The sequence below is a fragment of the Acinetobacter gyllenbergii genome (assembly GCF_001682515.1).
Taxonomy (GTDB): Bacteria; Pseudomonadota; Gammaproteobacteria; order Pseudomonadales; family Moraxellaceae; genus Acinetobacter; species Acinetobacter gyllenbergii.
The window spans coordinates 57,672-115,342 of sequence record NZ_KV575269.1; the positions used below are offsets into that span (position 1 = coordinate 57,672).

A 57,671-nucleotide genomic window follows, 5' to 3' on the forward strand; every position below is an offset into this window, starting at 1 on the left:
ACAGGAAGTCATTCGCAGTTATCCAATGCGTCTAGGCTTTGCTCCGATCGGACACAAACAGTTTGAAGGCGATGGCAAAACACCTGAAGGGACTTATTCTATCGATTGGCGAAATCCTCAAAGCGCTTATTATAAATCTTTGCACATTTCCTATCCGAATAAACAAGATAGCGCTTATGCCCAACAGCAAGGCCAATCTGCTGGCGGTAATGTAATGATTCACGGTACTGTGCCAACACGAGCCACATCAGTTCCTACAAGTGCAACTTATCTGCCTCGTAAAGACTGGACATTGGGTTGTATCGCGGTAACCAATTCTGATATGGATGAAATATGGCAATTGGTCAAGGATCACACCCCTATTATCATTCATCCATAAAGGGACTCGTATTCAGGACAACTTTTGCGGATAAAGGCGATGATCAAACTGCACAAGGCTTATGCAGGGGATAAGTTTATCATCTGGAATCGCTTACAATTTACCGTCACAACTCCTCACAAGCAATTGTAAAGTAATGTAAAAATATTTTGCTTATAAAAAGCGGATACCTAAGTAATCACCAGATAAAGAAGATAATTTCAACAAAAGCTTTGCGAAACTATCCACATTTTCTGTGGATAACGCTGTGGTTATCCACAGGATAAAACTTTTTCCAATACTTCATCCCTTACCATCATCAAAACTCACCTCATGTCAGCCTCTCTATACGAAGGAAAAGAGATGTAGAAACTTTCCTACATTTTCTTGGATATGAACTGCAACTATAGCAGTGCAAGGCGTTGTAGCGGCGCAAGGGTTATCCACAGGATAAAACTTTTTACCTACTTTATCCTGATTATCTTCAAGACTCATCTTATTTTCAGGCTTTCTACACGAAGAACAAATCATGAGTTAATTCGTGAAAACTGTTCCACATTTTCTTGGAGATGAGCCGCGTTGTAGCGGCGCAAGGGCTATTCACAGGATAAAACTTTTTGCAGTGCTTCGCTCATTGTCCTCACTAAGTTCCATCTTATTTCAGTTTCTCTATCCGCAGAAAAACGATGCGCTCTTTAAGTAAAACTCATTCCATATAGAGATCAGTTAAAGCTAAAGCAGCGCAAGACCGAATAAGATAACGCAGTTATTCATCTGGATATTCAAAACGATACCCGACGCCATACACTGCCTGAATCCATTCATGGCGATTACCTGTATCTGCTGCCTCTGAAATCTTACGGCGTAGGTTTTTAATATGGCTGTCGATTACACGATCCGCCACATCAAAACTGTCTGGATTAATATGGTCAAGTAGCTGCGCACGAGAGTAAACCTGACCTAAGTGCTCCAAGAATAACTCTAATAAACGAAACTCGGTTGGAGTTAAGGTCAATGCCTTTTGTTGATACCAAATTCGTTGCTGCGCTTTATCAATACGGAATAAATCATTTTGTTCAGGCTCTGCTTTACGCTCTAAACGACGTAATACCGCCTGTACACGTGCAACCAGTTCTTTGGGACTGAATGGTTTACAAATATAGTCATCTGCACCCATATTCAAGCCCAAGACACGGTCGATTTCTTCAGTACGTGCGGTGACCATAATAATCGGTAAATCAGACTGTTCACGGACTTTTCGGCAAATGGTCAAACCATCCATGCGTGGCACCATCAAGTCCAAAATCATCAAACTTGGTTTACGTTGCTGAAACTGGGTATACGCATCCTGACCATCATGAAACATACTGACTTCAAAACCAGCAGCTTCTAAATAGTCACGAACCAACTGCGCGAGTTCAACCTCATCTTCAACCAACATAATATGTTTCATGGTTTTCATCCTATCCATCATCCTCAACACAAGAGGATCTAAAAGTTATTGAATTGATTTTGGGAAAGTTAGGACACAACGTAATCCGCCTAATGGTGAGTGCTCAAAAGTCAGTGAACCACCTAAAGCTTGTGCCAACTTACATGACAAGGCCAAACCTAGACCTGTGCCCCCTGTGCTACGGGTACGCGAATCATCGACACGATAGAAGCGCTCGCCTAAACGTGCCAATTGCTCATCATTTACGCCCAATGGACTATCATCTACATACATTATCCATTGTTGCTCATCTTGTTGAGTGTGAATCTGTATTTTTCCACCTTGTTCGGTGTAACGAACACAGTTACCTAATAGATTGACGATAATCTGTTTAAAGCGATCCCGATCTAAAGATAGGATTTCCCCTTCTCCGGACAAGGTCACTTCAAGCTGGTTTTGTTCAAATGTCGATTTGAAATTTTCAACTTCTTGTAGCACCACATCCCACGGATTAACTTCAGCAAAATAGCATTTCAACTGTTGGGCATCGGCTTGTGCGAGGTCAGCGAGATCTTGGGTTAACTTCTTCAAAGTACTGACCTGACGCATCATGGCATTGAGATGCTCTGGTGTGGCTTTACGAATCCCATCCTGCATCGCTTCGATCTGTGCCTGCAACACAGCCAATGGGGTCTTCAATTCATGTGAGGTATCGGATACCCATTGACGGCGAGATTCTTCATGTTGATGTAAAATATCAGCCAAATGGTTCAATTGATTAGACAAATCACCCAGCTCATCATTGCGCTTAATCATCACTTGATGTTGATAATTGCCACGAGTTAATTCCAAGGTGGCTTTTAATAAACGTTGAATCGGCTTCTTAAAATAGGTCGCCATCAGTAATGCCGCAACCAAACTGGAAAGTACCGTTAAGGCATAGACTAATAGCAAATAACGCTTTTGATTACTAAAAAAATTGATACTGGAGGCATCATCTTGATCCAGTACTGGCTTTAATCCGAGATAACCGACCACCTTCTCGTCAACGACAATTGGTCGGAACGAAATTTGGTCAGTCGCAGGTTCCCCCACAATAAACTGCTGATTTTCATCGTATAAAGACAGCCGTGAGCTTAAACCTAAACGATCAGGAATCGAGACAAAGCGCTTTTTGCCCTGTTCAACAGGTGCAGTATTGAGTTTGCTGTCTTGTTTATCTTCTTTGCTATCTGTCTTTAAACGAAACTGACGTGGACTCAAAGGAAAACGTAAGCCTTCAAAGGGTTGATATTCCGATGGTAAATTTTGTTTGAGGATTTTTAATTCTTCATCATTAAAAATCTGCCGATTTTTGATCTCGACATTATTTTGTGCCAGCGTTGGAGACAGACTGAGTAAGGTATGGTCATTAAAATAACGTTGTTGTAAGGCAATATCATACTGACGGCGCAACCACCACTGAGATAAACGGTCATAGTCATCTGGTGCTGCGGTCCCTTCAATTTGCAGAATCTGCGCCTGAATGGCATTGCCCCAGTCATGATAAACCGTATAGACGTTGCCTAAATTGGCAATCAAACGGTCTAGCTTCTGCATTTCTACATCGGCAACATAACGTGCAAAGTTCTTTTGCATAGTCCAATGCAAAATCCCCAAGCTAATCGTTGCGATCAACAAGGTGGTCAGTAATACCGTTAAAAACAGGCGTAAGGCTAAGGGCACGCGGCGAACATTCAAAAGCAGACTCTCAATAGTGTTCTATTTGTGGATTGTAACCAACATGGTCGAAAAAAACTCTCCATTGTTTCTTCATCTTTATTATCTAATCTTTAACCATCAAATCACAACTGATCACGCTGGATAAAACAATGAACAAGACAAAAATCGTATTGATGACCACCCTACTCGGTTCTGTTTTAGGTTTGGCTGCCTGCCAGTCAACCACACCAGCGGAACAGTCAATGGATCGTGACCATCACCGCCATAATATGCAACGTGCGCCACTTACACCAGAACAACGTGCTGAATGGCAAGCCAAACGTGAACAGCGTTTAGAGCAACGCGAACAAATGCGCCAAGAACATCAAGCACAACGTGCCCAGATTGAGCAAGCCTGTCAAGGAAAGCGGATTGGAGAACGCGTGAATGTTCAATGGAATAAGCGTGTAATTGAAGGCACCTGTGAAGTTCGTTTTACCCCAGACAAATCACAGTTCAAACGCCAAGCTAACGCAAGCACTTAATTTCCCTGTTCCTCATCGGCGCTTTTAAAGCGCCTTTTTTTATGACCAAAGCATATTCATTTTTAAGTACACAGCTGCTTACGATTTTGCCTCGGCAGTTTCACTCAAAAGCCTAAAAAGCACCTACAATCTAAACGCTTAAACAGGTTGAACCATAAACTTTGACTTCACAGTCACTAAGAAATGACCTGCAAAAGCTTGTACCGAACTATAACTTGTTGCACGATTAGCAGTACAAAATGGTGCTGTTGGGCACATTTATCATTGACTAAGATTATAACTCTGGTTTAACCAGTATTGAGGAACCCGCTATGCCACAATACAAAGCACCCTTACGTGATATGCAGTTCGTATTGCACGAATTATTAAATGCTGAAGCACATTACGCGAAACTTCCTGCATTTCAAGACACTGTAAGCCGTGAATTGGTTGATCAATATTTAGAAGCAGCGGCTGATTTCTGCGAAAATGAACTTTCTCCTTTAAACCAAGTCGGCGACCGTGAAGGTTGTACTTGGAATGACGGTGTTGTAACAACACCTACAGGCTTTAAAGAAGCGTATCAAAAATATATCGAACTTGGCTTCCCATCTCTTTCTGCTGATGAAGAATTTGGCGGTCAAGCATTACCAAACTCTTTAGGGATCTCTATCTCTGAAATGGTGGGTACTGCAAACTGGTCATGGGGTATGTACCCTGGTCTTTCTCACGGTGCTGTTCGTACTTTAGAACATCACGGTTCTGATGAGCAAAAGAACACTTACTTGCCAAACCTTGTTTCAGGTGTTTGGACAGGGACCATGTGCTTAACTGAATCTCATGCTGGTTCTGACCTTGGTATTATCCGTTCTAAAGCTGAACCAAATGCTGATGGCAGCTATGCAATCTCTGGCGAGAAAATCTTTATCTCTGCTGGTGAACACGACATGGCTGACAATATCATCCATATCGTACTTGCACGTTTACCAGGTGCGCCAAAAGGTACGAAAGGGATCTCTTTATTCATCGTGCCTAAGTTCCATGTGAATGCTGACGGTTCTATCGGCGAGCGTAATGCGGTTCGTTGTGGTTCAATCGAACACAAAATGGGGATCCATGGTAACGCAACGTGTGTCATTAACTTTGACCAAGCAAAAGGTTATTTGATCGGACCTGAAAACCGTGGTTTAAACTGTATGTTCACCTTCATGAACACAGCACGTATCGGTACAGCGGTTCAAGGTTTATCTGCATCTGAATCTTCTTTCCAAGGCGCTCTAGCGTATGCGAAAGATCGTTTGGCAATGCGTTCTCTTTCTGGTCCTAAAGCACCTGAAAAAGAAGCTGATCCAATCATCGTTCACCCAGCTGTCCGTAACATGCTTTTAACGCAAAAATCATTTGCTGAAGGCGGTCGTGCGTTGGTTTACTTATTGGCTCAATATGCAGATATCGTTGAAAAAGGCGAAACTGAAGAAGAGCGTAAGTTTGCTGACAACATTTTGTCTTTGTTAACCCCAATCGCAAAAGCATTCTTAACTGAAACAGGTTCTGAATCTGCGAAACACGGTGTACAGGTATTTGGTGGTCACGGTTTCATTTCTGAACACGGTATGGAGCAAATCGTACGTGATACACGTATTGCTTGCTTATACGAAGGTACTACTGAGATTCAAGCACTTGACTTGTTAGGTCGTAAAGTCTTGCAAACTCAAGGTGCAATGTTGAAAGACTTCACCAAGATCATCCATAAATTTGTTGAAGCAAACAAAGACAATGCTGCAATGCAAGAGTTCATTGCGCCATTGGCTGCTGCCAACAAAGAATGGGGCGACATCACCATGCAAATCGGTATGCGTGCAATGCAAAACCCGGATGAAGTGGGCGCAGCTGCGGTTGACTACCTATACTTCTCTGGTTATGTAACGCTTGCTTACTTATGGGCTCGTATGGCACTTGTTGCGCAAGAGAAATTAGCTGAAGGTTCAACTGAAGTTGACTTCTACAATGCAAAAGTGACCACTGCTCGCTTCTACTTCAAGAAAATCTTGCCACGTGTTCGCTCACATGTAGACGTACTTTCAACTGGCGTTGCGCCATTGTTTGAACTTGATGCGGAACACTTCGCTTTCTAAACATAGTTTAGAATGAGATGCAACGTTCATCACAGAAAAAGGACTGGTCAGTTTTGACCGTCCTTTTTTTGTTTAATCAATGCTAAATTTATACGATTCAATTTATTTGTTCGTTTTATTTGATCACTTTGCACATCAAGCTGTGCGTAGAAGGGAACGATTATGCCAATTTACAATGCGCCTTTAGCAGACATGAAATTCATCTTAAATGATGTATTTAAAGCAGAACAATTTTGGCAGTCTAATGAGAAACTTGCTCATGTAGATGCCGCAACAGCTGAAGCAATTTTAGAAGAAATGGCGAAGTTTGCCCAAAACGTGACACATCCGTTAAACCGTACGGGTGATGAAGAAGGCGCACGTTGGGAAAATGGTGAAGTTTTCACCCCAGCAGGTTTTAAAGAAGCATTCCGTCAATACGCTGATGGTGGTTGGATCGGCTTAGGTGCTGATGAAGAATGGGGCGGTCAGGCAATGCCAAAAATGCTGACTGTATTGTCTGATGAAATGTTATTCGCGACCAATCCATCATTCATGCTCTACCCACTGCTTTCTGTGGGTGCTGGTATGGCCTTAAACAGCTATGCATCACAAGAGCAAAAAGAAACTTATTTACCTAAAATCTACTCTGGCGAATGGTCAGGTACCATGTGCTTAACTGAACCCCATGCAGGTACAGATTTAGGCATTATCAAAACTAAAGCTGAACCTAATGAAGATGGTACGTATAACATTACGGGTACTAAAATCTTCATCACGGGTGGTGATAATGATCTTGCTGAAAACATCATTCATCTTGTGCTTGCCAAGACACCTGATGCGCCTGCGGGTTCACGTGGTATTTCGTTATTCATCGTTCCAAAGTTCCTGTTAAATGAAGACGGTTCTTTAGGTGAGCGCAATCCAGTTGGCCCAGGTTCTATCGAACACAAGATGGGGATTAAAGCTTCTGCAACTTGCGTGATGAACTTTGATGGTGCCAAAGGTTACCTCGTGGGTAAAGAAAACGAAGGCCTTGCTGCAATGTTCGTAATGATGAACTACGAACGTTTATCAATGGGTATCCAAGGTCTCGGTGCTTCTGAATTTGCGTACCAAAATGCAGCACAATACGCGACTGACCGTTTACAAGGCCGTAGCGCAGCAGGTGTTCAATCACCAAACAAACCAGCAGACAGTATTTTAGTGCATGGTGATGTACGTCGTATGTTGCTCAATGTACGTGCCAATAACGAAGCTTCTCGTGCATTTGCAGTTTACGTAGGTCAACAGCTGGATATCACCAAGTTCTCGACTGATGCAGAAGCAGTGAAGAAAGCCAATGACCGTGTTGCGCTGTTAACGCCTATCGCAAAAGCTTATCTCACTGATACGGCTTTCCAAGCAACCTTAGATGCACAAATGGTGTTTGGCGGTCACGGTTATATCCGTGAATGGGGTATGGAACAATGTATCCGTGACCTTCGTATTGCTCAAATTTACGAAGGAACCAATGGCGTTCAGTCTCAAGATTTAATTGGTCGTAAAACCATTAAATGTGGTGGCGCATTCATTGCTGAGTACATCACTGAAATCCGTGACTTTGCCAATGATCTAGATACAGACTTAAACTTCATTAAAGATGCAACGTTAGACGCTGCAACTGAAATCGAAGCCATCACGCAGTTCATTATTGAGCAAGCGGCTGAAAACGTAGATTTCCCAAATGCTGCTGCGGTTGATTACTTGCATGCAGTCGGCTTACTCAGCTTCGCCTATATGTTTGCAAAAATCGCGGCTGCTGCAAAAGACAAGTCTGGTGATTTCTACCAAAACAAAGTTGCATTAGCACAATACTTTGTAGACCGTATTTTGCCTGAATTAGATGCGCGTTTAGCGAAAATCAAAGCAGGTTCTGACTTGATCATGAACTTCAGCGAAGATTACTTCACAAACCAAGCTTAATTTTGGCGTGATGTTAAAAACTGCCTCAATCATTTGGTTGAGGCAGTTTTTTTATCGCTATAATAAAGTCAGCATAAAACTTGCATAACATTCTAATGATCATGTTGAGAATATAAATCTCTATGTCGAACTCTAAAGAGAAACTTGAAGGCTTACCCCGCCTATTTGACCGTTTCGGGCACTACGCGGTTGAAGCCTTTCATTATTTAGCCCTATTTATTATCGGCTGTATGATTGCATGGTCAGCCGTGCATACCGTGATTGAAATTCTAACGGTAAAACAGTACGCCACCATTGATGACATCTTGCTGTTATTTATCTATTTAGAATTAGGTGCCATGGTCGGGATTTATTTCAAGACCAATCACATGCCCGTACGCTTTTTAATTTATGTCGCGATTACCGCACTCACCCGTCTATTGATTGCTGATATTCAGCATAATCATAAAGCCTCTATGGATTTGGTGATTACCACAGGTTCGATCCTAATTTTAGCGGTGGCAATTTTGGTTGTGCGTTTTGCTTCATGGAACTACCCGTCTGTGATTCGGGGTAAGGATCAAGAACAACAATTGCCTTCCAATAAAACCCCTCGTCCACAAGATGACGAACTGGCATAAATAAAAAAGCAGGCGGATCGCCTGCTGTGTTCATGCATCTGTTATGCAACTCGGAAGACACGATATTTCGAGTCCACCAACACATATTTGCCTTGTACCTGCATCCAGTTATAACCGCGAGGTGGTTCATATAAACGATGGGTACGATAGTTCGAAACTACATAACGGTTACTACGAAATTCTGAAGGTAAGCGCTCGCCACGTTTAAAATTAATGCGCTGACCATAATGATTACCACGATCACCATTTGACCAACGCGGCTGCTCACGATGATCGTAACGGTGGTCATAACGATCATAGCGGTTGTCGTAGCGATCTTTATGATCATGATTCCAACGGTTTGAATCCGCCATAGCTGAAGCAGAAACACCCAACATAAGCGTTGATACCAATAATACTACGGTCTTTTTCATTGTTTGATCCTCTGTTTTTCGATCTGAAATCAGATTAAGAAAAACTCAAGGAGAAAGCATGAATAAAACCCACGACATTGCAAAGCTTTGTAATGAATAGCGAGAAATTATGAAGAATCCTCGAGAGATTAAATTTTAAAAAACCATCAAAAATCAGCGAATAATCTCAATGGTAAAATTATCATCGGTCACCAAAAGATAACGTCCATCCACGACCACCCAGTGCCGACCCTGCGGTGGTTCACGTAAGGAATAATAGTCCCAGTCTCGAATCACATAGCGCTCGCTCCGAAACTCACCTGGTAATTCATTGCCAACCACAAAAGACTCACGGCGATAGCTACTGTCATATTGTGTGTCTGGATAATATTCGACACGAACACCCGGTCGATGATTCGGATGAGGATAGTAATTATTTTGATTGGGTTGATAGTAGTAACCTTTCGGTGGCGCTGTCGGTGTATAACGCTGATTCGAAAAAGCGAATGGATCTTGTGTAGGTTGCTGGTAGGAAGGTGAAGTCTGATGATAAGAACGACGTTCTACCCCACTATAGCCGCTCCAAGCATTGTCCGCATAGCTCATCACTGGGAGATAGCTCAATACAGCCGCCAAGCCATAAATATAAGGTTGAAATTGCTTCATCGTGATCTCCCTAAAAGCAGCGTATCTGCCTATTTTAGAATAAAAAATAAGCACAACTGTTGTAATAATATTTTTTCAGATCAACTGCTGAATTACACAGATAAACAGCAGCGAACTCCAGCTCTGCCGAGATATGCTAAAATCAATTTTTTGGTTTTAAGGCAACATCTGTGGCTGAAATGAATTTTGATCGTCTCTATCAATTCTTCTGTAAAGTGCCAAGTGTACAAGAAGCGCGTATTGTTGCGCATGGTGCAGATGGTCAGCATGCATGGTGGTTTAAATTTAATATTGATGTTGAACATCCGTTGGCATGGCAAACCGTTCAAGAACTTGGGCATGTACTCAATTATTTATCCACCAATGAACGTTTACCGACCCAGTTCTTCCCTGTGTCTCCACCGCCCTATATGAACGGTGAAGCCAAAGATTTCTTGGCTTGGGTGATCCAGTGTAACCATCCAGAATTCACGCCTGATGTGGTCTGTGACTGGCTGGAAGCACGACTGCCAAGCCCAGTCGATGATGAAACTCAGTGGAAAATCAAAACAGATTTAACTGAACTCGATCAGATGGCCGATAAAGATTTAGATCAATTAATCCCGCCAAGCCCTTAATTTTTTTATTGATGACATTGTTCAACAAGCGGCTTGCACCATTATGGCAATTCAGCTTGTTGAGCTCACCTTCTAAATCAGGATAAGTCATAACCCAAATATTCTTGTGGCGATTCCGAATAAGGTAAAAGCAGATGATTATTTTTTAAAATCAGGTCTTTCATTGCCTTTTGATGAGCGGAATCTAAAGGATAAATCAAAGCAATATCCTGCATTAAATCTTCAATCTTTTCGGCATTAAAATCTGCTGTTTTAATCCATCCTAATAACGCGGCTCCGAGTCCGATAAACTCAAAACCATAGTGCTGGATTTTTTGAATCAGTGCATAGTTCTCAAAGGGATCAAAATCACAGGAAAAATAACCATTCGGCAACATCGCTAGTTTCAATGCTTCGGTTTCAATATCCGCGACTTTAACTTCAATGACACTGTCCAGAGAAATCAATAAATGTTGATTGAAATAAAGCAATGCTTCTAAATCATTTTCATCATAATGCTGCATTTTTTCAGCTAGGCTTTCAAAGCGCTGCTGCTGTGCAGGATCATTCAACTGTTGAAGATAATGCTGCAATTGCTTTGGAACACAGACATTTTGATAGCTTTGCTCCCAGCTTGGATCACCAACCTCAATCCCGTTCAGATCATCACTAAAGTCTACATACAAACGGTCATCCTCGACCGCATGCATCGAGGTATATTTTGCCTGTGCAGCATCATCCAAAACCAAAAACACTTTTTTAGGATAAACATCCTGTTTTAGAGCAAGATAGCATTCCAAGAGTTCTGCCCAACTCTGAATTTCAACAATATCGGCATAATGATTGAGTTGATGTACATCTAAATCAATCTGCTCATCCTGTCTGATCGTTAGTTTAATTTTCGCCACTGTGTAAAACCCTCGTTATGCTCAATTAAAACGTCGATAAACCCGACCCTTCCCAAAAATATAAACACTCTATTTAACCTTATTAAAAGCTAAAAAGCAGCCGACTCATTTAAACCAGCTTTTTATCCGTGAGACCAGCCTGTGACTTAAACCAGACGGTTCAGCGTTTTCATCAAAAAGAGTCTCAATTTTCGGCTGTACCTGCTCCTCATAGCGTTGTGTTGCAGCAGATAAAGCCAGCGAAAAAATTTGATCCCAATGGCTGGTCGTCTCAAGGTCGAATTTCAGTTGGTCTGCTAGTTGATGGTTTTCTTGAATCCCCAAACCACCTCTTAAAGCCACAACTAAAACCGCTTTTACTTTGTTATCAATGCTGCCATATTTAAGTGCCAGTTCAGCCCATTGCGCTTGTTCCTGTTGTTCCGTTAACGTTACCATCCATTCAATCGCATCTAGACAACCTAACTCGCCGGCTTGCTGAAAATATTGCTTGGCACGCTCAGAATCATCCTGAGTGTAATAACGCCCTTTTTCATACAAGGCTTGCGCATGTTGCTGTTCTGCCGCAAGGGTAAAATAGTGTTCAATTTCATCACATTCATCATCACTGAGATCCGCTTTTCGATCTAATTCATAAGCGTAAGCATATTGTGCGACTGGCTGCTTCAGCTCTGCCGCCATTTTTAAATGGCTGAGTGAGGTCTCTGCCAATCTTGGTAGTTGAAGCCACGCCTCAGCTGCACCTAAATCGGCCTGTTGTTGATAAAATTTTTGCCGCCACTGCCACAATTGCTCTCGGTTTTGTTCTGAAATATAGCTGGACTCATCACTGCGAAGGAATTCAATGATTTTCTGGATCTGTCCTTGTTGAAAAGCATGCTCCAAATCATGCATGAGCTCTTGCTGTGCATGTTCAAAATGGGTCGTCCATGTCTCGGTATCACATAAGCCAAGTTGCTTCAACTCTTCATCATCACAGTGTGACAGATACAAACTGGCACTCAGTTTTTCACCCTGATTCCAAGCTTGATAGAGATAGGGAATTGTCTCAATGTCCGTATAAGAAACACCATGTCGACCTTTAATGAGGAGCGCTTGGGTATTGCCCTGTGTGCTTAATTGATCTGTAATCTGATGTAATTCTTCATAAAGTTGCTCGCTAAGGTGGTTGTCATAGCCAACTGTATCGAAAATCGTATTTTTTCTTTTGAATAAATCAAACAGCATAGTGATGGCTTGGGTATGACCCAAACGTGCTGCTCGAAGCCAATATTGATCACGATAATACATATTCGGAGGCAACATACAGTCCCCTCTCTCATGATCATAAAACAAAGCCAGTTCAAATAATGCTTGTGGATCTTCTTGCTCTACCAGTATTTTGAAAAGTTCAACCGCCTTGACGGAATCAATTAAAGTATCGTTGTTGCCATAACTGAATGCCAAAGCTTGTTGTAATGTCTCAACCATTTATTATTGTCCATTTTTATATTGTCTAGCTTCTAAATACATTAATATTCAATATATTAATGTATTTAGAATGCCTTCTATCCGCTTATGTCCGAGAGCCAACTAGAAGGTCGATAAACCCGACCATTCCATAAAACGATACAGCCAGTATTTCGCTTTTGACTCGTCGGCATATTTTGCATAATCCACGGTGATTTGACGGCCATTGGCATTTGTCCATGCTGCATCAAAATACTGCCCTGCATCCTTAAACACTGGCGCTTGTGCTGCACCAATCACGCGCATATCGGTTTCAAGATTATAATTTTTTAAATTGCGTGCGGTTAAGTTGGCAGAGCCGAGGATAATCTCCGCTTGCTGAGCATTATATTTGAGTAGCATTTTGCTATGACATTGTTCGCCACGGGTATCACACCAGCGAACTGGTATACCGACTGCATTCAGCTCCGAAGCCACTTGACGATTGGGAATGCCATTCTTTTGACGACCAAACGCATCTTTATTGGGGTCAAGCATAATACGAATGTTGACACCACGTTGCTGCGCCTGCTTGAGTGCATCAATGATATTGCGTTCCGATAAATAGAACATCGCCATATCTAGATGCTCTTTGCTCTTGGCGGTTTCAATCATTTTCACAACGGCATCATAAATGGCTTTTTCGGTCAGGACTTGCACTTGCGGTAATGTTTTATCTTCGGCAAGTCCGCCCATAATCACAAATGGACTAGAACCATCAGACATATTGGCCACTGCTTGTTCGGTTTGCAACACATCAATCGCTGTTGGACCATCCACCACCAAGGCCACATTGCTATGATGCGAACTACCATCATGTGGATTGGCAGAAGTCACCAAGCTTTTCCAGCCTTCCACAGTATCAACCACCAAGGTTTTACGGTGATTGGCTTTGAAATTAAAAAGCTCTAAATAACTCCGTAAGGTAATTTTATCATTGCCAAACGGACTGCTTAACCAACCGCCCTCAGGATTATTACCTAAGTTTTGACAGCAGATATACCAAAAACCAGACCAAAGCGGATTTGAAGCACGTAAAGGCTTTAAATTTGTCTCAATCACATCTACGCCCGCTTGACGCAACTGCAGATAATGCTTTGGTGTTAGCCCACCATAGACCGAATTAATCGGATCGGTAATCACCACAACTTCGACATTTGGATGCAAACGACGCTTTACGATTAAGGCATCAGTGAGCTCCTGCATCAAAGGAAATTGTTTGACCTTGGATTTCCCTACTTCCTGATTAAACAAGAACATATCCAGCACAATGGTACTCTGTGCCTGATCAATCAACTGAAACACTTCTTTGAAGATATGCTGGTCAACGTGTTGTTGGCCCTGTGCATCGATATAGGTCTGATCGGCCAAGAATTTCACATTGGCATGACGCAACTGACCGGTAAAATCCAATCCTTTTGGGAGTGGTTTTACGCTGTGATAAATTGCCGAAGCAATGTATCCAATCGCAAAAATACACAATATGACTGCCATGTAACGTCGACCTGACCAGTTTAATTTCCGATGAATTCGTTGGAAGATGCGCATATAAACAAAAAAAGCCCTAGCCTAATGTATTAAGGCTAGAGCTTATGCTTTGATTTTTCAATGCTAATTTAGTGATTGTTTACAGAATTAAAATTCAATTAAGTGTATCCAGATAGGCTCTAACAAAGCTATTACTCCAACTAATCGTGCAACATCACTCCAGCGTGACATATTAAAAACAGCTAAACTTTCTCCCCCAAGGCGATTCTTAATCGATTTAAGCCACCCATCAAGGCAATACTACTGGTCAACTCAACAATTTCCCTGTCATTAAAATGCATAGGCAACTGGCTTTTAATCGACTCAAGCTGATCAGATAAATGGGTCATTGCTTCTGCCCACGCCAAGACCAAACGTTGTTTCTCTGAAAAGGCATTTGAATGTTTATAACCTGGAATTTTATCAATTAGCGCGGGTGCAACGCCCATGTCTCTCAACTCTTGTGCATGATAGGCACAGCAATAGGCACAGCCATTGATTTGGGAAACATATAACTCAGCTAAAGCAATCAAACTGGGATCTATCCCTGAGGATCTGATCGAAGCATGTGCGGCGTACAAATGCTGAATGGTTTTTTTTGCAATGTCTTTATAGTCCATCATCACATCACTCATATCGAAGGAAAAATCATTATTCAGGATGTGGTATAAATTGTAAATTAGGCATTATTTTGTTATATAGGTAACTTTTATATACTTAGATGTATCATGAAAGATAATATTTCAGGATGTTCAGTTGAAGAAGCAATGACGGTATTAGGTGGTCGTTGGCGCATGCTTATTATTTCCTTTCTGTTAGAGAAACCAATGCGTTTCAATGAACTACGCCGAGTAATTCCGAATATATCGCAAAGGATGCTGACCTTAGAGCTACGATTTTTAGAAGAAGAAGGTTTTGTTTTAAGAGAAGTGTATGCACAGGTTCCTGTCAAAGTTGAATATTCCATCACGGCTGAAGGTCAACACCTAAAGAAACTGGTCGATGTATTACAAGAAGTGGGGATATGGTTAAAATCGCGAACATCCTAAAAAATGCTTGCGATCGAGTTAGCTTCATTCATAAAGTGCTGCTATACAATTCACCTCCTCAATAAAAAAGCCATTCGCCGAAGCAACATCTCATGCTGCTGGCGAATGGCTTTTTTACAATTCGATTTTAACTTCGCTTAGAAGTTAAAATTCACCCCAACTGTGAAATTACGCCCGACTTGTGGAATGGTCGATAAGAATGACGCATGTTGATAAACCTGATCATCCAGCAAGTTATTGGCATTCAGGAATACACGATAATCTGTAGCCTTACTATATTTACCTGTATATGCCACACCTAAATTCAACATGTTATAGCTTTGAGTATCGGTCTCATAAGCCGCAATCTTGTCTTGCTGGAACACATGATAGTATTCTGCTGAACCACTAAAGCCATCGCCAAAATCAGCATTCACTTTAGTCCCTAGACGGCCTGCTGGTACTCGCGGTGCATTTTCATTGTCGATTTTTCCACGCACATAGTCACCAAATACACCGACTTTATACATGTCTGTGATCTGATAACCTGCCTCAGCTTCAGCACCGTAGAAACGAGCCTGATCTTGAGTGTACTGCACCAAACGGAAATCTTTATAACGATCTAAGGTTTGGGCATAGATATAGTCATCAAACCAGTTGTGATAGACATGTACATGGTAATCAAACTTGTTATTGTCATAATGGAAACCGAGTTCCACATTATTGGATTTTTCTTTCTTCAATTGATCATTACCTAGTTCATAGGTATTGGTCGCAAAATGTCCACCATTGGCATATAGCTCTTGCGCTAAAGGTAAACGTTCTTGATGTGAAGCCACTAAAGAGAGTTTGTAATTGGGCGCAAACTCCCAATTTGCAGCGCCTGAAACAGAAAAGGCTGAACCGTCGAAATCTTTTTTGCTCGAATCTTCAATATCAATTTTTTGTTGGTCTGCACGTGCTGCCACTTCAACATGGACATCATTGAACTGTGCATGCTCTAAAGCAAAAATGCTCCACTTCTTGGTGGTGTTTGGTGCCAAGAACGCTTCTTCACCAGTGAGTTCTAATTTTTGTTGACCATACTGGGTTCCAATCACCCCTTCCCATGGACCAATTGGATTATGTACCAATTCTAAACGACCATCATAACCTTTGTTTTTAAAGCGAGTCGCAATGGTGTCTTCTTCAATTTCATCATGTTTATAATCAGTATAGCTGGCCTGAGCGCGTAACTTTTTAAAGCCCGTAAATGGATCATTCAGTTCAGTACGTACATCATAACGCTCAGATTTCAGATCAATCCAAGGCCCTGCCTCATGTGCATGATCATGGTCGTGATCGTCATGCCCATGATCGTGATCATCTCCGTCTTCGTGATCATGGTCACCACAGTGTAAATGAGGACGCCCAGAGAGATGGGCACTACAGCTCTCATATTCATGGCTATGTCCAGGCAGACCATATTTATCTTGACGATTGCTATATGAAATTCCGGTAAAGCCACGGTCATAAATCCAAGATAGGCCAACATTCACTGTTTCGCCTTTGGCAAAAGTATTGCCGACACGGCGTTCACGTTCACCTTCATGCACATAGTTCGGCGCGATATAGTCATTGGCTTCACGATTTAAACCTTCCACACGTAAAGCCACTTGATCACCCAGAGCAACGGTGACCCCAGCAGTTGCCAGCTTTTCATCACTACCCGTGTTGTAACGTAGCCCCACATTACCTTCATAACCATTTTCAGGCATTTTGGTTGGAATCTTACTATCGGTCACATTCACCAAACCACCCACGGTTCCAGCGCCAAATAACAAAGTCGATGGCCCGCGAATCACTTCAACCTGCTGCGCAAGTGCAGGATCAACAGTCACGGCATGATCCGGAGATAGCGTCGATACATCAATGTTTTCAGAAGAGTTTTGCAAGACCTTTACGCGTGGCCCATCTTGCCCACGAATCACAGGCCGACTTGAACCCGCACCAAATTGATTGGAATAAATCCCTGGTTCACTACTCAATGCCTCACCAATGGTGACAGCCCCCTGTTGTAAGCGTTTTTGATCCACTACGGTATCGGCAACAGCAAAATCTTTCGATGTTTGCTCTAGTGGATGCGCTTTAATTCGTATTGTCTCTAAGCTTGTCACTTGCTCATTTTCTGCTGCAAACGTAGGTACAGATACAACAGCTAAAATAGATAAGGTCAAAATATTCTGTGGAAATGACATATCGTGTCTCGAATCAGTCGATCGTTGTTTTTGTTATATTATAACATTTCATTTATTTTGCAATAAAAAACAGTGCAACAAAGAACATTTGCTACACTGCTTCTCCATGATTCAATGAATGGTCGTTTTTCAACGATATGCCTTTTACACTTTCACATGCGGTCCTTGCCCCACCCTTATCTAAATTAAGTCAGGGTCATTTGCCTGTCGCAGCCTTAGCGATTGGCTGTATGACACCCGATCTTTATCGATTATTTACCCAAGAAAATATCACTTTGACCCACCAATGGTCAGGTATCTTATTTCCGAATCTACCGATTGGTTTATTCTTTTGCTTATTGTGGTATTTCATCTATCGCCCTGTGACCTATCGCTGTCTTGAAATCAAAGATCCTTTAAATATTCACTCACTGGATGATTTTATTTCTTTCAGCTTTCTCAGCTGCCTTGCGCTGATACTGGGGATCAGCACGCATTTGATCTGGGATGGACTCACCCATCTCGATTTTCGAAGCTTTGCTTTCAAAGAACTGCTGGCTCAGAACATCTCACTGCTGGGTTTTCGTTATCCATTACATTTTATCTTACAGATCGGGTCATCCATTATTGCTTTGCCGTTCCTAGTGAAAATGTGCTGGCATTATTATAAGCGTCATAAACATCAGCATCCTGTCCCAGCTAAACTCAAAGGATTTGCTCTACTCAGCGTCATCCTGTCCATCTTATATGGACTGTTTTCAGTTTTAGACTATAGCCGTCATATCAGTGCTGAACTTTGGAACAGTGAGCGCTATTTTTTTGTTGGTAAATCGATCAATGAGTTTACACAAGCGGGATTAACTGTCTTTACCATGGCTTGTCTAGTGTTCTTGTTTTTAGATCGGACCAACCGTCTAAAATCATTTTAACAAAAAGCGTCTGTTTAAAATTCGCTTGAAAAGATTAAGACTTGAGACTATACGTTCAACAAGGCATAATCTCCCCTTCATTGGTGCTGCGCTGTTTACGCATTCACCTTCTACAGCCAATATAGTTTGGATATATAATTCAATATGATGCGCACTCATTACTGTGGCTCTTTAACAGAAGCCCAAATCGATCAAACTGTGACTTTATGCGGATGGGTTCACCGTCGCCGTGACCATGGCGGTGTGATTTTCCTCGATATGCGTGACCGTGATGGTCTCGTACAAGTCGTGATCGATCCAGATACTCCTGAAGCATTCGCAACAGCAGATAAAGCACGTTCAGAATTTGTATTAAAAATTACAGGTCGTGTTCGTCGTCGCTATGAAGGTACTGAAAATGCCAACATGGTGAGTGGTCAAATTGAAGTTTTAGGTAAAGAGATTGAAGTTCTTGCAGCTTCTGATACTCCGCCATTCCCATTGAATGACGAAAACACCAATATTTCAGAAGAAATTCGTTTGAAATACCGTTTCTTGGACATCCGTCGTCCTGAAATGTTAGAGCGCTTACGTTTCCGCTCTAAAGTGACCAACTTGATCCGTAACTATTTCGAAGATCATGGTTTCTTAGACGTTGAAACACCAATTTTGACACGTGCTACACCAGAAGGCGCACGCGACTATTTAGTGCCAAGCCGTGTTTCAAATGGTAGCTTCTACGCACTTCCACAATCACCACAATTGTTTAAACAGTTGCTGATGGTAGGTGGTATTGACCGTTATTACCAAATTGCGAAATGTTTCCGTGACGAAGATTTACGTGCGGATCGTCAGCCTGAATTTACCCAAATCGACGTTGAAACATCGTTCATGAGTGACGATGACATCATGGATCTAATGGAAGGCTTAACGGTTAAAATGTTCAATGAATTATTGAATGTAAAATTCGATAAATTTGAACGTATGACGTATGCCGACGCGATGCGTGACTATGCATCTGACAAACCAGATATGCGTATTCCATTGAAACTGGTTGACGTTGCAGACTTGATGCAAGACGTTGAGTTCAAAGTCTTCGCAGGCCCTGCAAAAGACCCTAAAGGCCGTATTGTCGCTTTACGTGTGCCTGGTGCAGGTTCATTGCCACGTAGTGCGATTGACGAATACACTAAATTCGTAGGCATCTACGGTGCAAAAGGTTTGGCTTACATCAAAGTCAACGAACTTGAAAAAGGCATCGAAGGTCTTCAATCTCCAATCGTTAAATTCATCGAGCCAATCGTACTTGATCTATTAAAACGTGTTGGCGCTGAAAATGGCGACATCGTGTTCTTTGGTGCAGATAAAGCTAAAGTTGTAAATGATGCGATGGGCGCACTTCGTGTGAAAATCGGTCATGACTTGAAGCTAACAACTTGTGAGTGGGCACCACTTTGGGTGGTTGACTTCCCAATGTTTGAAGAAACTGATGATGGCAAATGGACTTCTGTTCACCACCCATTCACGTTGCCAAAATCAAGTGTTGAAGAAGTGAAGAGCAATCCAGGCGAAGCACTTTCTGTTGCCTACGATATGGTACTGAACGGTACTGAAATCGGTGGTGGTTCACTTCGTATCTATACTTTAGAAATGCAAAAAGCAATTTTTGAAGCTTTAGGGATTGGTGAAGAAGAAGCCGAAGAGAAATTCAGCTTCTTATTGAATGCACTACGTTACGGCGCGCCTCCACACGGTGGTTTGGCATTTGGTCTTGACCGTTTAATCATGCTCATGACGGGTGCATCTTCAATTCGTGATGTAATTGCATTCCCGAAAACCAAGACTGCTGAATGTCCTTTGACGCAAGCGCCAGCGCCAGTTGAAGCAAATCAATTGCGTGACTTAGGTATTCGTTTACGCGAAAAAGTAAAAACTGAAGAAAAATAAACCTTGAGTTTATGATTCAACAAAAACCCTGCTCTATGCAGGGTTTTTTATATCTATACCATCCCTTTACTTTTAAGAGATGAGGAACAATTATAGCGCCGCAAGGAAAAGGTAAAATAAGGATTTATACTTTGCGAACATGTCCACTAGTGGCATAATAGATTGCTTTTTTATTGAGAGATCCATCTTATGGCAATGCGTCCTGATGTACGTCGACATGCAATTGTAATTATTGTATTTTCACTTGCTCAATGGTTTTTCATGCGTTACATCTTGGCCAATGAACTCTTCAATATGGATACCAACCAGCGCATTTTATACTTCTGTGTAAGTAGCTTGGCGGGTGCTTTACTGATTTTTGTCGCATTAATCTATATGGTGCTTAAGGGCAACGTCGATAAGCAAGACTAAGATCATGTCGTTTTACACTACCCTACTCCGTATTCTCCCTTTAGCATTTTTGCGTAGTATCGCAAAAGTGGCGGCCTACTTTATCAATCAAAACCCCAATAAAAGTATGCTGTGGAAAACCAGAGTCAATTTAGGGCTAGCTTACCCACAACTGAGTCTAGAACAAAAAGAGCAGCTTGCGAGAGAAAGCGTCACCAAGCAATGTCTCAGTTATATTGAATCTGGAAAATGCTGGGCAATGCCACCTGAATGGAGCATTCAACAGATTCATACGGTGCATCATTTGGATGTATTAACCGATGCGCTCAGTGACCCAAGAGGTGCACTGATTATTACACCGCATCTGGGTACATGGGAAATGATGAATGCATGGGTACACCAATACGGTATTCCAACCATCATGTATAAACCCATGAAAGATTCAGGATTTAATGCTTTTGCCTTGCATGCCCGCCAACGCCTCAATGCAACTTTGGTTCCTACCGACGCATCTGGTGTAAAGGCCCTGTTTAAGAATCTAAAACAAGGCGGTTTCAGCGTGATTCTACCCGATCATGTTCCCGATCCCTCTGGCGGTGTCGTGGTTCCTTTTTTCGGAATTCCCTGCCTCACCAGCACACTCGCCAGTAAAATGGCACAGAAAACCCAATGTCGTCTAGTCGGATTAAGTTGCTTCCGTCGTGAAGATGGAGAAGGCTTTGATGTGTACTGTGATGATTTGAATGATCCGCAGTTATATGATCGAGATATTGAGGTTGCTACAACTGCACTCAACCAAGCGGTTGAACAGATGATTAACCGTTTTCCTGCTGAGTATATGTGGGGCTATAAACGGTTTAGAGGTAGCAAAACCAACCACTACGCCTAAACCACGCCCAGACGCGCTCTAATCACTTGTTTAAGGTGCGTAGCACTGTGGTCCGCATATTTTCCTGAAAGTCTTCAACACTATGTCTATCTTTAATATATTGAATCGCTTGTTGGCCTAATTTCTGACACTTTTCATCATCAAGCATTAGGCTTCTAATTGCATTGACAAAAAGGTCAACTTTATCAAAACCATCTCCAAGAACATCCCCAACATGAATACCAAACTTCTCAGTCAACGCTTCTGGATTACGATTACTTACAAGCAATGTACCGAAAGACAAGGCCTCTAGAAATGAGATCGGAAGTGCCTCATGAATGGAAGTATTCACCAATATTTTAGCATCTTTCAAATATTGCTCTTTTTCGGCCCCATCAACATGACCAGCAAAATGCAAATTCTCAATTGCATAATAATCCTTCATAATTTCAGAGTTTTTTTCATCTTCTCTAAAAGTTTGACCTAATACAAAGAACTCATACTCGGGCATTTTTTTAGCAATTTCACAAAATAACCAACCTCGTTTTACCGACTCAATTCGACCTAAAAAAATAATCATATTTTTTTTCTGGTGCGTATCAAAATGAAAACTTTCATCGATATCAATTGGATTTGGTAGATACTGGATATCAACATCATCATTCAATTGATATAAATCTTTCGCTTTTTGATTTAAAAAATATCCTTGAGATATAAACTTAACTCGGTCTTGTTTATACCATTCATGAACCAAGTCATATATTTTTTGATTATAATATGAGGTTTCTGGGAATAGCTTTACGGTATTAATTTCATCCCACTCATAGTGAGGTCTTGGGTCTTGAACCCATAGAATTAACTTTTTGTTCGGATTTGGTTCATGTTTTAAAACATAACCATATGTGAGTTCAATGCTTAAATAGAGATCGTAATCTTGTTTTTTTAACCATTGTTTTGCAAACCACTTGCTGCGAGGTAAACGGTAAACATTCACATCATCCACTGGATACGACTCAGCAAAAAACCTGCGCTTTCCTCGTCCAAGCAAAACATCTACCTGAAAATCCTCATTCGGAAGATATTTTGCAATATGCCGTCTAGCTAAAAAACCATATCCGCCATAAGCAGTACCAACTGCACCAAAAAACTCATCAATAATTAGGCCAATTTTGATTTTTTTCTTTTCGACACTCATCTTAAATTTTTACTCTGCATTTAAATTTCATTTCTAAACATTTTGGCCAAAATACTGTTTGGAGCAATTTTATCCAAATCTAAATTTCGCAGCATCTCATTATACAAATGTATACCAAGCGTTCTCGTACTCGTAATATCTTCAATACTTAAGCCTGAATCAGTCAATTGACCAATACATTGATAATGTACGGGATAGAACACATCTATAGGCTGGATAAATTCAACTAAGTTTTGTGTCTTTACAAAATGAGTAATCGCATCAGGGCCTATAACGCCCCATGGCATATCTGCGATATGCTGACCTATACCTAACATTTTTTTGAGTTTTAAGCGTTTTTGACGAGATTTTTTATACCATGGAGGTACAAAAAATGGGTTATAAGCAGCATCCAATAAAGCGGCTAACAAGTTACTATCCTGAGGCATTGCTAATACTGCACCATTGATCTTATGATCACTTTCAAAGCCCAATAAATATTGAGACTCAGGAATCTCAATAGGCTTTAAACAATAAACATCACAATCAACATATATTCCAGAAACTTTTTTTAATAACTCATATCTAAACACATCAGAAAAAAGTGCATAACTTCCTGTTTGATTATGTTTAAAAATTTTGTCTGCTGGAATAATTAGATTTGCATCAACACACTCTACACCTTCTGGTACATCAGTAATTGTGTCATAAGCATGTAACAAAACCTTATGCCCACGCATCACAAATGATCTCAGGCAACAACTAGAAATTTGGCCTAAGGTTTTGCCAATCCACAGCGCATGAATCGTTGGAAGTTCCATTGGTACCTCATCAGTCAAATGCATAAAACATTTAAGACTATTTAAATTTTATTTTAACTTTGAATGGAAGTCGATAAAGTTGCAAGAATGCCCGTATAAGCTCTCTCTTCACCTTCTGCAGCAGATTTTTTTCTTTGACTTTCTCTGTATTTCGCCACGATAAACTCGATTTGAACTTTTTAGTTTCTGGATATAACAAGTATTCCTGAATACAGAGAGCGGGGTTCATTTGATAAACAGAATATTCTCCATCCTGTAAATATTTTTTAAACATTATTTGGTCAATATGATCAACTGACGCTAATGCTTTTACATAGTTAAATAAACTTTTAGCTGCTTTATTGGAAAGAATATATCCGGCCGTACCAAAATTAGCATTTAATAATTTTGAGATTACCCGACCATGCTCTACTGTCACTTTATTATTAATTGATAGATAATTAAATTTAGAATTTTTTTCGAGTTTTAAAATTTCCCATCTACCCTTAATCCATTGACTATTCACTAGAAAGTCATTGGCACGCTCACCCAAATAGATATCATCTTCAAACACTGCAATATAGTCCATCTGTTCATCAATTGCTTTCTTCCAAAGCAATACATGACTAAATAGACATCCTAACTCGCCTTTACTTAGACCACTGTCAAGAATAGAAATTGAATACTTTTGAGCAAGCTCATCAATCTCTTGCGGTTCAATCGCATCAAAAAATTGAAAAGGGATATCCTTACAAGCAAATTGTTCCTGTATATGTAATCTACGATCAACTGCAGATTTTAGACTAATAACAAAACTTCTCACTTATAAGTTACTCGACACGCAAAAAAGATAATTTTTAACTGTGCTGCAATTCGAGCTATTTCAACCAATGCTTTTTGTAAACCACCAACTTTATTGGCTCTCATTCTTTTCTTTCGTTCAGACGTTAACTGACTTCTAAGCTGTACGCTACTTGAACGGTAATGAAGAATCGTATCTTGAATACACAATGCAGGCTGCATTTGATACATTTCAAACCCATGATTTTTAACAATATATTCAAACATGAAATTATCTAAGGGAATAATGTAATCAATTTTTTTAATTTCATTTAGTAAAAATTTTGCCCCTTGTAAAGACAAAATATAACCCGCTGTACCCAAGTTTTTGCCAGGTAATTTATAAATTGCTCTGCCAACATCGGGAAAGTCTTTACATTTAGAGCCTAAGATCACTTTGGGTGTAAAAGCCTCTAATTTGACCAAATGCCAATCGTTTTCAATCCAATCAGAATGATTCAAAAAAAGATCTGCTTTTTCCCCTAGATGAATGTCATCTTCAAAAATTGCCATATGAGGAATATTTTCATCTACGATTTTTTGCCATAGATGAACATGACTCATAAAACATGCGAGCTCGCCTTTTGCAATATAACTCTCATGTATACTTAATTTCATCGCCTGAGCATCACGAGCTGCAATATCAGGGGTCACTGCATCAAAAAAATTAAACGCTATTCCCTGCCCCTCAAATTGAGATGAAATATGACTACGGCGCTCTGTAGCGCTTGAAAGGCTTATAACAAACTTTTTCATACTGATGGAAAATTCATAAAAATTAGGCGACATGCCTACAGGCCATAAGGATACTGTTTTTTCATAATGATGTACATTATTTCGATTACCTAAGCTTACGATCTTTATAAGCCAATGAAATGAGTGATCTACGCTTCAAATAGGACATTAATTAAGGACATATTCATTCAATATGACTTGCAACAAGCGCGCCTTTGCATCAGTTTGTTATGGTAAGTTAGATGTGTTTTTCTAAAGACCAATATTAATTTAAATCAAATACTTCTGCTTTTACAGCAATTGATTAATTTGCATTTTTTAAATATATCCCTTTTACAATTCATACACAGCAAAACATAATCTTGCAACTAAAAACACAGGCTCAAACTTTTATCAAAACCCCATCAAGTTAGATTAAAAACCATTGATAAACATCGCCTTTATTCAAATAAAGCATCTATCCAGCTCAAATCATTAATTATTTTTAATATTTTAAAGTTTTTCCTCTTTAAAAATAGAATGACAACAAAATGGCCGTTATAAATCAAAATCTATAAACTATAGTGACAACATCTAAATAGCACTTTAACTCCCATATAAAATATATTTATTATCATTACATTAGCTCACACAAAAACTTTATAACACAATCAAAAATTAGAGAAATATTTCAAAAATAACTGCGCTTTTTAGTTATAATCGAAGGCAAAGCCTTAAAAAATGGAAGCTAGGAATGTCTAACTCCACAATTAAAATTTTTGTTGGTTGCGATCCGAACAACTGTGACTTAGAACAAATGATGGTTCTGGACTATAGTGTCCGCAAGCATACCAATCATCCAGTTGAAATTATATGGATGCAGCTTAGTCACGATCCGAATAGTCCATGGTATACCAATCAGCAAACTGGTGAAGGTTGGCATACAGCACATTGGGCAACCCCTTTTTCAGGTTTTAGATGGGCAATTCCAGAATCATGTAATTTTGAAGGTCGTGCCATTTATATGGATGCTGATGTCGTCGTACTCTGCGATATTGCAGAATTGTGGGCGCACCCTAAAAAAGATGATGCAATGGTGATTGCCAAAGGCGGAAAGAACTCAGCCAGACTCTGTACTTGTGTTTGGGATTGTGAGAAAGCCAAAGCATATCTTCCCCCATTAAAAGAGATTCAAGCTGATCCTGAAAGCCATAAAAAGCTGATGCGGCTTTTAAAAGACAAACCCAAATTAGTTCAATCTTATCAAGACTCCTACAATAATATTGATGGTGAAGATTTAGCTGTTGATCAAATCAAAATCCTGCATTATTCAGATATGGGTACCCAGTTTAGCCACAAGTATTCATTACCACGCCTAGAGGCTGCAGGTCAGAAACATTGGTTTGATGGTAAAATTATGCCGCATCCACGTGAGGATTTGACGGAACTATTTGATCAATATTATCAAGAGGCGATTGCCGCCGGTTATCATCCAGAGAACTATCGTATTGAGCCATTTGGTGATTTCTCTAAAGCATCCCAAATACATTATCGTGGCAATAAAGTGACACGCCCAGAAGATAAAAATTGGTTTGCACGCTCCCTTCACAACCTAAAAACCAAGTTGAAAAAGAAAAGCTTTTCTTTAGATGACTAAAATATAATTGAAACTAGATCAGCTCTAATCCGCTATCTAGTTTCATTACTCTTGATGATTTTATAAATGAGTTTTTAAATGGTTCACTTCTTTTCAGGTCGTATTTCTAGAAGTATTTATAAATTGATTTATAAACTTTTCTTCCCTAAAGTAGCAAAACACAACCGTCGCTATTGGCCACTTTATAGTGTTGAACGCGACTCACAGAATCGTCTTGAGAAAATTTATTTTAAGAAAAAACTGGTTTCTAATAATCTCATTCCCCCACAAGTTTCGCATAAAAAATGCACGCTGGTCGCAACAGGCCCTTCGATTCAACAACTAAATCCTGAAATTTTGCATCAAAGCGATCAAGATTATATCGGTGTAAATGGCGCTATCGCATTTGATTCAATTCCATTTTCCAGTTATGTCATTATTGACCATAACTTTGTGAATGATCGTTTCGACCTAGTTCAAAAAGTCTTGAATAGCGATTGCACGTTTTACACCACACCTCGTTGCCTAGACCTGATTTTAAGACATGTTCGGATTGAAGACCTTCATTGCCAAATCAAAACCATTGAAACGATTACTGACGGTCAAGTCGAAACCTTTTTGGACCATGCTAGACACTTTGATCAAAATGAAACTGACTTCTTTATTCACAAAAGCATGGGTTTTTCACTTGATATCTATAAAGGGACTTTTGACTACTTTACCGTGGCTTATGTAGCCCTTCAGATTCTCTATACACTGGGGTATAAAGAAATTTATATCGCGGGTTTAGACATGAATAATTTTTCTCAACCACGTTTTTATGAAAGTATTGGCGGACAGCAACCGACCACCTTAAATCATCATGTCGATGACGTATTTCAAGCCTTTGATGTCGCGGCAACGCTATTTAAAGAAAAAGAGGTTAAAGTTTTTAACCTGTCTCAAAACAGTGCTGTACAAGCATTTGAGAAGATTGACCCGAGCACCTTGCTTTAAACCCTGAAAGCTCTTGTTTTAGATATCGAGTAATGAACCTTCTAGATACATGCCTTTTTCATAATAATGACTCAGGGTTTTCCTTTCCTTTCCTGCAAGCTTAATTAGCTTTGGCATTTGCTGAGGCGGGTAATTGATTGCCATATCAATTAGCACTTTTTCTTTCACCCATTGATGTTTCACTTGGAAAAACAGGGCATTTTTGTCACAGTTAATTAAGCTCATACTTGGCAAATGACGACGCATCACCTTCTGACAAGCCACGTAAGCGACTAAATATTCTAATCGACCAATCTGTTGAAACAAATCTTGATAGTCTGGCTCGGTTTCCTTAAGCTGCTGTAAATACGCTTTAGGCGTCATTTCAATGGCTTGAGCCAATTCATCAAACCAATATTTAAAGAAGATATTTTTCTCTACACTGGCCAGTAACCAATTCTCTAAGACGGGAAATTTTTTGAGTGTTGTATTCTTGGCACGGTAATAGGCAAAGCTGTTGGTATGATTCTTCGCAATCAGTTCCTGAATCCAGTCTAAGCTTTCATAAACAAGGATGCTTGCATCCAACCAAATTCCTCCATGCTGATAAATCAACTCAAAACGGAGCAAATCGGCCTTTTGTTGTGGTGTTGCTTTTGGGAAACGATCAAAATCAATATCACTAAAGTTTTTCACTGTATCTGGCGTGAGAAAATAAACCTCATAATCCGGATTGGTCTTTTTTACTTGCTCAACACATTTTTCGACAAAGCCTGAAAGTGAACCTTCCCAATACATCCAGATTTTTTTAGGAATTACGGCATCCTGCACAATCGGATTGAGCACAATCAAATCCGCCTCGTTATCCATCGCGTCGTTTAACCCTCTCTGTTTATTCGAATACATCGTATAAAACTTTAAGAGATAGAATATTTTTTTAAATATCTTCATAAGGAAACTCAGCTAAAAACCAAAACACGTGTGCATTTCATTTCACGACAGGCATTTGCATAAACTATTCGTATTAGAAGAAAAGATGCTTAAAAGCATAATAGCGATCACGCCACATCCTTTTCTGCTTCTTTAATCCATGAGAGGAATCGCGTTTTTCTAAATCTTTACGCTGAATGCCCTGTGTCGCAACCGTACCTAAAATATCACTATCCAAGCCTGCAGGTTTCACAAAAGGCTGCCAAACGCCTAAGCCTTTCCCATTCTTGCTGAGCCAACCTTGGAAAAAGAGATCAACAGGTACATGTATTTGTTTGCCAAGTTTTACAAATTCTTCAGCCCCTTTACGAGACCACAGCAACCCCACCCCACGAATCGGAAAATAGTAGGCATGCCACAGGTTAAAACCATCCATCTGCACAATATCTTTAGCGAGCTTTTTCTTTTTAGCCGCCATATTCACCACGTACCAATCTAGCTCTTTACGCTGATCTAGATACTTGAGAAGTGAATCAAGATTTTGCTTAAAATTGGGTAGAACCTGAATATCATCTTCTAAAACCACCAAATAATCGGCATCGGTTTGCAGAAATTTTTCAGCACAACCATAATGACTCAAATAGCATCCCAGCTCTGAATTAATCAGGCTACGCCCTAAAATTCGCTGTGCCTCAGCATCATCGTACTGTTTAAACTCAGATAGCGCTTTACCACGACCATCGTAGGCTGAAAAACGGGTAAATGGCCAACCTTCTTGCTGTAATTGCGCTGTTGCACTGGCTAAGCGTTGATCACTCCCATCAAGGTTGATCAGATACGTTTCAACTTTCATCATTTATCCTTTGGCTGTTTCAGCCAATAAAACTTTGGGTATATAACCTGCCAACTTATGATTTAAAGCTGCATAAATTTGCTTTGCTGCAGTGTCACTCAATTGATCCAGACTTTGCATACACCCATATTTAATCTGTTCATTACCCAAGCTTTGCAAGAAGCTGCTTAAACTGCTTTCATTTTTCAAATAGGCAATCTCAAGATCAGGCTTTAGCAAGGCCTCACCCTTTTGAATCTTCAAATGATTCATCAATGAAATCGGATTGATTTGTTCTACACTGCGGAACTTATGCTGAATCTGTTTTTCTAAAAACTTAGGATGAGCAAGTAAATAGTCTTGTAATATTTTACGGTCAACCGCATGTGGATAATGATGAATCTCAAAAAACTTTTTAAATCCAAGCATATCTGCACCTAACATTTGCGCAATCATATGTTTAGGTTGTATCGGCTTATTAAAATATTGATTTAAAAGCTGACGGTACCAAAGCTTGGCCTTGAGCACAAAACTGCTTTGCCAATGCCCGTAAATCACCATTTTCTGATCAATAAGAATATCTTCTAATTGCGCTGGCGCGTTAAAAAAGAAATCATCATTCAAATAGAAAAAGTAGTCAGATACGCCCTGAATATTCCATAACATTGTTTCAATCGAACGGGTATTGAAAGTTGGAAGATATTGCTCATAACCCGCAAAGATTTCACGATGATCAACAATGCGAATCTTGCCTGCTTCACAAATCCCATCCTGAACAAAGTCATCAATCCATTGCGGTTGCTGACCATCTGTCACAATATAGATATGTCGACAAAATGGCACATATTTTAAAATAGATGCAACGTTATAGTAAATTTCATGGTTGCTAGCAAAACGGGTATCACTGATGGCATCAGAAGCTTGTGTTTTGCCCTGATACTGCATGCGCTTCTGTTTTAACTTCGGGTCATTGCCATCCACCCAAGCAATCACCACATCAACCGGTTGCATCATTTCACTCATCAATTCACTCTTAAACGATCCGAAAGCCCGAAAATACGGCCAAACATGTTTAATCTAGATGCATATGATAACACCACTGATCTGTTCACAGGCAGTCTCTTTTCGTAATGACTGGCATCTTGATGATCTAATCATTCCATATAAATCAATCTATTATAATTGCTTAAATTTTCATATCTATAAGGGGCTTCTACAACATTCAATTCAGCCAATTTAGCAACTTTATTAATTCTTACTTAAACCTTGCAATCCCTAACAAAATCAAACCTTTTGGAATCATTTTCCATCAATATTTACGACATTTTTATTAGACGAATTTAGGTATTTTTATTATAATTACAGGTTACTTTGATGGGATTTAATCTTTTGACTGATGATTTATAATTACTTTGAGTATCAAGCAAAAATAATTAGAACTAAATTTGTTTCAGATAAAGCGTATCTGACTAAACGGTTTATCTGCAAATTAGGTTATACCCCTAATTTTTGCTCACCAAAAAGCTTCAATGAAAAAGTCACTGCCCGCATGATTTTCGAGCGAAGTCCCCTATTCACAAAATTAGCGGATAAATGCGCTGTTAGACAGCTGGTTTCAGCCAAAGTGGGTGATGCCTATTTTGTCCCATTGATTGGCATTTATAAATGTATTGATGAGATTGATTTTAACCAGTTACCCAATCAATTTGTTTTAAAATGTACCCATGACAGTGGCAGCGCCATGGTCTGTCGCGATAAAAGCAAATTTAGTGTCGAAGCAGCAACAGCTAAAATCAAAAATCATCTCAAAATGAACATGTATTTTAGAAAGCGTGAATGGCACTACAAAGATATTTGCCCTAAAGTACTGGTGGAAGAATATGTCGAGCTCTATGTCGATCCTGCCAGTCAATCCACCATTACCACATGTCGTGTGCACTGTTTTGAAGGCCATCCCGAATATCTCGAAATTGATGTGCAAGATGCTCAAGGCAATGACTACTCAAACATGTATGATACACAATGGGCGTTACAGCCATTTCGGGTCGATCTAAAAGAGAACTCACCTTCAGCTCTAGCTGCCCCGAAACAATTGCAAGAGATCATTCAACTGTCAGAAAAACTTTGTTTTTCCTATGGTTACAGTCGGGTAGACTTCTTACTCTCTCAAGATCATGTGTATTTTAGTGAAATCACGCTCACTCCAAATGCAGGACGAATGGTAATTACCCCTGTAGAATGGGATTTAAAATTAGGTGCATTGTGGCTATCCTATTAGCCGTCCATCATGTATTTAGAATCTGTTAGGTACTTATGAAAATAGCCATTGCTGGAACAGGATATGTCGGGTTGTCAAATGCAATGCTATTTGCACAACACCATGAAACCATTGCACTTGATATCCTACAAACTAAAGTAGATTTACTGAACAACAAAGTATCACCGATTCAAGATCATGATATTTCACTTTTTTTAAAAGAAAAAAAGTTAAATTTCACAGCAACGACAGACAAGCAGCTGGCTTTTCAAAATGCTGATTTTATTATTATTGCCACACCAACTGACTATGACCCTCAAAGCAACTACTTTAATACACAAAGTGTAGAAAGTGTCATTCAGGACGTTCTCGCAATTAACCCAAATGCGACCATGATCGTCAAATCTACCGTTCCTGTAGGTTTCACCGAACAAGTCAAAAATAAATACCAGACTGAAAACATTATTTTCTCGCCTGAATTTTTACGTGAAGGTAAAGCACTACACGACAACCTCTACCCGTCTCGTATCATCGTTGGGGAACAATCTGAACGTGCGCAGCAATTTGCCGATTTACTGGTAGAAGGTGCGATCAAACAGGATATTCCTGTACTTTTAACTCATTCAACTGAAGCCGAAGCGATCAAGCTGTTTGCCAATACCTATTTGGCAATGCGTGTAGCATTTTTTAATGAGCTGGATACTTATGCACAAAGCTTTGGCCTAGACACCAAACAAGTGATTGACGGGGTCTGTCTTGACCCACGTATCGGTAGTCATTATAACAATCCATCTTTTGGTTACGGCGGCTATTGCCTGCCCAAAGACACCAAACAATTACTAGCAAACTACAACAATGTGCCCAGCAATCTGATTAAAGCGATTGTCGACGCCAACAGAACCCGCAAAGATTTTATTGCCGATTCTGTGCTTGCACGAAATCCAAGCACAGTGGGTATTTATCGTCTGGTGATGAAGAGTGGCTCAGACAATTACCGTGCCTCTGCGATTCAAGGTGTGATGAAACGTCTCAAAGCCAAAGGCATCGAAATCATTATTTATGAACCCACCTTCCATGAAGACAGTTTCTTTAAGTCCAAAGTGACCCAAGATCTGAATGAGTTTAAGCAATCGTGTGATGTGATTATTGCCAATCGCCTCTCCAGTGATTTGCTCGATGTACAAGATAAAGTTTATACCCGAGATATTTTTGGAGGCGATGAATGAAAGTTCTAGTCACAGGTGCTGCTGGATTCATCGGCTTTAGTGTTGCAAAAAAACTGCTGGAACGTGGTGATGATGTAGTCGGTTTTGATAATTTTAACGATTATTATGATCCATCCCTAAAAGAGGCGCGTGCTCAGCAATTACAGTTACTGGCTGAACGCAACGATACTGGAAGCTTCACCCTGATTCGTGACAATCTCGCCAATAAAGCAGTGGTGGATCAATGTTTCCAAGCGCATCACTTTGATCGCGTGATTCATTTGGCAGCACAGGCAGGTGTACGTTATTCGCTTGAGAATCCACATAGTTATGTGGAGAGCAACCTGATTGCATTTACCAATATTCTCGAAGCCTGCCGTTACGCAGCAACACCGCACTTGACCTATGCCAGTACCAGCAGTGTCTATGGCGCCAACACCACCATGCCTTTTAGTGAACAGCATGGCGTTGATCATCCACTGCAATTCTATGCCGCAACCAAACGCGCCAATGAGTTAATGGCACATAGCTACAGTCATTTATTTAAATTACCTACCACAGGGCTGCGTTTCTTTACCGTCTATGGACCGTGGACACGCCCAGATATGGCACTGTTCAAGTTCACCAAGAACATTTTTGAAGGCAAACCGATTCCTGTGTTTAATCATGGCAATCACACTCGCGACTTCACCTATATCGACGATATTGTTGAAGGGATTATCCGAACCAGCGATAAGATTGCCACACCTGATGCCACGTGGGACAGCAACCACCCAAACCCTGCAACCAGCAATGCCCCATTTAGGATTTTCAATATTGGTAACAACCGTACGGTGAAACTGATTGAATATATTCAGGCGATTGAAAAAGCAGCGGGTAAAGAAGCGATTTTAGATCTGCTTCCTCTCCAACCAGGCGATGTACCAGACACCTTTGCCGATAGCACTGCGCTAGAAAACTATGTGGACTATAAACCAGCCACTTCGGTGGTCGATGGCGTGAAAAACTTTGTCGATTGGTATCGCCAATACCACAATATTTAACACCCCTTAAAGCAAAAAAATCAGGCATTCTGCCTGATTTTTTTATTCGATTCATCTCTTTATGTTTGGGATGAATGACTCTCGGGTTATTGCCAAGACTCTTTAATCCAATCCGATGGCAACACATAACGATACCACTTACCACCACCACCACTGATCGCATCAGGTGGATTAATCTCACCATGGAAAATAATGATTTTTGCGCCTTTGGGTTTGATAGGCGGTTGGAAATAAGCAAATGGTACTCGTCTTAAACAATGGTATTTATAGCTTTTGCACCAATCTTTATTCCAATAGCTCAGTTTGCCTTCTTTATGTACAAACCAAGATAGGTACTCTTGTTCATTACGGAATTTTTGACTGATCTCATTAAAGTTTGCACGGAAGTACGGCAAAATGTCAGGGAAAGCACCCAGTTTGAAACGATAAACCGAACTATTGCCTGTGATACGCCAAGGACGTTTCCAGTCGTGAATCACCAAGAACTCACCTTCCGCCTGGAAGAAGCAGTCAATATTATCAATGATCACCACATCCAGATCGAGAAATAGCGCATTGCCTTTTAAGCCATACAAATCTGGCTCAAAAGTCGACAGTTTATTCCAACCACGCTCAGGGCTACCTGCAGGCAAATCTAGAGATGGAATCGGAAAACATTGAATATTCGGGTCAATACCTTCGGTACGATCGGTCAAGCACACCATTTTAAAAGGCAAAGTCAAATGACGTTTGACCATGTTATACAAACGGTTGACGTACTCAGCACCATACTTGGTTCCCCACTTCATGCACAAGATCACATTGTCTTCATGAGTTGCCGAATTTTGTTGAATATCTACCATCTGATAACCTTAAATGCTTGAGATACGAGGCTCCACTTTGTCCAAAAAAACAAAAGTGTTCAATCATATGCACTGAATATACGTTCATCTTAGCATAGAGCGGATTGTTTTTTTTAGTATTAATTCGTCAATAAAAAAGCGAAGCCTAAGCTTCGCCTTTGTGCACGATTACAGCTTATTTAATATAAGTTAACCAGTGTGCATATTTATCATTGCGACCTTGTACTGCATCAAAGAAGGTCTTTTGAATTACAGTGGTAATCGGACCACGTGAACCACAACCAATTTCACGGTCATCATACTCACGAATTGGCGTCACTTCTGCAGCAGTACCGGTAAAGAATGCTTCATCAGCGATGTAGAATTCATCACGAGTAATACGACGCTCAACCACTTCATAACCCAAGTCTTTAGCAATGGTAATCACGGTTTGACGAGTAATCCCTTCCAATGCACCACCAGCTAAATCAGGGGTATGCAAGACACCATCTTTAATCAGGAATACGTTCTCACCTGCACCTTGGCAAACAAAACCTTGTGGGTCAAGCAACATTGCTTCGTCATAGCCTGAACGTGCCACTTCCTGATGTGCCAAGATCGACACGGTATAGTTACCACATGCCTTTGCTTTACACATGGTCACGTTTGGATGGTGATGTGTGAATGAAGAGGTTTTCACACGAATACCACGTGCCATTGCTTCTTCACCCAAGTATGCACCCCAACCCCATGCAGCGACTGCAGCATGAATGGTGTTGTCTGTTGCAGCAATACCGAGTTTCTCAGAACCAATCCAAATTAATGGACGCAGGTAGCAAGATGCTAGTTTATTTTCACGAACCACATCAATTTGTGCTTGTTCTAATGTCGCTTGATCAAATGGAACATTCATCTGATAAATTTTTGCTGAATTTAATAAGCGCTTAGTGTGATCTTGCAAACGGAAGATTGCTGTACCATTTGGGGTTTCATAAGCTCTGACGCCTTCAAAGACACCCATACTGTAGTGTAGTGTGTGAGTTAAGACGTGAATTTTTGCATCACGCCAATCAACTAATTTTCCATCTTGCCAAATAAAACCATCACGATCAGCCAAACTCATCGCACATACTCCATTTTCTTTTTTACACAATTATTCACTTTCCAATGCTTGCGCAGTTGGATCAATTAATCTCTGCCATAACTTGCAAACGATCTCGCGGGTATCGTGCCAATCCGCAGCATTGACTTGCATAGATTGATTTGCAAGCGCTAGACGGTGGCTCTCAGCTCGTTCACGGAGATAAGCGTGTATTAATGCTGTGGCATCTTCACTGGATAAGCAGCCTGCTTGAGCAGCATCTTCTAGAATTCTTACATTGTCGGAAAAATGGGCGAGATCTGTATTCGTCCCACTCCATGCAAGCACAACATACTGTGCCATAAATTCGATATCAACGATACCACCTGAGTCCTGTTTTAAATGAAAAATCCCATGTTTTTTTTGCTCAGAAGATGATCCCAAATGATCTTTCATCTTTTGGCGCATTTTCAGCACTTCTTCACGCACTACATTTTCATCACGCACTTGGGTCAGGATTTGACAGCGAATCTGTTCAAATTGCGTGCATAATCCACGATCTCCTGCAATCGAACGAGCACGCACTAGAGCTTGATGCTCCCAGAGCCAAGCACTTTTCTGTTGATATTGTTCATAAGCTTTTAAACTGGTGACCAACATCCCAGCCTCACCCGAAGGTCGCAGACGAGTATCAATTTCATAGACACGTCCATCCAAGGTTTGCGTCGTCATCAAGGACATAAATTTCTGCGCAACACGAATCGCAAACTCGGCCCCACTAATACCCTTACGGCCATCGGTTTCACCTTGTTCTTCAAGTGCATGGATAAACACTAAATCTAAATCCGAGCCATAGCCCAACTCAATGCCACCCAATTTGCCATAAGCAATCACCGCAAAGCCTTTATTGTCCAAACTGCATCGTTGCCCATCATTGCCGATAGGATAGCCGTGCCGTTCTGCAACCGCTTCATATGCGAGATTCAGCGTCGCCTGTACACTGACTTCAGCAATATCCGTGAGCGCATCGGAGACTTTCATCAACGGACTTTCTGCCAATACATCACTGGCGGCAACTGTCAGCACATTACTCTTTTTAAATAAGCGCAATACCCGCATCTGATCTTCAACTTGATCAATCTCGATCCGCAACAATTGTTGGCGCAGTGAATCTTCCAGATCTTTGCGTTGTGGCAGACCAAAATCCATCGACAAGAACTCGTCCAACAACACAGGATATTGCGCCAGTTCTTCACAAATCCACGGACTGACGGTTGCCATCTTGACCAGTCGCTGCAAAGCACCTCGGCTTTCCATCAACATCACCAGATAGACCGTACGACGTAACACCGATTCCACCAAGGGCATCAAACGTAACAGTGCCGTTTGCGGTTGATCCGACTGTAAAATCGCTTCGATCAAATGCGGCCAGAATTTCTTTAAACGCTCTAAAGCACTGGCAGGGATTTTGCGTAACGCCTGCCCATGCCAGAAGTTTTGAATTAAGTTCTTGGCATCATCATTTAGTACTGCATTGAGCTTTTGCTCAAGCTGGACAAAATCATCTACAGGCTCGGCAAACTCTTTTTCCTGAATCAATTGTTTAAACTGGACTTTGACCTTGTCACGTTTCTGGTTCAACACCTCTAAGAAGGCAGACCAATCGGTAAAGCCAAGTGTGTCCAACATACGTTGTCTGAGTTCAGATTCAGTTGGCAAGGATTGAGTTTGCTGATCATTCAAGGCTTGAATGGCATGTTCGACTCGTCTCAGGAATAGATAAGCATCTTCCAGATCAATCACTGCTTGCTGATCTAATAATTCAGCCTCACCCAAGTGATGTAAATTGACTAAACATTGACGATCTTGCAGTTCACGCTTCGATCCACCATAGATCAACTGGAACACCTGCACGATGAACTCGATTTCACGAATCCCGCCTGCACCGAGCTTAATATCTTCTTCGATATTACGGCGCATGACCTCACGTTCGATCATGGCTTTCATTTCACGCATGGCAGCAAAAGCGGAATAATCGACATAACGGCGGAATACAAACGGACGCGACATGTCTAACAATTCTTCGCCCGCTTTGCCGCCGGTAATTACCCTTGCCTTAATCCACGCATAACGCTCCCATTCACGCCCATGCTGGCTTAAATATTTTTCTAGTCCACTATGGCTAATCGCCAAGGCTGAACCATCGCCCCACGGACGCAAACGCATATCAACACGGAACACAAAACCATCTGCAGTAATATGGTCGAGCAGATAAATCAGTTTCTGTCCCCATAGAATGCAGAACTGCTGTACATCAATACATTTACGCCCATTGGTTTCGCCTTGTTCATCGAAGGCAAAAATCAGATCAATATCACTGGATAAATTCAGCTCTTGCGCGCCGAGCTTACCCATACCAATCACAATTAGATCTTGTAACTGACCTGAATAACCAATGGGTTCACCGTGTTTGGCTAATAAAGGCGGTAATGCAAAAGCTTTGGCGGCACAAATACTGGCATCGGCAAAATCGGATAGCTCACGTGTCAACGTCACCACATTGGTGAGTTGATTGGCATCTTGCCAAATCCAGCGAAACATCAGCTTGGCACGGAGTACGCGTAAAGCTTTCATCCATGATTGTTCATCGGTGACTTCAGCCACAGCCAATTGTACTTTTTGATGGATGGTTTCGGTCGACAGCGAGTCCAGAAATAGATCTTCGGAATAGTCTTGTTCTAATTGTAATGTGTATAAATTTAAAGCTTGTTCAGCATATTGGCTTGCAACTAAGGTTTTTTGTAGCTGTTGCGCATTCATATAAAAAGGCTCGACTGATGTCATCTCATCTAAGTTAGTTATATCAGTTACAAGCTTATCTTTAAAATCTCTTTAGACTAATTTCGCTTTGCTTTTTTGTTGATCCGTACATAAATCAACCTGTTCACGCTCAATCGGCAGCAACACGGTAAATACCGTGCCTTCGCCTTCATTGGAGCTGACATTGATTTCACCCAAATTCATTTCTACAAAGCGCTTACACAAGCTTAAGCCCAGACCTGCGCCTTTCTCTCCTGCCGTGCCTTTATAGCTCATGGTAATCCGTGGCTGGAACAGATCGTTGATTTGTTGTTGGGTCATACCGAGGCCAGTGTCTTTGACGTAGACTTCAACATAGGTACCTTTATGTTGTGCTTGGATATAGACCTTGCCCGTACCATCAACATCGGTAAATTTCAGTGCATTAGACACCAAATTCTGAATGACCGAGGTGATCATATTCATATCGGCATAGACTTTAAGATTTTCATCCACTTCATTAATCAGTTGAATATTCTTCTTAATGGCCAAGGTTTTGAGAATATCGGTCACAATATTGGTGATCTGACGCAACTTAAAGTTGATCGGGTGATAGACAAAACGCCCACCTTCCGCCATCGCCCAATTCAGTAAGCTTTCCAATAAGTTATAGGTCGATTGCGAAGTATCATAAAGATAGTCAGCGATATTCTGAATACTGGATTCGTCTAAGGTTTCACGTTCTTTCGCTAATATCTCAGAGAAACCGAGTAGCCCATGAAATGGCGCACGTAGGTCATGGGAAATAATCGAAAAGAATTTGGTTTTACTAAAATTGAGTGCAGCTTCTTGTTCGTATAATTCTTTCAACTCGTCATGATTAAACTTCAATTCCAGTTGTTGCATGAAGTTGACACAATGTTCTTGCAGCAGTTGTTTTTGTAGATCGCTAAAGCCTTGAGCAGCTTCATCAAACAGGACGATATAACCGAGTGAAGTTTGATCTGGGTGTCTAAGATGTAAAGCGACTGCAGTTTGGATTTTCTTTTTTAGGGGTGCGAGAAATGCCAGTAAAGTTGAGTATTGCGGATGGTCACTATCGACCAGATCACCATTCACAAATAGGGTATTTAGACTTTTGCTAATTTTTGCAGAATCAATGGCTTTGAGTTTTTCAGGACAGCGGTGCCACAGATAGGGTTCTTGGTGAAATGCCAGCAATGCAGTACTGGCTTGCATCAGTTTTCGATTGAACTGTAAAAATTGCTCGAGCAAGTTCTGCTCTGAAGTTAGCCCCAAAGAAAGAGAGATTTTACAAGCACTTAACTTTTCGGCTTGCTGTAGTTCTAATAATTGAATCGTCATTCCCGCCTCTCGAATATTTTCGTTATACGGTTCTTTACGTTTTATAAAAAAAATGTGAAAACTATCACTTAGTATTAACAAACTTTAACAGAAAAGGCAATTGTTGATTCAATCAATTCGCAACAAAACGTGAAATTTCATTAAATTTTAACTTAAATAGATTGGATGCATTTAAAGGTTTAAATCATTGGTTGGATCAACTTGCAGTTCTTCTTGAACCTGCACAACGAAGGAAACTATCAAGAATCTTATCGTAAGGTCTGCATCTTCGATTCCGTAAGCGAATCAAAAACAAAGAGATCCCAATGGTAACTAATTTGTCCCACGCAAAAATGATCAAATTGGAAATATAAAACCTAAAGGGGTCACGTTTCAAAAAATTGGCAGACAGCTTAAAACAGAATATTCAGATAATCATGCGTCCAGTGTTGGTTTTGGTGGACGTGCTGACTTTGTTGCTTCAGTACACTAGGAGGGAGAAACAATTCACCCGAGCAGATTTGCGAAATCGACTATCAATCCAGTCCGTGAACTGATTATTTTTAGTAAAGCTGATCAAGAGTAGATAAAAACACAAATTTTATTTTTAGATACTTAAGAAAATCATAGCTTTAAATAATTTACAATATTATTGTTGGGAAATACACAAAGCTATAGCCTATATCACATCTATAACGTTATAATGTCTAACCTAAAATAAAAAAATAATTAGGTTATATTTTTAGAGGTGCGTATATGAATTGGTTTAAAATTGGACTATCAGAAGCTGAAAAAGATAGATTCGAAGAGTTCCAAAAGAATCGTCGTCCATCTATGCGTGTAATTGGGCGTGGTACTTTGACAATGTCCTTAGAGGATGCTCGAGCAGCTCGAAGAGAGATGTTAGAGAAAGAAGCTCAAGAAAATGAAACTAAAAAAGTAGCTGATCGCAATTACCAACCTGCACGATAATTTTTTTAATGCTCTTACTCTTAATTCTACCATTATTAATCTCTGGCTATTGTGTTCAACAGTGGAATTTTAGACATTACTATCAACTACATCGTTATACAGGGCAGCTCCTATACTTAAAAAGTGCTTTTTTAGGGGCTGTTTGTTTAGCTGTATCATTTATTTTTTGTTCGCTTCTATTATCAATAAAGTCATTTTCAGTTTTTGAATATACGATTAATTTTGATTTACTAACATATCTAAGTTCATTTTTAAAAAATACTTTAAAAATCCAACGTCAATCACTCCCGTTTTATATGTTACTTACTATTTTTACCTTTTTAGTGGCTTTTATCTGGTCACATGGTGAGAATTTTATCAATATTTTACCTAGATATTTAAGATTTAATGATGAACAGTTTAAGCGAAAAGAGGGATTAACAGACGGGAAAACTGCCTCGGTAAAAGACAAATGGGAGATTTCGAAATTAGGCTTTATTGTTGATATCAAGCAAAAAGTATTTTGTGAAAATCCCTTAGATGCATTGTTTATGATGTCTTATGAAATGACTCAAGATATCATGCTTCATATGAGTGATCGAAAAGTTTATATTGGTTTTGTCATGACATTAAGTGAACCAAATGAATCCCAATCTTTAGCTCAAGAAATTACAATTTTCCCTCTAAAAAGTGGTTATAGAGACAAAGATAATTTAACAGTTACTATCACTACTAATTATAAAAAAGAAGATGCTCTTTTTATAATTTTGCGAAGAGATGAAATTGTTTCTGCTACTATTTATGATGTTAGTATTTTTCAAAACTTCCAACAACATTCTGCTATTAAGTTAGCTGAAGATAAATTTAAGCAAAGAATCGAGAACAATAAAATCATTAGTACTCAACATTAAATTTTATAATAAATAAAATTTTAGTAATTTTTTAAAATCTATTAACAAAATTATTGAATCTACCAGCAGATTATAATAAATTTAAAAGAAGATAGTTAATTTTTATAAAAAGGCGACTTATTTCAAATGGAAAAAGAAATAAACAATGATTTAGATAGCTTTGAAACACAAGCAAATGCTAACACCAACAACATCAAAAAAGAATATAACCTATTTAAAGTCAATGAGTTATGGGATTTAATTTCTAAAAACAAAGAAGATATTGATCTTGTAAAAAATGAAATTTTCAAGCATTTAATAAATCTTCAGAAAAAATTTAAAGTTGATAAATATGAGCTCCTAATTATTTTTGACGAAAAGAACTCTATTAGTACATTCCACTCCGATCAAATATATGAGGCTATTTCCGATCTTAATAAAGAGAAAGATATATTAATGTTTTTACTAAGTGATGGGGGAACCATCGAACCGGCTTATCTCATTAGCAAAACTTGCAAAAGATTATGTAAAGAAAAATTTGTAGTAACAATTCCTCGTCGCGCCAAATCTGCTGCGACATTAATCGCATTAGGTGCAAATGAAATACATATGGGGTTATTAAGTGAATTAGGCCCTATAGATCCTCAAATAAATGGGATGCCAGCATTAGGACTAACCAATGCTTTAGAAAAAATAGCCTCTTTAGCCCAACAATTCCCAAAATCTTCCGATATGTTTTCAAAGTATTTAACAGCTAATCTAAAAATGAATGAATTAGGTTATTTTGAACGTATTAATGAGTCTGCAAGTCAATATGCTCAACGCTTACTTGAAGGAAAAAAGTTTGCAAATAATGAAACGGCTCAGTCATTAGCATATCATTTTACCAATCACTATAAAGATCATGGCTTTGTCATTGATAGTGAAGAAGCTTTGAAATATTTAGGTGATAATGTTATTAAAGAAGGTACTTTCGAATATGAATTTGGAAATGAATTGTTTACATTTTTAAATATAACCTCACTTTTTCTAGAAGTCATGCACAATAAAGAGTTTAGATTTGTTGGCTCAAAAAGTAAGGGCATACACCTTCAAGATAAAGAAAAATAATTAACACTCCATCAAATTTAACTTTATTCAGTCTGTCATCCTATTATTGGCATGGGTTGGCAGCACTCTCAACTGAACTTATTAACAATTATTATAAACAAGACTATAAAAATAACTCATTAAAAAACCCCAAGCCTTTAATACCAGCTTGGGGTCTTTGAATCTTGGTCCCGAGGGTCGGACTCGAACCGACACGTCATCTCTGACAGCGGATTTTGAGTCCGCCGCGTCTACCAATTTCACCACCTCGGGAAGAGTGCGATGCTTTGTGTTGCGTATAATAACCTGTTTGATTTTATTGTCAAACACTAACTCACGCTTATTGCTCACTTTTAAATCATTCAGATATTTTTCTGCTTATAAACACGCTAACTCAGCGAGAAAACGCAAAAAAGACTATACTACGCCCAATTTTTGCAATGTTTTAGATGTATGCAACTCTCCGACTTTTCGTTTGATCTCCCTGATGAACTTATTGCTCGCTATCCCTTAGACAGCCGTAGCGCATCTCGCCTGCTGCATATCGATGCGCAAGGTCAGTATCACGACCACGCCTTTACCGATATTCTCGACCTACTCGAAGACGGTGATTTACTGGTACTGAATGACACCAAAGTCATGAAAGCACGCTTAAAAGGTAAACGTGCTACAGGCGGGGCAATCGAAGTTCTGGTTGAGCGCATGTTGGATACCCACAATGCCCATTGCCACATCAAATCAAGCAACTCACCGAAAGCTGGCGCAGAACTGTATATCGGTGAAGATGCGGTGCCTGTCACCGTACAAGGTCGCCACGAAAACCTGTTTGTGGTGAAGTTTTCACAACCGATTTTGTCGGTGCTGGATCAATACGGTCAACTGCCGATTCCACCTTATTTCAACCGTGAAGCGGAAGAGATTGATACTGAACGTTATCAAACCGTGTTCCACGACCCTGAAAAAATTGCCAGCGTTGCAGCACCAACTGCCAGTCTGCATTTCGACCAAGGCTTATTAGAAAAACTAGCAGCCAAAGGCGTGCAAAAAACCTTTGTCACGCTACATGTCGGTGCAGGGACTTTTATGCCTGTGCGTACTACAGACATTACCAATCACATTATGCACAGTGAATGGTGTGATGTTCCACAAGCCACGATTGACCTGATTTTGGCAACCAAAGTACGCGGTAATAAAGTCATTGCAGTGGGTACCACGGCGACCCGTGCCCTAGAAAGCGCAGCACAAGCCAATCAAGGTCAAATTGCAGCGTGGACTGGTGATACCCAAATCTTTATCTATCCAGGTTATCAGTTCTGTATCGTGGATCGTTTAATTACCAACTTCCATTTACCAGAATCGACCTTATTGATGTTGGTTTCAGCGCTATCCAATCGTGACAATATCTTGGCGGCTTATACCCATGCAGTAGAACAACGTTATCGCTTCTTTAGTTATGGCGATGCGATGTTGGTGGATAAGCTCGACGCTTAATACAGATTAATCGGCTAAATTCTGGTTTAGTCGATTTTTCCTATAAAAATGCTTTGGTAAAAGTCGTTCATTCAAAATAATAAAACACAGCTAGATTCAGATTATAGACTTCTTAGTTTCTGAAATTTAACGCATAATTCAGACAAGACCACCCCATTATAATGAAACGATTATTTCCATGCCAATCGACACTGTACAACAAGCGCTGCATATCAGGCGTAAAAAAAATGCGCAGGTTTTTCGCAATATTGCACGACTGTGGGATGTTGGACAGAAAGCACATAGCGATCAAGCCCTACTAGATGCACTGCATCCTTGGCGTGACGATCACAGCCTGCGTTTTTTTAATGTACTGCCCTATTTATTCGCATTGATCAGCGTAGGCACATTAATCTTTGGTTATTTTCTACATCCACATATTCAATATAGCTGGAGTTTACTTGGTGCATTCCTTACTGGTTTTCTGGCCTATTTGCTCTATGAACCACAACAAGCATTAACACGCGTCATTCATTATCTAGAAGAACGCATGACCGTATTACGCTATGGTTTACAGTTCCAGCAACTCCCAGCTTATTTACCGATTCAAGCGCAGCCCCTTTTGGTGATCAGTAAGTTAAAGCAACATTTCCCCCTATTTAATCGGGGTAATGAAGCCAACGAGATTACCCAATACGCATCGACCACATGGCATGATGGCAACACAGAACATCAGGTTCTACTGTTTCAATATCACTATGTCAGCGAAATGCCGATCCTACAGGATCAAAGCAGTGATAAAAAAATTGTCAAAAAAATCCATAAAGATTTGTGGGGTGCCTTTATTTTTCAAATGCCAGCCTTAGGAATTGCCGTCAGCAATCAACGCGCTCGTTTCTTTGCGCCCTACACCAGCTCATGGCAAAGCAGTGACATTTTGATTAATCAAGAATTGAATATCTTTGGTCTTGATCAACACCAACTTGCCAAAGCAATCAGCCCGAGCCTCACCTTAAAACTACATGATTTTTTTCAACATTTTACAGGTGATTTAATTTATCATCATGAAGAGCAAATCATGTGTTACGTGGGCGAACAAAATCTTTTCCAAACCGCCAGTAAACGCAGTGACATTCAGGATATTCCAGCATTACGTGGACACTTAAGAACCATGACCATGCCGCAATATCATAAGTTTCAACAATTGATGCTGAATTTAATTCGCTAATCATTGAGCAATAACAATAAGGGGAATGGCGATGACAGGTTTACTGATCTTCTTGGGAATTTTTGCCGCACTGATCGTGTGGGGCATTTCTATCCGCAATAATATCGTGCGATATTTTAATGCCACCAAACGGGCATGGTCAGAAGTGGCCAACTTCGAACGTCAAAAAGTAAAGACCTTAGAAGCCTTGGAAGCGACGCTGGATCAATATACTCAGTTCGAGAAATCAACTTTAGAAAAAGTCACCGAATTGCGCCAACAGATTCTCAATCTGAATGTGAATGACACGGATATTTCCCAATTACAACAAATTGAGAAAATGAGTAAGGAACTGATTCGTAGCTTGAATGTAGTGGTCGAAAATTATCCTGAACTGAAAGCAGATGCACTGTATAGCAAGATGATGGATGATATTCAGGAGCAAAACGAAAATGTCGGTGCTGCAATTACCATTTTTAACCGCAATGTGGAATTGTTTAATAACCAGATCGAGGTGTTTCCAAACAACTTGATCAATACCCTGACTTTATCCAAGAAAGCCATTCGCCCGTTTAAGGATAATCTGGCGACTGAAAATTTTGACTATAAGCCGAATTTTTAGTGCGGTAGTTATACACATTAGCATCTTATAGTTATCTCACTAATTTCAGCAAAAACATTCGGTTGGAGTTACTTTTGTTTTGGCAAAAGTAACCAAAACCCTTGACAGCTTTAATCGCTGTTCATAGACTGACTGTACATCCCTGCTACCGCAGCCTAACGCGGCGGCATCCATGCCGCCATCTCGATAGCAAATTTCCTCACAAATTTCGCATTACAAAATGCAAAAACCTTATGAACGTAAATAAGCATTTACTTCTCAACATTCAAACAAATATCAATCAAAACTTATTAAACTAAATCTATTTTATCTCTCGCTACATTTAGTAGTAGAACTACACGCCATAATCGGGGAAAATAGCCACTTTCGATCAGCGAACTGTTTTTTCGCCTCCTTGCGCTGCAATCAAAGTAGCACTTCGATCTTGCTCAGGTTATTACATGAAATTTGAAAAATTAGGCCAGTCGGGGCGCGCCCGTCGTGGTCGACTTACTTTAGAACATGGTGTGGTTGAAACCCCTGTGTTTATGCCAGTGGGTACTTATGGTACGGTTAAAGGCATGCTCCCGCGTGACATTGAAGAAATTCAGGCACAAATTATCTTAGGAAATACCTTCCACCTTTACCTACGTCCAGGCTTGGAAGTGATTAAAGAGCATGGCGGTCTGCATGAGTTTATCCAATGGGATAAACCAATTTTGACTGACTCTGGCGGTTTCCAAGTGTTTAGCTTGGGCGCAATGCGTAAAATCAAAGAAGAAGGTGTCACCTTCCGCTCTCCGATTGATGGTTCAAAGGTGTTCTTGTCTCCAGAGATTTCGATGGAGATCCAACATGTATTGAACTCAGATATCGTGATGATTTTTGATGAATGTACCCCTTACCCTGCCACGCATGAAGAAGCGCAAAAATCATTGCAGCTCTCTTTACGCTGGGCGAAACGTTGTAAAACCCATCACCATGATGAACTTAACAATAAAAATGCCTTATTCGGCATTATTCAAGGTGGGATGTACGAAGACCTGCGTGACGAGTCACTCAAAGGCTTGTTAGAAGTTGGTTTTGATGGTTATGCGATTGGTGGCTTATCAGTCGGCGAACCGAAAGAAGAAATGATCAAAGTCCTTGATTATTTACCCAACAAAATGCCGCAGGACAAACCACGTTACTTAATGGGCGTGGGTAAACCAGAGGATATCGTGGAAGCGGTTCGCCGTGGTGTCGATATGTTTGACTGTGTGATGCCAACCCGTAATGCCCGTAATGGTCATTATTTTGTTACCGATGGTCTGGTCAGAATCCGTAATAGTAAATATCGCCATGATAAAGGGCCTTTAGACCCACATTGTGATTGCTACACTTGTAAAAACTTTACTCGTGCCTATTTATATCATTTAGAGAAGTGTGGTGAGATGCTGGCATCAATGCTTGGCACCATCCACAACTTGCGTTACTACCAACGCCTGACGCAAGGTATGCGTGATGCATTGGATAATGGCACATTTGATGAATACGTTCAGGACTTTTATGCCCGTCGTGGATTAGAAGTTCCAGCATGTCCAGAAGACTAAGCAGAACGATTTGCATCAAGATTTGCGCCTGATCGCAAGACAAGGTACATTGCAAAACGAATTGGAATTTATTGTTAATTTTTTGCCTTTTAATTTTAGGAAATCGAAATGAGTTTTTTCATCTCTACTGCTCACGCTGCACCTGCTGCGGCACAAGGTCCAAGCCTTATGGCAAACTTATTGATGATCGCGGTATTCATCGCAATCTTCTATTTCTTGATCTGGAGACCTCAGGCAAAACGTGCTAAAGAACACCGTTCTTTAATCGAAAGCTTGGGTGTAGGCAGCGAGATCGTGTTTGCTGGTGGTTTAATGGGGAGAATTACCAAACTTGAAGGTGACTTTGCAGTTGTTGAACTCACTCGTGGTGTTGAGGTAAAAATCCAACGTGCGAGTGTCATTTCAGTATTACCTGAAGGCACATTAAATAACCTTTAATCATAAAATAGTCGTGCCTCAGCACGACTTTTTCATTTAAGAAGAAAGCGAATGCGTTACCCTGCATGGAAATATTTACTGATCCTTGTGGTACTTGTGATCAGTACGTTATATGCACTTCCAAGTCTGTATCCAGATGAACCTGCTGTCCAAATTTCGGGGGCAAAAGCAGGCACCAAAATTGATCAGACGATCGTGCAAAAAGCTGAGCAGATTTTAAAAACTGCCAACATAAGCAGTCACGACAATAGCTTTACCAATAACGCGGCATTATTACGCTTAAACTCTTCTGAAGAACAGTTAAAAGCCAAAGAAGTGTTACGTCGTGATTTAGGTGAAGACTATGTAGTTGCACTCAACCTTGCACCAACCACTCCTGAGTGGTTGCAAAAGATTGGGGCAAAACCGATGAAACTCGGTTTGGACTTACGTGGCGGTGTACACTTCTTGCTCGAAGTCGACATGGATAAAGCGATTAGTCAGCGTATGGAAACATCTGCGACTGATTTGCGTCGTCAGTTCCGTGATAACAAAATCAAATTTAACAACCTTGCTTTAAATAACAATACCATTACTATCCAGTTTGCCAGCAATGCAGACCGTGATGCGGCGACTGATTTTTTACGTCGTAATGGCAATGAGTTTACCCAACAAGCGGTTGCAACATCATCTGGTGCGACTTTAAGACTGAATTATACCGATGCGCGTCGTCAGGAAATTCAATCTTATGCAGTCAACCAAAACTTAACTACTTTACGTAACCGTATTAACGAACTTGGTGTGGCTGAAGCACTTGTACAAACCCAAGGTAGCAACCGTATTGTGGTTGAATTACCGGGTGTACAAGATACCGCAGAAGCAAAACGTGTCTTGGGTCGTACCGCGAACTTAGAGTTCCGTTTGGTCGCAGATAGTAATGATCAATATATTGACCCATATACAGGGAAATATAATGGTCAGCCGCTTCCTCCAGGGACTGAAGTCTTTGCTTATCAGTCTTTAGACAGTGGTCGTCAATTGCTGTTACAACGTAACCGTATTTTGACTGGTGAACGTGTTCAAAACGCAAGTTCTGGCTTTAGCCAAGACTCTGGTGGTGCTGAAGTAAACATCACGCTGGATTCTTCAGGTGGTAAGTTGATGGCAGATGCCACTCGTGGTGCTGTCGGCAAACGTATGGCGGTTTTGTTTATCGAAAATAAACAAAAGATTTCTTATGTTGCTGATCCAAACACGGGTGTCCAGACTGAAGTTCGTACTCCATATACTGAATCTGTGGTGATCAACGCTGCGACGATCCAAGCAGTATTGGGTTCACAATTCCGTATTACCGGTCTAGATTCACCACAAGAAGCGGCAGAACTTGCCTTGATGCTGCGTGCGGGTGCTTTGGCTGCACCAATGTACTTCGTTGAAGAGCGTGTTGTAGGTCCAAGCTTGGGGCAAGAAAACATTGATAAGGGCGTATTATCAACTCAGATTGGTTTCTTGCTAGTTGCGATCTGGATGGTGGTGTTCTTCCGTTTATTCGGTTTGATCGCCAACTTTGCCTTGGTGTTTAACCTTGCCATGATCTTAACCGTGATGTCTTGGCTTGGTGCCTCTCTTACCCTACCAGGTATTGCAGGTATCGTGATTACCATTGGTATGGCAGTCGACTCCAACGTCCTGATCTGTGAACGTATCCGAGAAGAAATGCTCTGGGGTGCCTCGCCCAAACAAGCAATTGTCGCTGGTTATGATCGTGCCTATAACACCATTCTCGACTCGAACTTAACCACCTTACTGGTTGCGTTCATCTTGTTCGCGATTGGTACAGGTCCGATCAAAGGCTTTGCGGTGACCTTGATGATTGGTATTGTTTGTTCAATGTTTACTGCAATTACCGTTACCCGTGCCATCGTACAGCTCATTTATGGCAAACGCCGTAATTTGAAAAAGTTGAGTATTTAAGGAGATTCACATGACTGATCTGACTCAACCAGACTCAAAGCAATACGGTCGCCCAGATGATATAAAAATCATCCCATTCATGAAGATTGCCAAACCTGCGGCCATCTTCTCGATCCTGATTACCATTGCAAGCATCTTCTTTATCGTCACCAAAGGGCTGAACCTAGGTCTAGACTTTACCGGTGGTATTTCTGCTGAGCTTAACTACAAGCAAGGGGTTCAACCTGCGCAAGTGGTTCAGGCCTTAGATCGTGCGGGATTCAAAGATGCTGTGGTTCAGACTTTGGGAAGTAATACAGACCTGATTGTGCGTATGCCCGTGCAAGAAGACCTGAATGTTGAAGACCTCAGCAATAGCATCACCAAAGCAGTGCAATTACCGAATAACACCGTAGAAGTCCATAAGGTCGATGCGGTCGGTGGTGCAGTCGGTAATGAACTCTATGTCCGTTCTGCGGGTGCAGTTGCGCTTGCACTCATCTTGATGTTGATCTACGTCACCATTCGCTTCGAGTTTAAACTGGCGATGGGTGCGGTAATGTCGTTATTCCACGATATCATCATCATTATCGGTGCATTTGCATTGTTCCAATGGCCGTTCGACTTAACCGTACTTGCGGCTGTACTTGCCGTGATCGGTTTCTCACTTAACGATAACATCGTGGTATCGGACCGTATCCGTGAAAACTTCCGTAAGATTCGCGGTGCCACACCCCGTGAAATCGTGGATATTGCGCTAACAGAGACTCTACGTCGTACTATTCATACCTCGATGACCTTATTACTCGTGGTCCTTGCCATGATGTTCTTGGGTGGTGATGGTCTACATTGGTTCTCTGTGGCAATGTTTGTTGGTGTATTTGTGGGAACCTACTCATCGATCTATATCGGTACAGCATTCGCCTTATGGCGTGGTCTGAATCGCCAAGACTTTATCGTTCAAGTTAAACCTGAATTTGAAGAAGAAGAGATTCCTTAATCTCCTTTCTTTGGATTGAACAAAAATGCCAGCGAAATGCTGGCATTTTTGTATGCGCTTTAAGGAAAAGCTGAACTTAAACAGACGCTCATAATCGATATTTTTACACGCAGTTGCGCTTTATTATCCTTTTATTAAGGGATAATCATAATCTCCCCACTTACTGGTTTGAATGCCTAAACCATGTAAGCCCTCAATCAATTTGACCGCAGCCCGAACCCCATCAATAATCGGGATTCCCAACTCTAAACTGACCTGATCCGCCATCTCGGCCATGCCACCACAGCCCAAGACGATCGCTCCAATTCCATCCTCCATTTTGGCTTGCTGGCAGCTTGCCAATAATTTTTCATAGGCCGCTTGCTTATCATGTTCCAATGCCAATACCGGAAGATCAATGCATCGAATCTGTGCACATTTTCGTTCAAAGCCATATTGATGTAATAAATGTTCAGCAATAATTTTGGTTCGGGCTAAGGTGGTGACAATCGAGAATTTTGTCGCCACCAAACTGGCCATATGAAATGCAGCTTCGGCAATGCCAACCACAGGTGCCTGAGCCAATTCCCTCGCCGCATGCAAAGCAGGATCACCAAAGCAAGCAATAATATGCCCATCGACCTGCTGTGCTTTGCCTTGTTGAATTAACTCAAGCACCCCAATAGCAGACATTGCCTCATCAAAATGCCCCTCAATCGATAACACGCCTTTCTCAGGAGACTGGGCCATAATTTCGGTATCTGCCGCGGCTACCTGACGTGCAGCCTCAGCAATCGATGTGGTCATTTGGATACAGGTATTTGGATTAATGATTTGAATTCGAGTCGCGTTTCTCATTTCTGCACATTTTTAATTCAAAAAATAAGCTTGATCATATTTCAATCCAACTGGTCTGAACAGTTAAAATATAAAATTAAATATTTAAATAAATATAATCAATAAATTAATAATAAATTTAAAACAATAATAAGAAGTTGGCTTAATTTCTGCATAACTGGTCTGAACAGTTGTTTATCTTGCAGACCCGTCATGAGCGATAACCCGAACTATAGTCCTAAACTCTCCAATGAAGATCTCATCCCTGCGCAACAAAATTGGACGTGGTATAACATCTTTTCCTTTTGGATGTCTGATGTACATAGTATGGGCGGCTATGTGGTCGCAGCGAGCTTATTTTCACTCGGTCTGGCCAGCTGGCAAGTTCTGCTTGCCTTACTCATTGGTATCGTGATTGTTCAAGTTGCGGCGAACTTGGTGGCTAAGCCCAGCCAAATTTCAGGGGTTCCCTATGCTGTGATCTCTCGCCAAGCCTTCGGAATTTATGGGGCCTATATTCCAGCCTTAATTCGCGGCCTGATTGCGGTTTCATGGTATGGCATTCAAACTTGGCTAGCATCTAATGCCCTGATGATGATTCTACTCAAGTTCTATCCAACCTTACACCCGCTTACACTGACTGAATTTGCAGGTCTAAGCACGATTGGCTGGATCTGTTTTGGTTTTATTTGGGCGATACAAGCATTGGTGTTCTGGAAAGGGATGGACACCATCAAGGTCTTTATCGACTGGGCAGGTCCAATGGTCTATGTGGTGATGTTAGCATTGGCCTTATGGCTGGTGTGGAAAGCGGGTTGGCATCATATTTCCTTTAACCTCAGTGATAAACAGCTCAGCGTCAATCAGCAGATCATGCAAACCATTGTTGCCATTGCATTGGTGGTGTCTTATTTCTCCGGCCCACTACTCAACTTTGGAGATTTCTCCCGTTATGGCAAAAATATGCAACAGGTTAAAAAAGGGAATTTTTGGGGACTACCGTTTAACTTTATTTTCTTTGCCATCATTGTAGTGATGATTGTTTCTGGTGCCTTTAGTGTGTTTGGAAAAATGGTACATGATCCACTCGAAACGGTTGCCATGATCGATAACGGATTTGTGGTGGTGCTCGGTTTATTGACGGTATTAACTGCGACCATTGGCATTAATATCGTGGCGAATTTCGTTTCGGCAGGTTTTGATTTTTCTAATCTTGCACCTCGCTTTCTTAATTTCCGCAGAGCGGGCATGATCGCAGCAATCGGTTCGATCTTTATCACCCCATGGAATTTATTTAACTCCCCAGAACTGATTCACTATACCCTTGATACTTTAGCGGCTTTTATCGGCCCATTATTTGGCATTCTACTTGCTGACTTTTATCTGATTAACAAACAACAAGTGCGGGTCGATGACTTATTTAGCGATCAACCCACAGCAGCCTATTACTATCAAAAAGGCATCAATCGAAAAGCCGTGATCAGCTTAATGGCATCAGTCAGTATCGGTCTGTTGTTGGTGCTTGTTCCGAGTTTTCAGTTTTTGGCAGCGTTTAACTGGTTTATTGGGGTCATACTAGGTAGCAGTTTTTACTATAGCCTCTCTCGGGAAAGTGTTGTTATAAAAGCAAAAAGTATCCATTATCAGCAAAGCTTGAATCTTCCTCAAAACCATCAATGACTACATTGATGGTGGTTTTTCGCTAATACTGAATGATCTGAATTCGTGGAAACTGAAAACCACGACAAGATGGCTCTGCCCGCCATGCAATGGTCAGTACCATCTTCTGATTGAGAATAAAATGTTGATAGGCAAAATGACCGATTAAGGGGTGTGAACACATCCCACCATGATGGGATGGATGCACCTGCGTATTCAAACTATTCAAGTCTAAACGAATACCGAGACCTGACGCCTTCAATACCGCTTCTTTGGTGGTCCAAACCCGCAGCCAATATTCAGGGTCCTGATCTTGCTGCAGCCAAGTTTGGTATTCTTCGGCATGAAACGCATGTTGTGCCAAGGCATCAAAACGCACTTTACGATCTAGTTCTTCGACATCAATCCCAAGATCTTTGACCTGTGCACTCATCGCTAAGGCATAATATTGCTGACTATGGGTATGGTTAAAATGCAAGGTATGCGAACTTAAAAAGGGCTTACCATGTTCATGTTTGGAAAAACTGAGCGCCGTAACATCAGTTTGCAGTCGTTCCGCCAACAGATGATTACGGTAGTCCCTGATCTGCTGCTTTTTATAATGGTTAAAGCTGCTTAAATCAGCAAAATCAGTTTTAGGCTTTTCAAGCAGTTGTGCCAATGCCTGAACATGGATTTCAATTTCACGTAGCGTCATTGGCTTAACCGAATCAAATCACTTAAAACTTCACAATATCGCCTTTCAGCGCAACGCTCGCCACTGCCATGCCCTTATAGCATTGATAAGTGGTCGAGCTTTGAGATTCATTTTTCTTAAAATAACTCACGATATTGGTTACTGCATTGGCACCACGCGCTTTCGCAGCTTTATCCAACTGGATTAATGCCGAACGAAGCACCCAATCACATGACTTTTCAGCTGACTTACCAAAACCATTGGTTTTCTGATTGGTGACGATATCTTGTTCTACTACTTTTCCACCTGATTTGGTGCCTTTCAGATAAAACTTGACCGTTCCATCAAGCGTTCCATCGGCAACTGCACGATCTACCGCCGCTTTAAAATCCAGATTATGCACGGTATCTGCAGCGTGAACAGATGCAGTAAAACCAGTTGTTAATACAGTTGCTAAGAATAATTGTTTGATCGACATTTTATGCCCCTTACTTGTTATGTTGTTCGTTTAAAAATCAAAGAGGTGTTAATCCCACCAAAAGCAAAGTTATTGCTCATCATGATCTCGATCTCACTCGCTCTCACGTGCTGGGTAATATAATCTAAATCACCACATTGTGGATCAATTTCGTCCAGATTCAAGGTTGGAATTAATTGTCCACGCTGCATCATTTCGATACCCAGCCAAGCTTCAATTGCCCCACACGCCCCTAAGGTATGCCCAAAATAGCTTTTTAATGAGCTAATCGGTTTAGGTCCTAAAATCCTTGCCGTAGCTTGGCTTTCAGCAATATCACCTTGATCGGTTGAAGTGCCATGCGCATTGACATAGTCAATCTGGCTGGCATCCAGCTGGGCATCTTTCAATGCCATTTGCATACATTGCCCCATTCGCTCACTGTCAGGCTTGGTCACATGCTGGCCATCGGTATTGCTTGCATAGCCAATAATCTCTGCATAAATCGTAGCCCCACGCTGCTTGGCATGTTCATATTCTTCAAGAATCAAGCAACCTGCACCTTCGCCAATCACCAAGCCATCGCGTCGTGTATCAAACGGTCGTGGAGATTTTTCAGGATGATCATTCATCCCACTGGTCGCCAATAAAACATCAAAAACGGCAGCACCTGCGGCACTCAGCTCTTCCGCGCCGCCTGCAAGCATCAGCGTTTGTTTGCCATATTTAATCGCTTCATAAGCCTGACCAATCGCCATTGAACCCGAAGTACATGCACTCGAGGTTGGTAAGGTAAGTCCTTTCAAGCCGAAGTAAACCGTCATGTTGACCGCACTGGTGTGAGACATCATGCGGATATAGGTGGTGGCATTGATCTTACTCATGTCTTGATCAATCAACATATTGCCAAACTCGCGCACCGCATCAACACTACCAGCAGACGAGCCAAAAGCCACACCTGCCTCTCCGCTGCTCAATATCTCATGACCAATTAGGCCCGCATCGTGCAAAGCATTTTCAGCACTGATGACCGACATTAATGCAACACGCCCCATACCCCGTGTCACTTTGCGATTAAAATGCTTAGCGATCTGAAAATCTGTCACTGGGCCTGCGAGCTTGGTTCTTAAATCTGGATATTGCTCCCATTCGGACATATAGCAAATACCGCTCTTGCCCGCATGGAATTGAGCAAAGATGTCATCCGCATTTTCTCCCAGCGAGGTAATCCCTGCCATGCCAGTAACTACAACACGCTTCATCAAATCAGTCCTCCATTGACCGAAATCACCTGACGGGTAATATACGAGGCTTCATCTGAACAAAGAAACTTCACCACACCTGCCACTTCATCCACCTGCCCCATGCGCTGCATTGGGATCATTTTTAATGCATGCTCTTTGACTTCATCGGTGACCATTTCCGTTTCAATTAGACCGGGTGCCACACAGTTCACGGTAATTTTGCGCTTGGCCAATTCCAAAGCCAATGCCTTGGTTGCCCCAATCAAGCCAGCTTTTGCTGCACTGTAATTCACCTGTCCACGATTGCCCATAATGCCCGAGACCGAAGAAAGCGTCACGATTCGGCCACCTTTGCGTAAGTGAATCATCGGCATGATCAAGGGTTTAAGCACATTATAAAAACCGTCTAAAGAGGTCGAAATGACCTCATCCCAGTCCTGATCAGTTAATGCAGGGAAAGCACCGTCATGGGTAAGACCTGCATTCAGTACCACCCCATAAAAAGCACCATGCTGTTCAACATCTTGCTCTAATAAGCTTTTGACATGCTCACGTTGATTCACATCAAATAATAAGTAATGGCTGTTTCGTCCTAATTGCTGAATCTGCTCAACCACCTGAGCTGCTTCCGCCTCCCGTGAACGAGCATGAATGGTCACATCAAAACCCGCCTGAGCCAATTGCAATGCGATTGCTTTACCAATGCCACGACTTGAACCCGTGACCAATATTCTTCTATTCATTGTTGTTCCTAAAACTATCATATCAATGTCGATTGATCAGCTGGTTCATAAACACTGAGTAAGGCAGTTATCACCTGCTCAGCAGCAGTAATCTCGCAAGAAAACTGCCCTAAACCTTCATGCAGATATTGCTGTTCGACCCGAATCCTTAAGGTCTGCCCAAGCGCAAAATACCCAAAGGGTAACTGTAGCTTGCGTGTGCCCAACAAAAAACCCAGTTTCGGTGCTTGCTGTAATTGTTGCCCCATCCAACCTGAATAGGCACTAATGGTTTGCGCCATAATTTCAATACTTGTCCACGTCGGTAAACCCGCTGCCTCACAGAACATTAATTCAGGACGAATGGTCAATTCGGCAATCGCATAACCGTCTTTGACTTCGAGCAAATGATCAATAAAGACCATGGGTTGTTGATGTGGAATATATTCAATCGCATCCAATTTCATTTAGTGCTGCACCCCAAATAACAAGCTGATGTTGCTGCCGCCAAAAGCAAAAGAATTACTCAACACATAACGAATGTTCTCGGTCTGCCGAGCATCTGTGACATAGTTTTGATCAGCAAGCTCAGTATCAATCTCAACCTGTTGATGTAAAGGTAAGCCACTTTGATCTTGTAAGAGTTGGGTACAGATAAAAGCTTCTATCGCACCTGCCGCTCCCAAACAATGTCCCGTTTTATGCTTGGTACTGCTTAAGGGCACCTTCAACTCTTGAAAAACTTGTCGAACAGCCTTGATTTCCATCGCATCATTTTGCGGTGTGGCAGTTCCATGTAAGTTGATATACCCCACCTGCTGTGCTGTT

At 40.9% G+C, this 57,671-nt stretch carries 54 protein-coding genes and 1 tRNA gene (2 of these 55 cut by a window edge); 27 read left to right on the forward strand and 28 right to left on the reverse strand.

From position 1 onward, the window contains the following. Positions 1–379, forward strand: the 3' portion of a protein-coding gene (locus NG55_RS17375) for a L,D-transpeptidase family protein (RefSeq protein WP_065343943.1). Its footprint begins 203 nt before the window's first position; only the last 379 of its 582 coding nucleotides appear in the window; its start codon lies beyond the left edge, outside the window; the stop codon is at positions 377–379. Between the two features lie 745 nt (positions 380–1,124). Here NG55_RS17375 and NG55_RS17385 read toward each other — a convergent pair. Together NG55_RS17385 and baeS are read right to left on the reverse strand one after the other, a co-directional pair. Then, positions 1,125–1,811, reverse strand: a complete 687-nt coding sequence (locus NG55_RS17385) for a response regulator (protein WP_004652437.1) — start codon at positions 1,809–1,811, stop codon at positions 1,125–1,127. A 45-nt stretch (positions 1,812–1,856) separates the two neighbouring features. Beyond that, positions 1,857–3,530 carry a sensor histidine kinase efflux regulator BaeS gene (gene baeS / locus NG55_RS17390; protein WP_065343945.1) on the reverse strand — a complete coding sequence of 558 codons (1,674 nt, stop codon included), beginning with the start codon at positions 3,528–3,530 and terminating at the stop codon, positions 1,857–1,859. 131 nt (positions 3,531–3,661) lie between these two features. On the opposite strand from baeS, the gene NG55_RS17395 reads away from it, so the two are divergent. The 4 genes from NG55_RS17395 (at position 3,662) to NG55_RS17410 (ending at position 8,714) form a co-directional block, all read left to right on the forward strand. Continuing rightward, positions 3,662–4,036: a heavy-metal resistance gene (locus NG55_RS17395; protein ID WP_065343946.1), complete on the forward strand. Its 375-nt coding sequence runs from the start codon at positions 3,662–3,664 to the stop codon at positions 4,034–4,036. A gap of 311 nt (positions 4,037–4,347) precedes the next feature. Beyond that, positions 4,348–6,150, forward strand: coding sequence for an acyl-CoA dehydrogenase C-terminal domain-containing protein (locus NG55_RS17400; RefSeq protein ID WP_023271366.1), 1,803 nt, complete (start codon positions 4,348–4,350; stop codon positions 6,148–6,150). Positions 6,151–6,312: 162 nt separating this feature from the next. Then, entirely contained in the window at positions 6,313–8,094 is a 1,782-nt protein-coding gene (locus NG55_RS17405) for an acyl-CoA dehydrogenase C-terminal domain-containing protein (RefSeq protein ID WP_016540662.1), read from the forward strand. 122 nt (positions 8,095–8,216) lie between these two features. Next, positions 8,217–8,714, forward strand: a complete 498-nt coding sequence (locus NG55_RS17410) for a phosphate-starvation-inducible protein PsiE (protein ID WP_016540663.1) — start codon at positions 8,217–8,219, stop codon at positions 8,712–8,714. Between the two features lie 41 nt (positions 8,715–8,755). Here the strand turns inward: NG55_RS17410 and NG55_RS17415 are convergent, their stop codons facing one another. Together NG55_RS17415 and NG55_RS17420 are read right to left on the reverse strand one after the other, a co-directional pair. Continuing rightward, on the reverse strand, positions 8,756–9,127 hold the full coding sequence (locus NG55_RS17415) for an RcnB family protein (RefSeq protein WP_016660161.1): 372 nt from the start codon (positions 9,125–9,127) through the stop codon (positions 8,756–8,758). A 153-nt stretch (positions 9,128–9,280) separates the two neighbouring features. After that, positions 9,281–9,772, reverse strand: a complete 492-nt coding sequence (locus NG55_RS17420) for an RcnB family protein (RefSeq protein ID WP_065343947.1) — start codon at positions 9,770–9,772, stop codon at positions 9,281–9,283. A gap of 179 nt (positions 9,773–9,951) precedes the next feature. Between NG55_RS17420 and NG55_RS17425 the strand changes: the two genes are divergently transcribed. After that, positions 9,952–10,389, forward strand: a complete 438-nt coding sequence (locus NG55_RS17425; RefSeq protein WP_065344011.1) for a hypothetical protein — start codon at positions 9,952–9,954, stop codon at positions 10,387–10,389. A 77-nt stretch (positions 10,390–10,466) separates the two neighbouring features. Here NG55_RS17425 and NG55_RS17430 read toward each other — a convergent pair whose 3' ends face one another. The 4 genes from NG55_RS17430 to NG55_RS17445 form a co-directional block, all read right to left on the reverse strand. Further along, positions 10,467–11,276 (reverse strand): hypothetical protein, encoded by an 810-nt coding sequence (locus NG55_RS17430; protein ID WP_065343948.1) that lies wholly within the window; start codon positions 11,274–11,276, stop codon positions 10,467–10,469. A 105-nt stretch (positions 11,277–11,381) separates the two neighbouring features. Then, entirely contained in the window at positions 11,382–12,746 is a 1,365-nt protein-coding gene (locus NG55_RS17435; protein ID WP_065343949.1) for an SEL1-like repeat protein, read from the reverse strand. Positions 12,747–12,848: 102 nt separating this feature from the next. Beyond that, positions 12,849–14,312, reverse strand: a complete 1,464-nt coding sequence (locus NG55_RS17440) for a phospholipase D family protein (protein WP_171258004.1) — start codon at positions 14,310–14,312, stop codon at positions 12,849–12,851. Between the two features lie 182 nt (positions 14,313–14,494). Beyond that, the gene (locus tag NG55_RS17445) at positions 14,495–14,911 is read right to left on the reverse strand and encodes a carboxymuconolactone decarboxylase family protein (protein WP_065344012.1); all 417 of its coding nucleotides are present in this window, start codon (positions 14,909–14,911) and stop codon (positions 14,495–14,497) included. A 108-nt stretch (positions 14,912–15,019) separates the two neighbouring features. Between NG55_RS17445 and NG55_RS17450 the strand changes: the two genes are divergently transcribed. Beyond that, positions 15,020–15,340 carry a winged helix-turn-helix transcriptional regulator gene (locus NG55_RS17450; RefSeq protein ID WP_016540671.1) on the forward strand — a complete coding sequence of 107 codons (321 nt, stop codon included), beginning with the start codon at positions 15,020–15,022 and terminating at the stop codon, positions 15,338–15,340. 137 nt (positions 15,341–15,477) lie between these two features. Here NG55_RS17450 and znuD read toward each other — a convergent pair whose 3' ends face one another. Beyond that, positions 15,478–17,556, reverse strand: coding sequence for a zinc piracy TonB-dependent receptor ZnuD (znuD, locus tag NG55_RS17455; protein WP_065343951.1), 2,079 nt, complete (start codon positions 17,554–17,556; stop codon positions 15,478–15,480). Positions 17,557–17,693: 137 nt separating this feature from the next. On the opposite strand from znuD, the gene NG55_RS17460 reads away from it, so the two are divergent. The 4 genes from NG55_RS17460 (at position 17,694) to NG55_RS17475 (ending at position 21,669) form a co-directional block, all read left to right on the forward strand. Continuing rightward, positions 17,694–18,464: a DUF4184 family protein gene (locus NG55_RS17460; protein WP_065343952.1), complete on the forward strand. Its 771-nt coding sequence runs from the start codon at positions 17,694–17,696 to the stop codon at positions 18,462–18,464. Positions 18,465–18,608: 144 nt separating this feature from the next. Further along, positions 18,609–20,390, forward strand: a complete 1,782-nt coding sequence (gene aspS / locus NG55_RS17465) for an aspartate--tRNA ligase (RefSeq protein ID WP_065343953.1) — start codon at positions 18,609–18,611, stop codon at positions 20,388–20,390. 189 nt (positions 20,391–20,579) lie between these two features. Then, positions 20,580–20,801, forward strand: coding sequence for a hypothetical protein (locus NG55_RS17470; protein ID WP_005269244.1), 222 nt, complete (start codon positions 20,580–20,582; stop codon positions 20,799–20,801). A 4-nt stretch (positions 20,802–20,805) separates the two neighbouring features. Continuing rightward, a complete protein-coding gene (locus tag NG55_RS17475; RefSeq protein WP_016660158.1) occupies positions 20,806–21,669 on the forward strand; it encodes a lysophospholipid acyltransferase family protein in 864 nt (287 codons plus the stop codon). 22 nt (positions 21,670–21,691) lie between these two features. Here the strand turns inward: NG55_RS17475 and NG55_RS17480 are convergent, their stop codons facing one another. Genes NG55_RS17480 through NG55_RS17495 form a run of 4 tightly spaced genes read right to left on the reverse strand, consistent with a single transcriptional unit; the run spans position 21,692 to position 25,251 of the window. After that, on the reverse strand, positions 21,692–22,843 hold the full coding sequence (locus tag NG55_RS17480) for a glycosyltransferase family 4 protein (RefSeq protein WP_016540675.1): 1,152 nt from the start codon (positions 22,841–22,843) through the stop codon (positions 21,692–21,694). Positions 22,844–22,863: 20 nt separating this feature from the next. Further along, positions 22,864–23,643 carry a glycosyltransferase gene (locus NG55_RS17485; RefSeq protein WP_016540676.1) on the reverse strand — a complete coding sequence of 260 codons (780 nt, stop codon included), beginning with the start codon at positions 23,641–23,643 and terminating at the stop codon, positions 22,864–22,866. Positions 23,644–23,680: 37 nt separating this feature from the next. Next, positions 23,681–24,445 (reverse strand): glycosyltransferase family 25 protein, encoded by a 765-nt coding sequence (locus tag NG55_RS17490; protein ID WP_016540677.1) that lies wholly within the window; start codon positions 24,443–24,445, stop codon positions 23,681–23,683. Continuing rightward, positions 24,442–25,251, reverse strand: coding sequence for a glycosyltransferase family 25 protein (locus NG55_RS17495; RefSeq protein ID WP_081409015.1), 810 nt, complete (start codon positions 25,249–25,251; stop codon positions 24,442–24,444). Before NG55_RS17495 ends, NG55_RS17490 begins: the two co-directional genes overlap by 4 nt. Positions 25,252–25,930: 679 nt before the next feature. Here NG55_RS17495 and NG55_RS17500 point away from each other — a divergent pair. Continuing rightward, positions 25,931–26,833: a hypothetical protein gene (locus NG55_RS17500; protein ID WP_016540679.1), complete on the forward strand. Its 903-nt coding sequence runs from the start codon at positions 25,931–25,933 to the stop codon at positions 26,831–26,833. Between the two features lie 78 nt (positions 26,834–26,911). After that, complete coding sequence (locus NG55_RS17505) at positions 26,912–27,808, forward strand: lipopolysaccharide biosynthesis protein (protein ID WP_065343955.1); 897 nt, start codon at positions 26,912–26,914, stop codon at positions 27,806–27,808. 18 nt (positions 27,809–27,826) lie between these two features. On the opposite strand, the gene NG55_RS17510 is transcribed toward NG55_RS17505, so the two are convergent. The 3 genes from NG55_RS17510 to NG55_RS17520 all read right to left on the reverse strand — a co-directional run bounded on the left by NG55_RS17510 (position 27,827) and on the right by NG55_RS17520 (position 30,572). After that, a complete protein-coding gene (locus NG55_RS17510; RefSeq protein WP_016660157.1) occupies positions 27,827–28,738 on the reverse strand; it encodes a glycosyltransferase family 32 protein in 912 nt (303 codons plus the stop codon). Between the two features lie 73 nt (positions 28,739–28,811). Beyond that, entirely contained in the window at positions 28,812–29,570 is a 759-nt protein-coding gene (locus tag NG55_RS17515; RefSeq protein ID WP_065344013.1) for a glycosyltransferase family 25 protein, read from the reverse strand. 3 nt (positions 29,571–29,573) lie between these two features. Continuing rightward, a complete protein-coding gene (locus tag NG55_RS17520; protein WP_065343956.1) occupies positions 29,574–30,572 on the reverse strand; it encodes a Stealth CR1 domain-containing protein in 999 nt (332 codons plus the stop codon). A gap of 373 nt (positions 30,573–30,945) precedes the next feature. Here NG55_RS17520 and NG55_RS17525 point away from each other — a divergent pair, with 373 nt between their 5' ends. From NG55_RS17525 to NG55_RS17535, 3 genes are read left to right on the forward strand one after another with little or no spacing between them, the layout of a single operon-like run. Continuing rightward, positions 30,946–31,827, forward strand: a complete 882-nt coding sequence (locus tag NG55_RS17525) for an ATP-grasp fold amidoligase family protein (protein WP_065343957.1) — start codon at positions 30,946–30,948, stop codon at positions 31,825–31,827. Between the two features lie 35 nt (positions 31,828–31,862). Continuing rightward, the gene (locus tag NG55_RS17530) at positions 31,863–33,032 is read left to right on the forward strand and encodes a nucleotide sugar dehydrogenase (protein WP_016540685.1); all 1,170 of its coding nucleotides are present in this window, start codon (positions 31,863–31,865) and stop codon (positions 33,030–33,032) included. Then, complete coding sequence (locus NG55_RS17535) at positions 33,029–34,054, forward strand: NAD-dependent epimerase (protein WP_065343958.1); 1,026 nt, start codon at positions 33,029–33,031, stop codon at positions 34,052–34,054. The genes NG55_RS17530 and NG55_RS17535 overlap by 4 nt, the downstream gene beginning before the upstream one ends. Positions 34,055–34,140: 86 nt before the next feature. Here the strand turns inward: NG55_RS17535 and NG55_RS17540 are convergent, their stop codons facing one another. The 4 genes from NG55_RS17540 to NG55_RS17555 all read right to left on the reverse strand — a co-directional run bounded on the left by NG55_RS17540 (position 34,141) and on the right by NG55_RS17555 (position 40,120). Next, a complete protein-coding gene (locus tag NG55_RS17540) occupies positions 34,141–34,896 on the reverse strand; it encodes a hypothetical protein (RefSeq protein ID WP_016162601.1) in 756 nt (251 codons plus the stop codon). Between the two features lie 175 nt (positions 34,897–35,071). Next, complete coding sequence (locus NG55_RS17545) at positions 35,072–35,998, reverse strand: branched-chain amino acid transaminase (RefSeq protein WP_004652473.1); 927 nt, start codon at positions 35,996–35,998, stop codon at positions 35,072–35,074. Between the two features lie 30 nt (positions 35,999–36,028). Beyond that, positions 36,029–38,776: a bifunctional [glutamate--ammonia ligase]-adenylyl-L-tyrosine phosphorylase/[glutamate--ammonia-ligase] adenylyltransferase gene (gene glnE / locus NG55_RS17550; RefSeq protein WP_065343959.1), complete on the reverse strand. Its 2,748-nt coding sequence runs from the start codon at positions 38,774–38,776 to the stop codon at positions 36,029–36,031. Between the two features lie 72 nt (positions 38,777–38,848). Continuing rightward, positions 38,849–40,120 carry a sensor histidine kinase gene (locus NG55_RS17555; protein WP_065343960.1) on the reverse strand — a complete coding sequence of 424 codons (1,272 nt, stop codon included), beginning with the start codon at positions 40,118–40,120 and terminating at the stop codon, positions 38,849–38,851. Between the two features lie 735 nt (positions 40,121–40,855). On the opposite strand from NG55_RS17555, the gene NG55_RS17560 reads away from it, so the two are divergent. The 3 genes from NG55_RS17560 to NG55_RS17570 all read left to right on the forward strand — a co-directional run bounded on the left by NG55_RS17560 (position 40,856) and on the right by NG55_RS17570 (position 43,050). After that, on the forward strand, positions 40,856–41,071 hold the full coding sequence (locus tag NG55_RS17560; RefSeq protein ID WP_065343961.1) for a hypothetical protein: 216 nt from the start codon (positions 40,856–40,858) through the stop codon (positions 41,069–41,071). An 8-nt stretch (positions 41,072–41,079) separates the two neighbouring features. Then, on the forward strand, positions 41,080–41,961 hold the full coding sequence (locus NG55_RS17565; RefSeq protein ID WP_141669909.1) for a hypothetical protein: 882 nt from the start codon (positions 41,080–41,082) through the stop codon (positions 41,959–41,961). 126 nt (positions 41,962–42,087) lie between these two features. Further along, positions 42,088–43,050, forward strand: a complete 963-nt coding sequence (locus NG55_RS17570) for an SDH family Clp fold serine proteinase (protein WP_065343963.1) — start codon at positions 42,088–42,090, stop codon at positions 43,048–43,050. A 165-nt stretch (positions 43,051–43,215) separates the two neighbouring features. Here NG55_RS17570 and NG55_RS17575 read toward each other — a convergent pair. Then, a tRNA-Leu gene (locus NG55_RS17575) sits at positions 43,216–43,302 on the reverse strand. A 180-nt stretch (positions 43,303–43,482) separates the two neighbouring features. Between NG55_RS17575 and queA the strand changes: the two genes are divergently transcribed. The 7 genes from queA (at position 43,483) to secF (ending at position 51,269) form a co-directional block, all read left to right on the forward strand. Further along, the gene (gene queA / locus NG55_RS17580) at positions 43,483–44,520 is read left to right on the forward strand and encodes a tRNA preQ1(34) S-adenosylmethionine ribosyltransferase-isomerase QueA (protein WP_065343964.1); all 1,038 of its coding nucleotides are present in this window, start codon (positions 43,483–43,485) and stop codon (positions 44,518–44,520) included. Between the two features lie 178 nt (positions 44,521–44,698). Further along, positions 44,699–45,727, forward strand: coding sequence for a hypothetical protein (locus NG55_RS17585; RefSeq protein ID WP_065343965.1), 1,029 nt, complete (start codon positions 44,699–44,701; stop codon positions 45,725–45,727). A 31-nt stretch (positions 45,728–45,758) separates the two neighbouring features. Then, positions 45,759–46,328 carry a LemA family protein gene (locus NG55_RS17590; RefSeq protein WP_065343966.1) on the forward strand — a complete coding sequence of 190 codons (570 nt, stop codon included), beginning with the start codon at positions 45,759–45,761 and terminating at the stop codon, positions 46,326–46,328. Between the two features lie 440 nt (positions 46,329–46,768). Next, positions 46,769–47,899, forward strand: coding sequence for a tRNA guanosine(34) transglycosylase Tgt (tgt, locus tag NG55_RS17595; RefSeq protein WP_004802704.1), 1,131 nt, complete (start codon positions 46,769–46,771; stop codon positions 47,897–47,899). A 108-nt stretch (positions 47,900–48,007) separates the two neighbouring features. Further along, entirely contained in the window at positions 48,008–48,337 is a 330-nt protein-coding gene (yajC, locus tag NG55_RS17600) for a preprotein translocase subunit YajC (RefSeq protein ID WP_005206306.1), read from the forward strand. Between the two features lie 51 nt (positions 48,338–48,388). Next, positions 48,389–50,290 (forward strand): protein translocase subunit SecD, encoded by a 1,902-nt coding sequence (gene secD, locus NG55_RS17605; protein ID WP_065343967.1) that lies wholly within the window; start codon positions 48,389–48,391, stop codon positions 50,288–50,290. 10 nt (positions 50,291–50,300) lie between these two features. Beyond that, positions 50,301–51,269, forward strand: coding sequence for a protein translocase subunit SecF (secF, locus tag NG55_RS17610; RefSeq protein ID WP_065343968.1), 969 nt, complete (start codon positions 50,301–50,303; stop codon positions 51,267–51,269). 123 nt (positions 51,270–51,392) lie between these two features. On the opposite strand, the gene NG55_RS17615 is transcribed toward secF, so the two are convergent. Continuing rightward, positions 51,393–52,106, reverse strand: a complete 714-nt coding sequence (locus NG55_RS17615; RefSeq protein WP_065343969.1) for an aspartate/glutamate racemase family protein — start codon at positions 52,104–52,106, stop codon at positions 51,393–51,395. Between the two features lie 192 nt (positions 52,107–52,298). On the opposite strand from NG55_RS17615, the gene NG55_RS17620 reads away from it, so the two are divergent. Beyond that, the gene (locus NG55_RS17620; RefSeq protein WP_065343970.1) at positions 52,299–53,765 is read left to right on the forward strand and encodes an NCS1 family nucleobase:cation symporter-1; all 1,467 of its coding nucleotides are present in this window, start codon (positions 52,299–52,301) and stop codon (positions 53,763–53,765) included. Between the two features lie 22 nt (positions 53,766–53,787). Here the strand turns inward: NG55_RS17620 and NG55_RS17625 are convergent, their stop codons facing one another. The 6 genes in view from NG55_RS17625 to NG55_RS17650 are tightly spaced (at most 22 nt apart) and all read right to left on the reverse strand, a layout consistent with a single transcriptional unit that may run on beyond the window. Then, the gene (locus NG55_RS17625; RefSeq protein WP_065343971.1) at positions 53,788–54,441 is read right to left on the reverse strand and encodes a 4'-phosphopantetheinyl transferase family protein; all 654 of its coding nucleotides are present in this window, start codon (positions 54,439–54,441) and stop codon (positions 53,788–53,790) included. A 22-nt stretch (positions 54,442–54,463) separates the two neighbouring features. Then, positions 54,464–54,898, reverse strand: coding sequence for an excinuclease (locus NG55_RS17630; RefSeq protein WP_065343972.1), 435 nt, complete (start codon positions 54,896–54,898; stop codon positions 54,464–54,466). A 17-nt stretch (positions 54,899–54,915) separates the two neighbouring features. Further along, positions 54,916–56,139, reverse strand: a complete 1,224-nt coding sequence (locus tag NG55_RS17635; protein ID WP_065343973.1) for a beta-ketoacyl-ACP synthase — start codon at positions 56,137–56,139, stop codon at positions 54,916–54,918. Further along, positions 56,139–56,864: a 3-ketoacyl-ACP reductase FabG2 gene (locus NG55_RS17640; protein WP_065343974.1), complete on the reverse strand. Its 726-nt coding sequence runs from the start codon at positions 56,862–56,864 to the stop codon at positions 56,139–56,141. The genes NG55_RS17635 and NG55_RS17640 overlap by 1 nt, the downstream gene beginning before the upstream one ends. Positions 56,865–56,881: 17 nt before the next feature. After that, the gene (locus NG55_RS17645) at positions 56,882–57,310 is read right to left on the reverse strand and encodes a hotdog family protein (protein ID WP_065343975.1); all 429 of its coding nucleotides are present in this window, start codon (positions 57,308–57,310) and stop codon (positions 56,882–56,884) included. After that, a protein-coding gene (locus NG55_RS17650; protein WP_065343976.1) for a beta-ketoacyl-[acyl-carrier-protein] synthase family protein crosses the window boundary here: on the reverse strand, positions 57,311–57,671 show its 3' end. Its footprint extends 833 nt past the window's final position; 361 of the gene's 1,194 nt are visible here — the last part of the coding sequence; its start codon lies off the right edge, out of view; it ends in the stop codon at positions 57,311–57,313.

What these genes read in the sequence shown, in the direction of transcription:
- NG55_RS17385 (WP_004652437.1), bottom strand. Translation starts at nt 1,811, where the DNA reads ATGAAACATATTATGTTGGTTGAAGATGAGGTTGAACTCGCGCAGTTG.
- NG55_RS17395 (WP_065343946.1), top strand. Translation starts at nt 3,662, where the DNA reads ATGAACAAGACAAAAATCGTATTGATGACCACCCTACTCGGTTCTGTT.
- NG55_RS17400 (WP_023271366.1), top strand. Translation starts at nt 4,348, where the DNA reads ATGCCACAATACAAAGCACCCTTACGTGATATGCAGTTCGTATTGCAC.
- NG55_RS17405 (WP_016540662.1), top strand. Translation starts at nt 6,313, where the DNA reads ATGCCAATTTACAATGCGCCTTTAGCAGACATGAAATTCATCTTAAAT.
- NG55_RS17410 (WP_016540663.1), top strand. Translation starts at nt 8,217, where the DNA reads ATGTCGAACTCTAAAGAGAAACTTGAAGGCTTACCCCGCCTATTTGAC.
- NG55_RS17415 (WP_016660161.1), bottom strand. Translation starts at nt 9,127, where the DNA reads ATGAAAAAGACCGTAGTATTATTGGTATCAACGCTTATGTTGGGTGTT.
- NG55_RS17420 (WP_065343947.1), bottom strand. Translation starts at nt 9,772, where the DNA reads ATGAAGCAATTTCAACCTTATATTTATGGCTTGGCGGCTGTATTGAGC.
- NG55_RS17425 (WP_065344011.1), top strand. Translation starts at nt 9,952, where the DNA reads ATGAATTTTGATCGTCTCTATCAATTCTTCTGTAAAGTGCCAAGTGTA.
- NG55_RS17435 (WP_065343949.1), bottom strand. Translation starts at nt 12,746, where the DNA reads ATGGTTGAGACATTACAACAAGCTTTGGCATTCAGTTATGGCAACAAC.
- NG55_RS17440 (WP_171258004.1), bottom strand. Translation starts at nt 14,312, where the DNA reads ATGCGCATCTTCCAACGAATTCATCGGAAATTAAACTGGTCAGGTCGA.
- NG55_RS17445 (WP_065344012.1), bottom strand. Translation starts at nt 14,911, where the DNA reads ATGGACTATAAAGACATTGCAAAAAAAACCATTCAGCATTTGTACGCC.
- NG55_RS17450 (WP_016540671.1), top strand. Translation starts at nt 15,020, where the DNA reads ATGAAAGATAATATTTCAGGATGTTCAGTTGAAGAAGCAATGACGGTA.
- znuD (WP_065343951.1), bottom strand. Translation starts at nt 17,556, where the DNA reads ATGTCATTTCCACAGAATATTTTGACCTTATCTATTTTAGCTGTTGTA.
- NG55_RS17460 (WP_065343952.1), top strand. Translation starts at nt 17,694, where the DNA reads ATGCCTTTTACACTTTCACATGCGGTCCTTGCCCCACCCTTATCTAAA.
- aspS (WP_065343953.1), top strand. Translation starts at nt 18,609, where the DNA reads ATGATGCGCACTCATTACTGTGGCTCTTTAACAGAAGCCCAAATCGAT.
- NG55_RS17470 (WP_005269244.1), top strand. Translation starts at nt 20,580, where the DNA reads ATGGCAATGCGTCCTGATGTACGTCGACATGCAATTGTAATTATTGTA.
- NG55_RS17475 (WP_016660158.1), top strand. Translation starts at nt 20,806, where the DNA reads ATGTCGTTTTACACTACCCTACTCCGTATTCTCCCTTTAGCATTTTTG.
- NG55_RS17480 (WP_016540675.1), bottom strand. Translation starts at nt 22,843, where the DNA reads ATGAGTGTCGAAAAGAAAAAAATCAAAATTGGCCTAATTATTGATGAG.
- NG55_RS17485 (WP_016540676.1), bottom strand. Translation starts at nt 23,643, where the DNA reads ATGGAACTTCCAACGATTCATGCGCTGTGGATTGGCAAAACCTTAGGC.
- NG55_RS17495 (WP_081409015.1), bottom strand. Translation starts at nt 25,251, where the DNA reads ATGTCGCCTAATTTTTATGAATTTTCCATCAGTATGAAAAAGTTTGTT.
- NG55_RS17500 (WP_016540679.1), top strand. Translation starts at nt 25,931, where the DNA reads ATGTCTAACTCCACAATTAAAATTTTTGTTGGTTGCGATCCGAACAAC.
- NG55_RS17505 (WP_065343955.1), top strand. Translation starts at nt 26,912, where the DNA reads ATGGTTCACTTCTTTTCAGGTCGTATTTCTAGAAGTATTTATAAATTG.
- NG55_RS17510 (WP_016660157.1), bottom strand. Translation starts at nt 28,738, where the DNA reads ATGAAGATATTTAAAAAAATATTCTATCTCTTAAAGTTTTATACGATG.
- NG55_RS17515 (WP_065344013.1), bottom strand. Translation starts at nt 29,570, where the DNA reads ATGAAAGTTGAAACGTATCTGATCAACCTTGATGGGAGTGATCAACGC.
- NG55_RS17520 (WP_065343956.1), bottom strand. Translation starts at nt 30,572, where the DNA reads ATGAGTGAAATGATGCAACCGGTTGATGTGGTGATTGCTTGGGTGGAT.
- NG55_RS17525 (WP_065343957.1), top strand. Translation starts at nt 30,946, where the DNA reads ATGATTTATAATTACTTTGAGTATCAAGCAAAAATAATTAGAACTAAA.
- NG55_RS17530 (WP_016540685.1), top strand. Translation starts at nt 31,863, where the DNA reads ATGAAAATAGCCATTGCTGGAACAGGATATGTCGGGTTGTCAAATGCA.
- NG55_RS17535 (WP_065343958.1), top strand. Translation starts at nt 33,029, where the DNA reads ATGAAAGTTCTAGTCACAGGTGCTGCTGGATTCATCGGCTTTAGTGTT.
- NG55_RS17540 (WP_016162601.1), bottom strand. Translation starts at nt 34,896, where the DNA reads ATGGTAGATATTCAACAAAATTCGGCAACTCATGAAGACAATGTGATC.
- NG55_RS17545 (WP_004652473.1), bottom strand. Translation starts at nt 35,998, where the DNA reads ATGAGTTTGGCTGATCGTGATGGTTTTATTTGGCAAGATGGAAAATTA.
- glnE (WP_065343959.1), bottom strand. Translation starts at nt 38,776, where the DNA reads ATGAATGCGCAACAGCTACAAAAAACCTTAGTTGCAAGCCAATATGCT.
- NG55_RS17555 (WP_065343960.1), bottom strand. Translation starts at nt 40,120, where the DNA reads ATGACGATTCAATTATTAGAACTACAGCAAGCCGAAAAGTTAAGTGCT.
- NG55_RS17560 (WP_065343961.1), top strand. Translation starts at nt 40,856, where the DNA reads ATGAATTGGTTTAAAATTGGACTATCAGAAGCTGAAAAAGATAGATTC.
- NG55_RS17565 (WP_141669909.1), top strand. Translation starts at nt 41,080, where the DNA reads ATGCTCTTACTCTTAATTCTACCATTATTAATCTCTGGCTATTGTGTT.
- NG55_RS17570 (WP_065343963.1), top strand. Translation starts at nt 42,088, where the DNA reads ATGGAAAAAGAAATAAACAATGATTTAGATAGCTTTGAAACACAAGCA.
- queA (WP_065343964.1), top strand. Translation starts at nt 43,483, where the DNA reads ATGCAACTCTCCGACTTTTCGTTTGATCTCCCTGATGAACTTATTGCT.
- NG55_RS17585 (WP_065343965.1), top strand. Translation starts at nt 44,699, where the DNA reads ATGCCAATCGACACTGTACAACAAGCGCTGCATATCAGGCGTAAAAAA.
- NG55_RS17590 (WP_065343966.1), top strand. Translation starts at nt 45,759, where the DNA reads ATGACAGGTTTACTGATCTTCTTGGGAATTTTTGCCGCACTGATCGTG.
- tgt (WP_004802704.1), top strand. Translation starts at nt 46,769, where the DNA reads ATGAAATTTGAAAAATTAGGCCAGTCGGGGCGCGCCCGTCGTGGTCGA.
- yajC (WP_005206306.1), top strand. Translation starts at nt 48,008, where the DNA reads ATGAGTTTTTTCATCTCTACTGCTCACGCTGCACCTGCTGCGGCACAA.
- secD (WP_065343967.1), top strand. Translation starts at nt 48,389, where the DNA reads ATGCGTTACCCTGCATGGAAATATTTACTGATCCTTGTGGTACTTGTG.
- secF (WP_065343968.1), top strand. Translation starts at nt 50,301, where the DNA reads ATGACTGATCTGACTCAACCAGACTCAAAGCAATACGGTCGCCCAGAT.
- NG55_RS17615 (WP_065343969.1), bottom strand. Translation starts at nt 52,106, where the DNA reads ATGAGAAACGCGACTCGAATTCAAATCATTAATCCAAATACCTGTATC.
- NG55_RS17620 (WP_065343970.1), top strand. Translation starts at nt 52,299, where the DNA reads ATGAGCGATAACCCGAACTATAGTCCTAAACTCTCCAATGAAGATCTC.
- NG55_RS17625 (WP_065343971.1), bottom strand. Translation starts at nt 54,441, where the DNA reads ATGACGCTACGTGAAATTGAAATCCATGTTCAGGCATTGGCACAACTG.
- NG55_RS17630 (WP_065343972.1), bottom strand. Translation starts at nt 54,898, where the DNA reads ATGTCGATCAAACAATTATTCTTAGCAACTGTATTAACAACTGGTTTT.
- NG55_RS17635 (WP_065343973.1), bottom strand. Translation starts at nt 56,139, where the DNA reads ATGAAGCGTGTTGTAGTTACTGGCATGGCAGGGATTACCTCGCTGGGA.
- NG55_RS17640 (WP_065343974.1), bottom strand. Translation starts at nt 56,864, where the DNA reads ATGAATAGAAGAATATTGGTCACGGGTTCAAGTCGTGGCATTGGTAAA.
- NG55_RS17645 (WP_065343975.1), bottom strand. Translation starts at nt 57,310, where the DNA reads ATGAAATTGGATGCGATTGAATATATTCCACATCAACAACCCATGGTC.